Here is a 46,205-nt window from a genome sequence, read left to right on the forward strand (position 1 = left end):
AGGCTTTTTGATCCTTGGCGGCGTCTTTCTATGCGTCACGGGAGCCGAGGCCCTTTATGCCGATATGGGCCATTTCGGAAAACGACCGATCCGGCTCGCCTGGCTTGCCATCGTGTTTCCGTGCCTGATCCTGAATTACGCGGGACAAGCCGCCATCGTCCTCGACGGCGCGCCACCGGACGGCAACATCTTTTACAGCCTATGCCCTCAACCGCTGCTGATACCGCTGGTGGTTCTCGCCACAATGGCGACGATCATCGCCAGCCAGTCAATCATTACCGGGGCATTTTCCATGACCCGGCAGGCCATTCTGCTGGGCTGGCTTCCAAGGTTGCGGATTAAGCAAACCTCATCGGAGGGCTTCGGCCAGATCTATGTCGGCGTGGTCAATTACCTGCTGATGTTCGTGACGATCGGCCTCACGATCGGCTTTGCCAAATCCGACAATTTGGCGGCCGCCTACGGTATCGCCGTCTCTCTGACGATGCTGATCACGTCGGCCCTGCTTTTCATCGCCATGCGCGAGATCTGGGGCTGGCCTCCGATCGCGGCGGGAACCGTCGCGGCATTTTTCCTGATCATCGATGGCGCGTTCTTCCTCGCCAACCTTACCAAAGTGACGGAGGGAGGATATGTGCCGCTGCTTTTGGCGGTTGCCGTCTATGCCGTGATGTGGATCTGGCATCGCGGCGCCGTGGCCGTCACGGCCCAGGCACAAGAATCCTTGACCCCAATTCCCGTCTTCCTCGCAAAAATTCTCGCAGACGGCATTCCGCGAGTCCCCGGTACCGCCGTGTTCCTGACCCGGACGACGCAAGACACGCCCCCGTTGATGGCCTGGCACGTCAGGCATAACCGCGCCCTGCATGAGAAATTATTCGTATTGCGCGTCGAAAGCCTGCCGGTTCCCTGGGTTGCCGGCTCCGAGCGGATCGCCGTTCGGGAGATCGCGCCGAATTTCTGGCGGGCGGATGCCCGTTATGGATTCATGGAGAGACCCGATATTCCCAATCTTTTGCGCGCCAGCGCGTCCCGGGGCTACGCGGTCGATCTCGAAGACGTCACCTATTACGTCGGACATGAGACCCTGGTGGGCCGGAACGACGGCGGAGGGCTGCCGGGATGGCAAGTCGCCCTCTTCACCGTTCTGGAGCGCAACGCGGTTCATGTCAGCGACTTTCTCAGCCTGCCGAGCGATCAGGTCGTCGAAATCGGACGAAGAATTTCGATTTAGCGCGTTGCGTATAGATTGAATCGCGCTCGTTAGCCTGAGCGGGTAAGAGGGGCAAAACCCCGGGCACGCAGGTGCAGCAATTATCAGTTTCGTCATGGCCGGGCTTGTCCCACGGCTGTCCACGCCGGGGGATGGCACAGGCGCTTCCATTGAGGTCAGTCTATTGAAATAACATGATTTTTTTAAACCGTTCAAGCCTGAGAGGTTGCACGGCGTGGATACCCGGCTCAAGGCCACGGCTGTCCGGCACGGATTTTGCTCTCAACATATGGGAAAATTTATGCGCTTCTGCTCAGCTATAAGTCGTCATGCCCGGACCTGATCCGGGCATCCACGTGCCGCTTCCAATGACGTCGGTCGGTCCCCTGCAATCATGGATTGCCGGGTTAAGCCCGGCAATGACGGTTTTGGGTTGTGCTCACCACTCAAATAGAGGCGACGCACAAACTGTGCCGGACAGCCGTGGCTCAAGGCCGGGCATGACGATTTCGAGTTTTGCTGCACCTGCGTGCCCGCCCTTTTGCCCCTCTTACGTGAGCGGCGTTTGAGCAATCGAAACCCTTAAATTAAGGAGAAGCGGTGATCTGTTCAGATCACCGCTTCCTGCACCTCAATCTGGACGGCCTCTTACCGTTCAGTGCGCCGCCGACTTGCTCTTGGCGTGCGCGCCCGTGCCGCGCTCCTGCGCTTCCTTGGAAAGCTTTACCGCCTTTTCCGCGTGTTCAAGGCCGGCTTTGTGATCGCCCTTGGCGTGCTCATCGGCGGCGGACCGATGCATCTTGACCGCGGCCTCATGAGCGTCGGCGGCCTTCGTATGGCTGGTCTGTGGCATAACATGGCTCTTTCATTGTGAAGTTGGATTCTTCTTTCGAGTCCGCCCTGCGGGCATTGACGTCGCCTTTTGAGCGTGCGCGTGAGCATCACCCGTCTCGATCCGAGAACCGCACCCTAGGCTTCGGCGCATGAAGAAAAAAAGGCTCGGAATCTACGCGACCGATACGATGCGAAAGGCCTGAGTAGTTTCCGAGTCTGCCGCTGACGCGCGACCGACAGCACCCTCCATGGCGCGCTGAAAACTCGTGGAGATATCGTCATGACGTTCCTCCAGAACAAAACGTTCGACGAAATCAGACAAGGCGACAAGGCATCGGTCGAACGCGTCTTGCAGGCCCGAGACCCCGCCGCCATCCTGCCCGACCGCATGGAGTGACGCTCCGATGACCGACGCCATTATTGCGATCAATGCCGGATCCACCAGTTTGAAATTCGGCGCTTATGGAATGAGCGCGGCCGGTTCGCCCCCCCTGCTCTGCCGCGGTCAGATCGACAGCATGCAGGACGCTCCGCATTTCTCCGCCCGAAACCCCATCGGCAAGTCGTTGGATCAGCATGATTGGGGCACCGGTCATGCGATCGACCATAAGGAAGCGTTGCGCTTCGTCATCACCTGGCTGGAAAGCAATGTCTCCGCCATGAAGGTGGTTGCCGCCGGTCATCGCATCCTGCTCGGCGGCTCCCGCTTCGAGGTGCCGGCGCGGATCGACGCCGACATGCTGGATTACCTGGAATCGCTGGCCGAGGTGGAGCCGTCGCATCAAACCTTCAATGTGCTGGGTGCCCGGGCACTTGCCGAAACTTTCCCGGGCCTGCCGCAGATCGCCTGCTTCGACAGCTCGTTTCACAAGACGATGCCGGAGGTGGCGAAAACCTATGCGCTTCCGAAGGACGTGCGCGACGCCGGCGTCCGTCACTGGGGTTATCACGGTATCTCCTACGACTACATCGCTCGGCAATTGCCGCATATCGTTCCCCAGGCGCGGCGGGTGATCGTCGCGCATCTCGGCGGCGGTTCCAGCATGTGCGCCATGCTGGACGGACGGAGCGTCGAAACGACGATGGGCTTCGCCGCCCTGTCCGGCCTTCCGATGGCGACGCGCTCGGGCGATGTGCCGCCGGGCGCCCTGCTTTACCTGCTGCGCCGCAAACTGTTCGACGGCAAATCGCTCGAGGAAATGCTCTATCATCGCGCGGGCTTGCTCGGCCTGTCGGGTATCAGCGGTGACATGCGGGTCTTGCAGGAAAGCGCCGATTCACGGGCTGTCGCGGCGGTCGAACATTTCGTCCATGCGATGACGAAATATACCGGCGCCTACACGGCCGTGCTCGGCGGATTGGATGCCTTCGTCTTCACGGCCGGCATCGGCGAGCACTCCGCCCCGGTACGCGCGGCGCTCTGCGACAAATTGGCATGGCTCGGCGTCACGCTGGACGAGCAGGCGAACGCGGCCAACGGACCACGCATTTCCACCCCGGACAGCAGGGTATCGGTCTGGGTCGTTCCCACCGACGAAGAACTGATGATCGCACAACATACGCAGGCTCTTGTCATGCACGACGATAATGCCTCTAAGATAACAAGTCAGAGTAGTGGCGCGTTTCATCTTAAATGAAAGATGCCACTAAGCCAGAGAGGCTCTTTAGCTTGGCCGAAGCCGGAACCGAAGGCATCACAAACTACCTACTCGAACATGTCATTTTAAATGACATGTTCGAGTAGGTAGTTTCCGATCCTGCGCGGACAGTTCATCGTTCGATATTCTCTAGAAGCATTCCGAACGCAAGCCTGACCGATCCGCCCCGGCGGAGCGGCAGCGGCCGAAACGAACATCTGGAGCGCCGCCTCGATCGAGAGTCTGTTGCCTTCGTGCTGAAACGTGCAACGCCATGTTTTCCTCAACGCTCTACGCCATCCCGATTGGGATCCCAGAACCTTCCCGCCGAGGTCTGCCGCCGGATATCGAGGCAGACATAACCTGAATTAAGGAGCCTGCGATGTTAAGGAACACATCCGCGATCGATGGCTATGCCATTGAGGCCAGTGATGGCCGGATTGGAACCGTGAAGGACTTTCTCTTCGACGACATGAACTGGCTGGTTCGTTGGCTGGTCGTCGACACAGGCAATTGGCTCTCCGGTCGGACGGTCCTTTTGCCGGCCTCCGTCTTGGGCCACATCAATCAGAAAAAGCAGGAATTCTCCGTTCGACTGACCAGACAGCAAATCAAGGACAGTCCGGATATCGACACGGACAAACCGGTGTCACGGCAGGCTGAGATAAACATTTACGACTACTACGGATGGAGCCCCTACTGGGGAGCTGATTTTTACCTCGGCGGCTACGGTGATCTGGTGGGACCGCCCTTCCCGGGGCTGGATGGAAGCGACGACGATATCAGCGATGCGCAGCAAAGCCATAATGATCCGCATCTCCGCAGCATCGAAGCCGTCACCGGCAACCATATCCAGGCCGCGGACGGGGAAATCGGTCACGTCGAGGACTTCCTTGTGCAGGAGGACGATTGGAGCATCCATTATCTCGTCGTCGACACAAAGAACTGGTGGCCCGGAAAGAAGGTCCTGATCTCGCCAAGGTCGGTAAAAAACATCGACTGGACATCGAAACTGGTGACTCTCAACGTCGACCGTCAAAGGGTCAAAGATAGCCCGTCCTATGATTCATCGACAAATGTCAATCGAATCTACGAAAATAACTTTCATCATTACTACAATGCCAGTCAGCCATCCGATCAATCTAATACAAACCTGCGTTAAGATTGACACTGCGCAGGCTTGTATCCAGCACCGCTCGGATCACCAACCCATCCGAACGCAGGTCCCGTCCGCCACCCGCCGATGAGACGGCGCGACGGACTTGCGCTGGGTAGTTTCCGAGGCTACCGCCCATCCCGGACACCTCCTATCGTTCGAGATCAAGCACGCAGAACGAGGGCCTCCGGCTGCGATAAGGGCGCTCACGACATGCGGGAGAGCGCACCATGAGCATCGGCACAATCTTCGTGATCATCATCGTTCTTGCGCTGGTCGGCGCCCTGCCGACATGGCCGCACAGCGTGACCTGGGGTTATTACCCGAGCAGCGGACTGGGTGTCATTCTCGTCATCGTCGTCGTTTTGCTGGTCAGCGGACGGCTATAAGCATCGGGCAAGGCCTGGAGATGGCGTTCACCCCATTTGGAGACGAATCATGAGACGAATCACTTTGGCAGCCATCTTTTTAGCCTCGCTCTTGGCGCTCACCGCATGCGGTCACAGCACCGGCGACCGCGCCTTGAGCGGCGCCGGCATCGGCGCGGGCGTGGGCGCGGTGGGGGGGCTGATGTTCGGCGCGCCCCTCGAAGGCGCGTTGATCGGCGGAGCAGTCGGCGCCGGCACCGGGGCGATAACCAATTCACACCAAGTCAATCTCGGCCGGCCGGTTTGGCGGTAATCCGTTCACGCCCACGGCGAGAACGGCAAACACTGGAGATCATAATGTTTCAGTCCGCGAAGATCCTGAAAATACTAGGCACCACCCTTGCCCTTTCCGTGATTGCGGGATGCGTGGAACAAGCCTCTCCCCCGCCGCCGCAATATTCCGCGGAAAACGGCCCGGAACTGGCTGGCGCCTGGTATCAGATTTACTTCGACACCAATAAGATCGACATCAACAAGAGGGGACAGATGATCGTCACCAACGTCGCCACCGTCGTCCTCAACAATGACGCGACGCGCGTGACGGTGATCGGCAAGACGGATCGCGTCGGCTCTCCCACCGACAACATGGCTTTGTCGCAGAGACGCGCCGATCAAGTCCGCGACGCGCTCATCACCGCCGGAGTGCCTTCCACCCTGATCGACACGAGTTGGACCGGAGAGGCCAAGCAAGAGGTGGCAACGGCCAACGGCGAAGCCGACACTCGCAATCGGGTCGTCGACATCACGGTGATCAAGCTCGCTCATTAGGAGAAATACGCCTTCGGTGGCACCGGCGTCCCTGCTCATAAGCGCTAGGGTCAGAAAAATATCCCCTCGCCCGCTTTGCGGGAGAGGGGGCGAGCGAAGCGAGTGGGGTGAGGGGTCTTACGCGCGTCAAGCGCGGAAAATGTGCGCAGAAACAAATTTATGTCGCGCGGACGCTAAGTCCCCCTCACCCGGCCGCTAAAGCGGGCGAGGGTTTATCCTAGCGCCTATGGGCGGTAACGCCGGTGCCACTCGTTTTATCCAGGGCCGACCCACAATGATTAAAGCACTGATAAAACGACAAACTTCGAGAGATGAGAATCCGCCCCCCGCTCTCCAGGGCCGTGGCTGGGTCGCCGAAGTCGACGGCGACCACGCCACGATTACGCTCTCCGGCGATTGGATCGCCCGCATCAGTGGCCTGGAAGCCGACGCGGTCCCGCGGATTCTCTCAACCGGCGCGCATACCATCGCTTTCGAGGGCTCGGGCCTGGGGCAATGGGACAGCGCCCTGATCGCCTTTCTATCCTCGCTCCGCGATGCGGCGCGGACGGGTGGCATCGCTCTCGACGAGGAAGGCCTTCCCGCCTCGGCCCGGCGATTGCTCGCCCTGGCGTCGGGAACCATCCCGCCGGCGACGCGAGCGAAAGGAAAATCCCTCCTCGTCCGCACGGGACTCCGCGGACTGGGCTTTACGGCCGAGGCGGCCGAGGTGGCGGCGCTGGTCGGCGCGGCCTGCCTTCGAGGCGGAGCGGCGATAAGAGGCCGTTCCCTGATGCGCGGCACCGACCTTTTGAGTTGCATGCGCGACGCCGGGGCCGCCGCGCTGCCGATCGTCACGGTGGTCAATGTCCTGGTGGGCGGCATCCTGGCCTTCGTCGGCGCCGTCCAACTGCGCCGTTTCGGGGCGGATATCTATGTGGCGAGCCTGGTCGGTATCGCCGTGGTCCGCGAGATGGCCGCATTGATGACCGCCATCATCATGTCCGGCCGCAGCGGCGGCGCCTATGCCGCGACGATCGCGACGATGCAGGGCAGCGAGGAAATCGACGCGCTGCGCGCCGTCGGCATTCCCCTGTTCGACTACCTCGTCCTGCCGCGAATCCTGGCGCTCACCGGAATGATGCCGATCCTTTACCTCTACGGCTGCGCGGTGGGCATCTTCGGCGGGTTCGTGGTGGCCGTCGCCACGCTGAATCTTTCCCCGATGTCCTTCATCGAGGAAACACGCTCGGCGATCTCCGGCAGCCAGTTCGGCCTTGGCCTGGCGAAAAGCCTGACCTTTGGCGGGCTGATCGCCATTGCCGGATGCCGCGTCGGATTGCGGGCCGGACGCAGTGCCGCCGATGTCGGCCAGGCCGCAACGACGGCGGTGGTCGCCAGCATCGTCGGGGTCATCGTGCTGGATGCGATTTTCGCCATCTGCGCCAACGCCTTGGGGATTTGAACATGAACACTCCGTCCCTTGGATCGAAACTCGATGTGGAGGGCCTCTCCATCGGATTCGGCGAGGTGATCGTTCAGCACGATCTTTCGTTCAAGATCGAGACGGGCTCGATCTTCGCCATCATGGGCGGAAGTGGATGCGGCAAAAGCAGCCTGCTCAAGGCGATGATCGGCCTTCTCCGTCCAAGCGCCGGCGTGATCCACGTCGGCACCGAGGATTATTGGGCGGCGAGCGACGAGCGCCGCGCCGAGATCGGCCAAGGCTTCGGCGTCTTGTTTCAAAGCGGCGCGCTGTGGAGTTCGATGACGGTGGCCGAGAATGTCGCCTTGCCGATGAGGATGCTGACCACCCTGGACGACGCCTCGATCATCGCCCTTGTACGGATAAAGCTGTTTCTGGTCGGACTTGGCGCCGCCGGAAACGTCATGCCCGCCGATCTCAGCGGCGGCATGCGCAAGCGGGCGGGTCTGGCCCGGGCGCTGGCGCTTGATCCGAAAATCCTGTTCTTCGACGAACCCTCGGCGGGACTCGATCCCATCGCGGCCAAGCGTCTCGACGACCTGATCAGGGAATTACGCGACGGATTCGGCACCACCGTCGTCATGGTCAGCCACGAGTTACCCAGCCTTTTCGATATCTGCGACGACGGCATCTTCCTCGATGCCGCGACAAAAACGGCCATCGCCCATGGCGCGCCCCGTAAATTGCGCGACGAATGCGACAACCCGACCGTGCATGCCTTCATGAACCGCGAACGACCACCGGATGATCGGAACGGTGGGGGAGACGATCATGACATCCGCTAACCCCGCCGTCGTCGGAGGCTTCATCCTGAGCGGCCTGGCGCTCGGCGTCGCCGCCATTCTGCTCTTCGGCGGGATGCGCCTGTTCAGTCCGACCGTGCATGCCGTCGTCTATTTCCAGGGGTCGGTGGCGAACCTCGACGTCGGCGCGCCGGTAACCTTTCGAGGCGTTCGGGTGGGCATGGTCACGAAGATCGCGGTGACGCTCAACATGGCGGATCTGACGGCCCGCATTCCGGTTTACCTGGATCTGAATCCGGCGCAGATCTCCCTGAAGAACGCCATCGGCGAAGGAGCCGAGGCGGGCCTCGATCGTTTGCTGAAGGCTGGTCTGCGGGCGCAACTCGATATGCAAAGCCTGGTCACGGGGCAGCTTCGCGTCGACCTCGACCTCCAGCCGGGTATCGCCGCGACCACCCTCGGTGGTGACCAGAGCCGCCGAGAAATCCCTTCCATTCCATCGAGACTGCAGACCCTTGAAGGTGAATTCAGCGAGCTTCCGTTGAAGGAGATCGCCGAAAATGCGCGGAAGGCTCTGGCCTCCATCCAGCGGGTGGCCGACGAACTTCCCCGCCAGATCGGGCCGTTGACCGACAGCATCAGGCAAAGCTCGGATGCCGCCCGCGTCACCTTGGAAAACATCGACCAATTGGCGGTCGCGACAACTCGGCAAGTGACGGTCAACGGCGATCAACTGGCTCGCGTCCTGGCGTCATCCGATCGGACGGTGCGAAATACCGAGTCCTGGGTGACGTCCATGAAGGAAATGACGGCGCCGAACTCCCAGATCCAAAGCGATCTTCACGCGACCATCCGCGATCTGGCCGCAAGCGCCAGTTCCCTTCGCGGATTCACCCATGAAATCGAAAGGGACCCGAGCGCCCTTCTGAGCGGAAGGACCAGCCATTGACCCGTCGATATTGGCGCGGCCCGGCCGCGACGACGCTCGCGATATTGCTCACCTGCTGCGGCTCCGGTTCGTCCTTGCGAACCTATGTGCTTGGCGGCCCGGCCACCCCGACGATCGGCGTCACCTCGGAAAGCGGTCTTCCCGTTATCGCGCTGAAGACCGTCTCGGTTCCGGACTATCTCGATTCGACCGACATTCTAAGGCGCACGGGTGCGAACGAACTCACCCCAAGCCCGGAGGGACGCTGGGGAGAACGGCTTTCGCAGGGCCTTACCCACGCCCTGGCATCCTCCCTTTCCAGGCAACTGCCGAGAACGGTGATTTCGACCGCAGTCACCCCCGAACCGAAATACCGCATCTTCGTCGACATCGAAAACTTCGATATCGACGTCGACGGCCGTTGCCTGATCGCGGCGCGATGGCGGATCACGACAGGCGACGGGAAAGGCTGGTCGACAAGTGAACATGGCACATTCAGCCAGGCCGCCAAGTCGATCGACGACCCGGCGATCGCCGCGGCCATGTCTCTGGCCGTCGATCAACTCGCCACGGAAATCACCAGGTCGGCAAACCTTGAATAGCTGGATGATTCAACTTTTCGTCCGCCTGAGTATTTTCCGAACCTCTCCTGAACAGAATAACCTCTGATAGGGTTTCGGAAGCAATACTCCGCAATAAGCAAACGTTTCCAAAAAACCCCGCTCCTGCGGCACCGTCCCTCCCGCCGATCGGGTTGGGCGGTCTGGAGAGACACCCCCGAAGAGGGCCAAGCCAGTCGCACAAGGTAGGTTCGATGCCTCAACCGCAGAATCCCCCCACTTCCGCGCCGGCATATTCCCCTGGGGCACCAGGAAAACGCGCCCGCGATTTGTTGCGAAGATCCGAAAACCGCTACCGGCGGCTTTTTGAAACCGCCCGCGACGGGATTTTGCTTTTGAATGCCGACACGGCCCAGATCGAAGACGTCAACCCCTATCTGATCGAGATGCTGGGCTACTCGCATGGCGAGTTCCTGGGAAAAAAGCTTTGGGAAGTGGGATCGTTCGCCGACATCGCGGAAAGCAAGGAAATGTTCTCGGCAGTACAGACAATGGGATATGTCCGATACGAAGATCTTCCGCTCAAGAAAAAAAACGGCCAAAACGCTGATGTCGAGTTCATAAGCAATTCTTATGAATGCGATGGAAAAAAAGTAATTCAGTGCAATATACGCGATATTTCAGAGCGCAAATCGGCGGAAAAAAAGATCGAACTTCTCGCCTTCTTTGATTCGCTGACAGGCCTGCCCAACCGCAGCCTCCTCCTCGATCGATTGCGACAAGCCCTCGTTTCCTGCACCCGCACCGGGCGCAAGGGAGCGCTGCTGTTCATCGACCTGGATGATTTCAAGACGCTGAATGACACTCTCGGCCACCACATAGGCGACCTGCTGTTGCAAAAGGTGGCGCATCGTCTCACCACCCGCATGCGTGAAGGCGACACCGTGGCCCGTCTCGGCGGTGACGAGTTCGTGGTCGTGCTCAACGATCTGAGCGATCACCCCCAGGACGCCGCCACCCAGGTCAAAATGATTGGCAAAAAAATTCTCTCCACCCTGAACCGGCCTTACGTCCTCGCCTCGCTTGAACACAACAGAACGGCAAGCATTGGCGCAACCTTGTTCGGAGACAATAAAAACACCACTGACGAATTACTGAAACAGGCGGACATCGCCATGTATCAGGCCAAGGCGGACGGACGCGACACCTTATGCTTTTTCGACCCGAACGTGCAGACCGCCGTCAAGGCTCGTGCCGCTTTGGAAACAGAACTCCGCCAAGGAATCAAGAAAGATCAGTTTGTCCTTCATTTCCAGCCCCAGATGGACGACGGCCGCCTGGTCGGCGCCGAAGCTCTCATTCGTTGGCGGCACCCCAAGCGCGGCTTGGTCTCCCCTTCCGAATTCATTCCCCTGGCCGAAGAAATAGGCCAGATCCTGCCTCTGGGAAATTGGGTGCTGGAAACCGCCTGCATCCAAATGGCCGCCTGGGCGCGGCAACCGGAATTGGCCCATCTCACGCTGGCGGTCAATGTCAGCGCCCGTCAATTCCTCCAATCGGATTTCGTCGCGAATGTATTGGCCGTTCTGGAGCGCACGGGGGCCGATCCGAAGAAACTCAAGCTGGAGCTGACCGAAAGCATATTCGCGAACAATGTGCCGGCGATCATCGCCAAAATGAACGAATTGAAAGCGGCGGGCTTGCGTTTCTCCCTGGATGATTTCGGCATCGGCTATTCATCGCTCTCCTATTTGAAGCACCTCCCCCTCAGCCAGTTGAAAATCGACAAATCCTTTGTCCAGCACGTCCTCACCGATTCCAAGGACGCGACGATCGCCCGCGCCATCGTCGCGCTGGGCCAAGGCTTGGATCTGGCGGTCATCGCCGAAGGGATCGAAACGGAGGCGCAACGGCTTTTCTTCGCCGATCTGGGCTGCCGTTCTTATCAAGGATATCTATTCGGCCACGCGATTCCAGCAAATGAATTCGCGATCTCGGCCATCGGCCGCGAGAGGCTCTGAGTAGTTTCCGATACTGTCGATACGAAAAATTACCCGCTATTGTCTAATAACATTCAACCACTTAACAAAATATATCTCATTAATACGCTAATCAATTAAGTATAAAAACGTCCTCATCACAAACTTCCCAACGAAGGAAACTAAAATTATGCGTATTTTTGTGGGGATACTCTCTGCCGGCTTGATTGCCGGCATTGCCTCCGCGGCACAGGCCCAAACCGAAGGCCTGTATTTCGGCGCGGAGGCCGGGGCCGCCATCGCCCCGACGATCAAGTTCAGGGACGGCGCCAAGACCTGGAAGGAAAACCATGACCTCGGCTACGCCGTCCTCGGCCAGGTCGGTTATGGCTTCGGGCCGGTAAGGGTCGAAGCCGAACTCGGCTGGCGCGCCAACGGCGTCGACAAGGTCAAGCAACCCTTCAACAACGCCAATGGAAAGGGTTCCCTGGACGCCAGTTCCGCGATGGCCAACGTCTATTATGACATCGCCACGGAAACGCCCATCACGCCCTTCATCGGCGCCGGCGCCGGCGTCGTCGATGTGAGTGCCGACAGAATCCGGGTCAACAACACGACCTTCTCCGACGACGACCGCATCGTCTTCGGCTATCAGGGCATCGTCGGCGCGTCCTATCGCCTCGACGACCATTGGTCTCTGAAAACCGATTACCGCTACCTCCGCACCCTCAATGCCGGGCTGCATGAGGATCCGTCTTACGGCAACGGCCGATCGAAGGCAGAATATACCTCCCATGCCGTTCTGGTCGGCTTCACCTACAAACTTGGCGAGCCCCCGAAACCCGCCGCGGCATATACGCCAAGACCCGTAGCCGCGCAGACCCCGGCCCCGGCCCCGAAGACGGTTCAAGCGGCACCGATCACCAAAAACTATCTGGTGTTCTTTGATTTCGACAAATCCGATATCACGCCCGAGGCCGGCAGAACCATCGACCAGGCGGCGAATGCCGTGAAAGCGGGCGCCTCCACCAGCATCGAGCTGACCGGCTACACCGACTCCATGGGGTCGGAGAAATATAATCTGGCCCTGTCGCTGCGCCGCGCCAATTCCGTGAAGGCGGCTTTGGTCAGGCTTGGCATCCCCGACCGGGAAATCTCGGTAACGGGCAAGGGCAAGGGCGAGCAATTGGTCCCGACCGCCGACGGCGTCCGCGAGCCACAGAACCGCCGTGTCCGGATCGTTCTTCCATAAGCCACTAATACCAAGTCTCGATGAGGGCCCGCGCCATCGTTGGCGCGAAGCCTAGGGATACGGATGTATCCCGCCCGGCGATTGAGGGCTTGGTGATCGGAACCGATCACCAAGAGCTGGTTAAAGCCCATCGAGGCCTTTTCGGAAAAGAAGAAACCGCAAGCAGGACTTTCCCCCTGCCTGCGGTTTCTTCTCAATTCCCCCACCGCATCGATTTCGGGCGGCGTCCAGTCCCCCTTTCTTTCCCGACGCTGCGGAGGCCACGGAGCGATACGTAGATTCCGAGCCTCACGGGCGGTACCCGCCAGCGCCTATGGTGAAGCCCTACAGTCGCGGAGAGGAATGCCCCAAATGATCGCCCACGATGTGATGATTGATAAGGTCCTGTCGGTAACCCCCGACATGACGCTGCGCCAGATCGCCAAAATTCTGGTGGAGAACGGCATCAGTGGCGTTCCCGTCGTCGACGGCGAAAACCACCCCATCGGCATGGTCACCGAGAAAGACCTGATTGCGCCCACCGGCGACGGCGGTCAGAAGGCCGGACGTGAACGGTGGCTGACGCAACTTGCCGAGGGCGAGCCCTTAAGCCCGGAATTCCTCGCCAATCTCGAACATCCCGAACGCACCGCCCATGAGGTCATGTCCGCTCCGGTGATGACCATCCCGGAAACCGCCGATCTTTCCCATATCGCCCGGCTGCTCGTCGACTATCGGATCAAGCGGCTTCCCGTGGTCCGCGATGGCCTGATGGTGGGCATCGTCAGCCGGGCCGATCTGGTTCGCCAGATGGCGCAAGAGCATGCAAAACCGACCCCCACGCCACCTCACGAGGGGATTTTGGCGGAAGCGATCGTCACCCTGGAAGACCATTTCAGCCAGCCCCCGCCATCGCCCGCCGCCGTCGACACGGAAAAAAGCGACAAACCGACGGTGACGGCTGGCGCCTTCAGCGCCCTGGTCGAGGAGTTCGACCAGCAGAAGGCGACGCAGCATGCGACGGACAAGCAGGCGGGCGTCGAACAGCGCAAGGCGTTGATCCAGGATCTGACGGATCATCACATCGACGACGAAACCTGGCAGAGCATCCTGCGCAAAGCCCAGACGGCCGCCACGGCGGGACAAAAGGAACTCCTGCTGCTGCGCTTTCCTTGCGACCTGTGCAGCGACGGAGGCCGCGCCATCAATGCCCCGCTCCCCGACTGGCCGGAAACCCTGCGGGGCGAAGCGGCCGAACTTTATCATCTTTGGGAACGGGATCTGCAACCCACCGGCTTTCGCCTGAGCGCCCAGGTTCTTGACTTCCCCGGCGGAATTCCGGGGGACATCGGGCTAACCCTGGTGTGGGGCGGATAGGGTCATCCCGTCAAGCCGAGCCAGGTCCAATAGGTCAAAGCCACCACGCTCATGAACAGGGCGGCCAGGACGCTCATCACCCCGCCTGTCTTCATCATCTCGCGCGCGGTGACGTACCCGCTGCCCATGGCGACGGCATTGGGCATGTTGGTGACCGGCAGCAGATACTGGTGCTGCATATTCACCCCGAGGATGAGGGCGAACGCCATGGGATCGGCGCCGATGGCGACCGCATGGGCGATGACGATGGGTGTCAATGCCGTGGTTTTCGGACCGCCGCCGGTGAACAGCACCTGAAGCGCGGTGACCAGCCAGATCATGACGATGATCTGCGTCACCACGGAAAAATCGGTGATCGGTCCCAGCATGGTGTGGGCCATCCAGTTCGCCGCCCCCGAGGTGGCCAGGGCGGTGCCCATGGAAAGACCGGCGCCGTAGAGCACGAACACGTTCCACGGCACGCGGGTCTGAGCCTCCTTCCAGGTCATGATTCCCCGGACCGGCCACAGCAGCAGAATGATCGACGCCAGGCCGACGATGACGACGTTGATCTTATGAAAGGCATCCGTCGCCCACAGCGCCAGCGTCAGCAGGAAGACCACCAGGGTATAGGTCTCGCTGGCCGTAAATGGCCCCATGGCCTTCAGCTCGCTTTTGATGAAATCCTTCCCCTGCCCCAGGTTCTCCACTTCCGGCGGCCACATCCGTCCGATGAGGTAAACCGACAGGAAGGCCAGGACGAAGGCCGGCGGGCCGCCGACCCACAGCCAGTGGGACCAGGACACCGGCTTCTTCACCGCCGCCTCGATCAGCCCGGCGGTGATCGGGTTGCCGACATGGGCGGTCAGAACGCCGGCGCTCATCATCGTGCCGCTCATGGCGACGATGAACATCAGGGCCTTCATGATGTTGCTCTCGCCCGGCCTGGCCCGAAAGGCCTGGCCGATCCCCAGGATGATCGGCAGCATCAGAAGCGTCCGCGCGGTGATCGACGGCACCAGGAAGGTCATCACCGCCATCACCAGGGCCACCGCCCAATAGATGCGCCAGGCGCCGCCCCCAGCCAGATCCACCAGGGTCAGGGCGATGCGGCGCGACAGGCCGGATTTTTCCATGCAGCCGGCCATGATGAAACCGATGACGATCAGCCACAGGGCGGTGTTGGCATAACCCCCGAACGCTCCGTTGAGCGGCACCGCCCCCAGGGCCGCCAGCAGGAAAACGATCAGGATGCCGCTGAACGCGTCATCGAGCGCCTGGGTCACCCAGACGATGATGGCGAACACGGCGACACCCAGCGAGGCCTTGCCGGCGGCGCTCAACCCCGGCGTCGACGGCGTCAGCCACAAGATGGCGCCAAGCGCCGCGAAAGCGGCGATCAGCGCGAATAGTTTTCTTTTTTCCATTTCCCCGATCTTTCCTGTTCGAGCGCCCCGCCCTTTCAGGTGCGCACCGGAACAGGCATTCTCCGGTTCAACCGAGAGACGGGTAGCGCGACGATCCCCCCTTTGGTCGCGACGGCGCGGGCATGGACCGGCCATGCGACAGGATCGCGACCATTCTGCGCCGATGCCGGGATGCTTCAACCGTCACAAATAAAAAACTTATGGTTTTGTGCGTGCCAAATCGTCGGCCATGGCTGTCGGGTTGCGAAGCGGCCGCAAGTTGCTCTCGACGGGCCGCCCGCGTCAGCGTTGCCGTTATCCCGTCGAGCGCGGCGCCTGCCAGTCCTCGAGCAGCATCGCGAGAAGGCGGCCGGCGACGGGAGAAACAGGGGGATCGTGGCGTTGCACGATGCCGATGGTGCGTGACACCCGCGGCGCGACGATATCGACCGTGTGGATGATCGACTGGGCGGCGGGCGGTGCCGCAACCGAGGGGAGCACCGCGATCCCCAGCCCCGCCTCGACCAGTCCCAGCATGCCCGACAAATGCATGACCTCGTAGGTCCAGTCCAACCGCATGCCCCGCTGCCCCAAGGCGTTGTCGATTAACCTGCGATTGCTGCTTGTTTGTCCGATCACAATCAGACGCTCTCCGTCCAGTTCATCCCATCGGACCCGCTGGCGTGCCGCCAGCCTATGGTCGTGCCGGCAGGCAAGGACGAATGGATCCTCCAGCAGGGCGGTAAAGTCGAATGCGGCATCCGCAGCCCCAATGTAATTGATGCCGAAATCGGCCTCTCCGCGGGCGACCGCCTCCAATCCCTCGTTCGCACCTATATCGAGGATGCGGATACGGATGCGAGGATAGGCTTCGCTGAACCGCGCGACGGTCTTCGGGAGGAAGCGGAAGGCCACGCTGGGCACGGCGGCGACTGTGACCAATCCAGAGGTTCGCCTCCCCAGGTCGCGGATGGCCAGGACTGAGGATTCGAACTCCTCCACCAGTCTGCGTGCCTTCGGCAGAAAATCCCGCCCGACCGCGGTGAGGGCCACATGCCGCGTCGTGCGCTCAAACAGGCGGGCGCCGAGAGTCTCCTCCAGCCTCCGGATTCTGCGGCTCAACGCGGGCTGGGACAGGTTCAGCAATTCGGCCGCGCGGACAAAGCTGCCGAGGTCGGCCACCGTCACGAACGATTTGAGATCGAGCAGTTCCACGTTCATCGGCCCTGGACCATCATTATTTCATTACACGACATAATAGGCTCGATATTTGCATTTCACAAACAGTCGGCTCCTGGCCGACACTGTCCCTGGTAGCGCCACGCGAGGATCCGTGACGCGGAACAGGAGACGCAAGAAATGGGAACCTCGGCCAGGTGGGAGTTGCGCCGGCAAGCGGACGCGCAGACATGGGACGAACGAGAGCAGGCCGACCTGTTGATCTCATTCATCCAGATGCTCGCGGCTCGGGACGGCGGGATCATTGAAAATCTTCGAAATTTCCTCGCCGCGACCGCGGACGAGCAGAACCGGACGGGGCGGCAGAAGACTCGCCCGTGGGAATTCCGCCCCGATTAGAGACCGATGATGTCCTCGATCCCGGGAACCTCGTTTCCCTGGGCGCCGACCTCGCGGGTGTGGTGGACCAGATGGACGTGACCTCTCTTTTCGATGGCCCAGGCCACCAACTCGAAGACCTCCAGCACACAGGCCATCATGCTTTTGCCGACCAAGGGCGAAGGTCCAGCCCCCCCACGGGGGCTTGCTAGCGAACGCCAAGTGTTTGAAAGAGTGGCATGCCGAGCGTGATGAAGAAGCGCACTGGACGGCGTTGATTCCGTTGGATGGATGATGGCGTATCGATAGCAACGCATACTCACACGCGCCCGTCTCGACCGCCCTGGCTCGCATCGACATTGGTCGCAGCCGGAATGATCGCGGGCAGCATCCAAAATCTCCATATGGGTCACGGTTTCTCTGCCGTGACGGGTTGGCGGAAAACTCTCTCTCTCTCTCTCTCTCTCTCTCGCACCCGCCCCGTCACCCAAGCCCCGGCCGCCCGTTCCCTCTATTCTTCCGTCTGCAAGGCCGCCTCGTAGTCCTGGCCACCGTGAAAGACGCCAATGATCGATATCTTGTCGGCCATCACGCCATAGGCGATTGCCGGCGACGACGCTGCGATGGCGCGATAGAGCGCCACCAATTGTTCCTCGGCCTCGGGAGTAAAAACGACGGTGGCGGTCATGATCCTTTTCGTTGTTCCGCAGCCAGCCTCGCGCGCACCTGATCGATGGTCACCGCGCGGGAGGGATCGGCGAGCGCATCGTAAGCTGGCCCCACCTGATCTTTCAGCCAGCTCTCGACGGCGCGGTCGCGGGCCAGCAAGACACGCAATCCATCGCGGATCACTTCGCTTTCCGTGGCATATTCCCCCGCCGCGATCGACCAAAGCGGCGATGTCGCGCCCGCCATGCAGCACACGAACTATGACGAGTTCGGGTACTGGCGCCTCAGGTCTCGGCGTATAGTAGATCGCATAAGCGCCGTGGAACGTCACCCGTAGACCGGGCGCGAGTTGCTCCCGCGCCGTACCTGACTGCGGAAAGCGCAGCAAGGGTTCGAAGGCAGACTCGATCCCCTCGGTAAAACGCGTCGCAATCGGTTCGGAAGCTTCGAAGGCAATATAGGCCCAGAGTTCGGCAAGGTCGGCTTCCGCCGTCTCGGTTAAACGGAGGGCGAGCGGGACGCTAATAATTTTTTCCCCCGCTCAACGATGCGGTTCGCGTCGAAATCCTTCACTCGCCCATCGGCCAGGTCTGTCAAACCCTTATTGATGTCGGCCTGCAGAGAGGCCAATTCCTGCAGTTGCAGCGCCCGCTTCATCTTCCAATCCCGCAAGGCTTCGCGCACGACCTCGCTTGAGGAAGCATAATCGCCTCCCTCGACGGCACTCTTTACGATGGTCGCCATCTCGGACGGCAGGGTGATGGTCAGACGCTCGATTTCGGCCATGGCGGCCTCCGCAAAAAATTTATCTGCATACTTTATCATACTTATGGTGCGTTTCCACGAACGCAAGTTTCTACCAAATTCTGGAGGAATTTTCGGGGAGCAGGTCACGACGTCCCAGATCGCTAGCGGATGACCCAACCAATTGTCAATTCATGACCGGGCGAAGGGTCCTGCCCTTCTCCGTCTGCAAACAATTTAGACTGTCGCTATGGCCGAGAAGGCCCCCCGTCTGCCACCACTGATTCCGGGGGCTGGGCATGCTGCGCTCGTGAATGATGCCGGGGAGAAACTCAAAGCACCGGATCATGCCAATCCGGTACTATTCCGCCTGGGCCAGGCCAAATGTCTCAAAGCCGTAAAGGAACATCTTCAGCAAGTCAGCATCCGCGTCTTTCGTAAGTCGATACTCACCCATTCATCAGCCCACGCGCCTTGGCCATGTCTTGGGCCTGGGCGAATATCTCATCAACGGTCCGCGTACTTACGCCGCTGTCATGGGACGCGGCTAGTTTTTCGCGGAGTTGGCCCATTGTCAGTTCCTGTTCGCGGCGATCGCGGTCACGCCTCACGAGGTGGCGGACATAATCGCTGACGCTGACGTAGTCTCCTTGTTGAATTTGGGCCTCAATCCAGTCCTTCATCGGGTCTGGGTCATGGTTGGCATGGGCACCTCCTATCATCGCCAAGGCTACCCGAAATAAGCAAAAATCATAAAGTTTCTTATGAAGGTTTCAGCTTCGCCCCCTGTCCGCCCGACGATGCTACCCATGACACCTCTCCCTTGTCACTGGAACGGATTCGCATGTTGGAATCGAGGCGTCAACGGGGATTAATGCGGAGGCCGATTGTCCCGCATTCTGTCCCGCATTTTCGCTTGCGGGAGTAAATCACTCATAAGTGCTTGGAAAGTTTGGCGTCCCCAACGAGATTCGAACTCGTGTTACCGCCGTGAAAGGGCGATGTCCTAGGCCTCTAGACGATGGGGACGTACCGGAGGGACCGACTAGATAGCCTTGCTCGCGCTTAAAAGCAACGGCTTTTTGGCATGCAAATTCATAAATTTGCCGAAGGAGGAGTCGTCCGTTTTCGATGAAGCGCCGGAGTGCCGGCCGATCATCGGCGGAAGGGGCTTTTTGGGGCCTTCCTAGCCCATCAGCGGGGCGGCATCCTCGATGAAAAGCTGGACATTGGTGTTGCCCTGCCAATTGTCGATACGCAGGGTGCCGGCCAGATGAAGCGGTGTGCCGTCGTTGGCCAGCAGGGCATGGCCCAGGTCCGAATCGGCGGCGCGGAAGGCGATGGCCTTCAGGCGTCCGCCGCCGCGCCCCGTCACCTGGCAGGCAACATGCCCCATGCCGACGACGCGGGGCGCCACCACGCGGGCGCCGATGATGGCGAAACGGGGCTCGGCATTGCCGGACCCGAAGGGGCCCAGGCGCCGCAGGGTCTCGACCAGATCTAGCGTGGCGCCGCCGGCGTCCAGGGCACCGTCCAGCGGCAGCACAGGACGGATCGGCCCACTCATTTGCGCGGTCAGCCGCTCGGCCAGGAAGCGGCGCAAATCCTCAAGCCGGTCGCGGGCGACGGAAAAACCCGCCGCCATGGCATGCCCGCCCCCCTTCAGCAGAAGCCCGGCCTGGCGCGCCGCGATGATCGCCGAGCCGAGATCGAGCCCGGGCACCGAACGGCCCGACCCCTTGCCCTCCGCCCCATCCATGGCGATCACGCAGGCCGGCCGGTTATACCGTTCCTTCAGGCGACCGGCGATGATGCCGATCACCCCGGGATGCCACCCCTCGCCGTAAGCCACGACCAGCGGCCCCTCCGGCACCGAGCTTTCCACCTGCTCGATGGCGGCCAGCAGCACCTGGGCCTCGATCTCCTGGCGGTCCTTGTTATAGGAATCCAGGGATTGGGCCAGACGGGTGGCGTCGGCCGGATCGTCCGAGGTCAGCAGGCGCACGCCGAGGTCGGCCTGCCCCACCCGGCCGCCGGCATTGACCCGCGGCCCCAGGATATAGCCGACGTGATAGGCGTCGAGCCGCTCCCCCACCCCGGCGACGTCGGCCAGGGCGGCGATGCCGGGATTGGTTCGCCGGCTCATCACTTTCAGCCCCTGCGCGGCCAGGGCCCGGTTGACGCCGACCAGCGGCACCACATCGCAGATGGTGCCCAGGGCGACGATGTCCAGCCATTGCATGAGATCCGGCGGCCGGCGGCCGTTCTCGAACCAGCCAGTCTCACGCAACGTCTTGTGCACGGCGACGGCCAGCAGGAAGGCGACCCCAACGGCGGCCAGATGGCCGTGCGGACTGTCCTCGTCCAGGCGATTGGGATTGACCACGGCGAAGGCCCTGGGCATGGATGCCTCGGCCTCGTGATGATCGATGACGATGACGTCGAGGCCGGCCTCGCCCGCCTTGTCCAGGGCTTCAAAGGCGGTGATACCGCAATCGACGGTGGCCACCACCCGCACCCCCTCGGCCCGCATGGCCAAGAGGGCCGGGGCGTTGGGGCCATAGCCTTCGGTCATGCGATCGGGAATATGGACCCTGACCCCGGCTCCGACGGCGCTGAAAAACCGCGACAGCAGCGCCGACGAGGTCGCCCCGTCGACGTCGTAGTCACCGAAAATACCGATGGTCTCGCCGCCTCGCACCGCCTCGGCCAACCGGTCGGCGGCCTTGCGCATGTCGAGCAGATGAAAGGGATCGGGCAGCAGTTCGCGCAGCGTCGGATTGAGGAAGGAGGACGCCTGGTCCAGATCGATATGGCGGGCCGCCAGCACCCGCCCCACCACCTCGGGCAGATCGAGGCGCTGGCACATGGCCAGGGCCTGTCGCTCATCGACGGCCGAGACCTGCCAGCGCCGGCCGGTCAACGACCGTTCGACGCCGAGAAAAGCCTCACCGATCGTCACAACCTCGTCTTTTCCACCCGCCATGCTCCAAAAGGCTTCCTTCGCGTCCGCCAAAGCTCAAATGCCTATTCGCCAAAGACCTCGCCGAAATGGTCCAGTCGATGACGGGCCTCGATGCTGCGCAGGGTACCGGATTTGGCGCGGATGACGATGGAATGGGTGGTGGCGCCCCCCCGGAAACGATTGATGCCCCGCAACAAGGTGCCGTCGGTGATGCCCGTGGCGGCGAACATGATGTCGCCCTTCGCCATGTCCTCAAGCGCGTATTTTTTCGACGGATCGGTAATGCCGCGCCGACGGGCGCGGGCCCGCTCATCCTCGCTGCGCAACACCAGCCGCCCCTGCATCTGGCCGCCGACGCAGGCCAGCGCCGCGGCGGCCAACACCCCTTCGTGGGCCCCTCCGATACCCATATACATATCGACATTGCTGAGCGGTTGGGCGGTGGCGATGACGCCGGAGACGTCGCCGTCGGTGATCAGCATCACCCGGGCGCCGGCTTCCCTGATCTTGGCGATCAGGTCCTCGTGACGTGGCCGGTCGAGGATACAGATCAGGAGATCGGAAACGTCGAGCCCCCTGGCCTTGGCCAGGTTCCTCAGATTGACGACGGGGCTTTCATCCAGATCCACCACGCCCGGCGGCAGGTTCGGTCCGACGGCGATCTTTTCCATATAGACCGCCGGAGGACTGAGGAAGCTGCCCTTGGCGGCCAGCGCCACCACAGCCAGGGCGTTCTGGCCGCCCTTGGCGCAGATGGTCGCCCCTTCCAGGGGATCGAGCGCGATGTCGATGGGCGGACCGCTACGGTCGGACCCCACCTTCTCGCCGATATAGAGCATGTCGGTCTCGTCGGCCTCGCCCTCGCCGATGACGATGGTGCCATCGATCTGCAAAACGTTGAGCGCCGCCCGCATGGCCTTCATCGCCGCCTCGTCGGCCGAGCGCTCGTCGCCGCGCCCCACCTCCCGCGACGCGGCCAGAGCCGCGGCCTCGGTTACGCGCACCGCCTCAAGGGCAAGATTGCGATCGATGACGGCGACGCTCGATGCATCCGACATGAAGACGTCCCCCTACCCTGTCAAAAAGCCTCGATACGGATCAGATGAGGCGGCTCGACCACCGCCTCGATCGCCGCGATACGCTCGATGGCCCGCATCATGGCGCGCTCCAGCGTATCATGGACGGTCAGCACCACGGGCACCGTTTCGCCCGGAGCGCGGCCCCGCTGGATGATCGCCTCCATCGAAACCTCCTCGTCCCGGAGCGCGGCCGCGATATCGGCGAACACGCCCGGCCGGTCGAGAACGGTGAGACGAATATAGAAGGCGCCACGATGGTCCTCTATCGCCGCCGCCTTGAGAGGGGCCAGCAACTTGGCCGGCAGTCCGAAGGTCGGCGTGCGGCGCCCGGCGGCGATATCGAGGATATCGGAGACCACGGCGGAAGCCGTCGGAGTGGCCCCGGCCCCGCGTCCTTCGAACAGGGTGCGTCCGACGAAATCGCCCTCGGCCACCACGGCGTTGAACACCCCTTCGACACAGCCGATGGAAGACCGGATCGGCACCATGCAGGGATGAACCCGCTGCTCGATACCGCCGTCCGTCCGCCGGGCGATGCCCAGAAGCTTGATGCGATAGCCCAGTTCCTCGGCGGCACGGATATCGAAGGCCGAGACGTGACGAATGCCCTCGACATGCACCTTGGAGAAATCCACCACGGTGCCAAAGGCCAGGCTGGTCAGGATGGCCAGCTTGTGCGCCGTATCGATGCCATCGATGTCGAAGCTGGGATCGGCCTCCGCATAGCCCAGGGACTGGGCCTCGGCCAAAACGTCGCCGAACTCGCGGCCGGTCTCGCGCATGGTGGTGAGGATGTAATTGCAGGTCCCGTTCAGGATGCCGTAGACCTGCGACAGACGGTTGGCCGCCAGCCCCTCGCGCAGGGCCTTGATCACCGGTATGCCGCCGGCCACCGCCGCCTCGAAGCCGAAAGTGGCGTCCGACTGCTCGGCCAGTTCGGCCAAGGCGCGGCCATGGTGGGCGACCATCGCCTTGTTGGCGGTCACCACATTCTTCCCGCGCTGCAACGCGGCGGTCACCACGTCGAGGGCGATGCCGTTGGCGCCGCCGATCAGTTCCACCAGGACGTCGTAATCGGCGTCCCGGGCCATGACCCGCGCGTCACTGAAGAAGGGCACGCCATCGAGAGGCAGATTGGCGGGCTTGGCCAAGGCGGCACAGGCGACCAGGCGCAACCGGCGGCCCGTGCGGGCGGCCAGAAGATCGGCATGCTGACGCAACAGCGTCACCGTTCCACCGCCGACCGTGCCAAGGCCGGCGATCGCTATTTTCAAATCGTCCATCACGCACCGACCGCCTTCCGTTTTTCCGCATCCGCCAGGATCTTGTCCTGGGAACCGAGGAATTGCTTGATATTACGAACCGCCTGCCGGGTCCGGTGACGGTTCTCCACCAGGGCGATACGCACATGGCCATCGCCGTGCTCGCCGAAACCGATGCCGGGGGCCACCGCGACCTTGGCCTCGTGCAGCAGAAGCTTCGAGAATTCCAGCGACCCCAGATGGGCGAAGGCCGGCGGAATGGGAGCCCAGGCGAACATGGTGGCCGGCGGGCTGGGAACGGCCCAGCCGGCCGCATCCAACCCTTCGATCAGCACATCGCGCCGATCCTTGTAGAGCTTGCGGATCTCCTCGACACAGTCCTGCGGCCCGTTCAGCGCCGCGCTCGCTGCCACCTGGATCGGCGTGAAGGCACCGTAATCGAGATAGGATTTGATCCGCGACAAGGCATGGATCAGCGTCTTGTTGCCGGCGGCGAAACCGATACGCCAGCCGGGCATGTTGTAGGTCTTGGACATCGAGGTGAACTCGATGGCGACATCCTTGGCGCCCGGGATCTCCAGAATCGAGGGCGGCGGGGCGATGTCGAAATAGATCTCGGCATAGGCCAGGTCCGACAGGATATAGATGCCGTGGAAGCGGCAGAAGTCGACCACCTGGCCGTAGAAATCCAGATCGGCGATCAAGGCCGTCGGATTGGACGGATAATTGAGCACCAGGGCGACCGGCTTCGGCACCGAATGCTTGACCGCCCTTTTCAAGGCCGTCAGAAAATCGGCGTCGGGCTGCACCGGCACATGGCGGACGGAACCGCCGGCGATGATGAAGCCGTAAGGGTGGATCGGATAGCTGGGATTGGGCACCAGCAGAATGTCGCCGGGGCTGGTGATGGCGGAGGCCAGATTGGCCAACCCCTCCTTCGAGCCCAGGGTGACGATGCATTCGCTCTCCGGATCGAGATCGACGTTGAAGCGCCGCTCGTAATAACCGGCCAGGGCCTTGCGCAGGCCCGGAATGCCGCGCGACATCGAATAGCGGTGCGCCCGGGGATTGCGGGCGGCTTCCACCAGCTTGTCGACGATGTGCTGGGGCGTCGGCTGATCGGGATTACCCATGCCGAGATCGATGATGTCCTCGGCGGCGGCGCGGGCGCGCGCCTTCATCGCGTTCACTTCGGCGAAGACGTAGGGGGGAAGCCGCTTCAGTCGGTAAAATTCGCTTTCCATGGTCGCACACACCTATGGCAACGGGTGGGTGGGAAGAGACATTACGCTCCGTCGACGATCGTCAACCCGCCACGCGTTCCAGCTTTAAGGGGACGGAACATCACGACCGCTCGACGACGGGTGGAGCGGTGTCATGTGGTGATCTTTAGCCCGACGAGACTCAATAGTCGATATAGATCTCGGTCGATTCGCCATTCGAAGCCGACGCGGCTCCGGTGGACGGGACAGCCCCCGCATAGATCTTGCGGGCGGGAATGCCCAGCTTGATCAACTCGCGGGCGATGGCGGCGGCCCGGCCGCCGGCCAGTTGCCGGTTGGCGAGAAGGTTCGCCTTGGCGTCGATGTCCAGCCGGGGGCTGGCCGAACGCCCGAGAACGCGAATGGAACCGCCCTTTTCCCGATAGAGCGCCACCACGTCCCGAAGATGCGCGATCTCGGCCGCCGACAATTCCGCCGTGCCTTCGCCGAACCGCACGGCCGCCACCTGGAAGGATGCGGCGCTGCGCGTCCCGTCGAAGGCGTCGAGCGGACGTGCCCCGCCATTGTCGTGGGACAGGGTGCGGCGGTATTCGGCCGGCGATAACAGCACGGTGGCCGGAGCGGCCTCGGCGGCGGGCGCCAGCGGCTTGGCGGCGGGCGCGGTCAAGGCCGAGGGAGAGGAAGTGGTTCCCGAGGAAAACTCGGCGAGACGACGGCGATAGACCTCGTCCACCGAGGCGGGAGCCGGTTCCGCCACCGGCGACGGCGCCGTTACGGCGGCGGGAGCCGCGACCTTGGCCTCGGATACCGGAGCCGTCGAAGCGGGAGCCGGCGCGACAACGGCCGTGGCCGTGGCCGAAGAGGCCTGCTCGACCGCCGCCGGGGCGGGAGCGGGAGCCGCAGATGCGGTCTGTGCCGGAGCCGAAGCGGCAACGGTGGAGGGGGGAAGCTTGGGCGGCGGCGGAGGCGGCGTATCGTCGACGACGACGTCCGGCTTGGCCGGCACCACCGCGGCGGCGGACGCCGCCTCCGGCTGTGCCACGGCGCTCTGCTCCCGCATCGAAGCGACGGTGGGAGCCGGGGCCGTGGCGGAGGTGGCCGGTGCCGTGACGGCTGGCGCGGCGGAGACTGGCGCAGTCTCCGCCGCCGGAGCCTGGGTCACCGACGGCTTGACGAACACCGGAGAGGTCACCGGTGAAACGGCGGGTGTCTGCGCGGAGACGTCGTCCTTCGGAGCGACGGCCGACTCGATCCCCAGGGGCCGGGTCGGGTTCCCCTCGCGGCGCAGGACGTCCTGGGTGTATTTGGCGTTCGAATGGTCCGCGGCCAATCCCTTGGTGAGGTCGGAGCGTTCCTTGGTCGTCGCGACGTCCGGACGCTTGTCGTTCCGAATCTTCGGGAAACCGCTGTCGTCCGGGGGATTTTCCTTGGCGGAGGTTGATTGGTCGGAGCTTCCGAACCAGTCGAGAGGGTTGAGAGCGCTGCCCACCGATGAACAGCCGGCCAGGAGGATCGTCGAGAGCAAAACGCTGCTAGCGGCCAGATTGGGCCCCCGGAAAACCTGGCGTCGTTCCTTTTTGACCTCACACATAGTCTAACGGATGCTCCCAGCGTTTCAAAATTGTTCTAATGGCGACTTTCTTCAGCAAACGGACATTTAACAATTCCTGGATTGAAAGTATATAGTAGTAACGAGGAAATGTGCCGAAACGCGGCTGTCCGCCTCGTGCCAAGATCTGCCATCTCGCTACCGAACCGAAGATTCAAACCCGAGCCGGCAAGAGGCTCTCACGGTGAATAAGGTAACGGCGACATGAACGAACAAAACAAGATCGAAAACAATCCCATCGATACCGCCGAACTGTCGAAGGCCATGACCAACATCGCCGAACGAAGCCAGCGCATCGTCAGCGATTTCCTGGCCCGCCAGGCCGGAGGTGGAGCATTCGCCGGATTTGGCGACCCCCTGCACATCGGCGACGCCTTCCTGGAAATGACGGGTAAGCTGATGGCCGACCCGGCCAAGCTGGTCGAAGCGCAGATCGGCCTTTGGCAGGACTATCTGCATCTTTGGCAGGTGACGACGCGGCGCATGCTGGGCGAAAGCGCCGAGCCGGTGGCCGAGCCGGACAAGGGCGACCGCCGCTTCAAGGACGATATGTGGCAGGATAACGAAGTCTTCGACTTCATCAAGCAATCCTACCTTCTGACGGCACGCTGGGTGCAGGGCGTGGTCCACAATGTCGAGGGACTGGACGACCATACCGCGAAGAAGGTGGACTTCTACACGCGCCAGTTCGTCGACGCCCTGGCGCCGTCGAATTTCGTGGCGACCAATCCCGAGGTGTTGCGCAGCACCATCGAAAGCGGTGGCGAAAACCTGCTGAAGGGATTGAACCATCTTCTGGAGGATCTGGAGCGCGGAAAGGGCAAGCTGTCCATCCGCATGACCGATCTCGATGCCTTCAAGATCGGCGAAAACATCGCCACTACGCCGGGCAAGGTGGTTTATCAGAATGACCTGATCCAGCTCGTGCAATACAACCCGACGACCGAGACGGTGGCCAAGGCGCCATTGATGATCATTCCGCCGTGGATCAATAAATATTACATCCTCGACTTGCGGCCGAAGAACTCGTTCATCCGCTTCGCCGTCGAGCAGGGGCACACGGTCTTCGTTCTTTCCTGGGTCAACCCCGGTCCCGAACTGGCCGCGAAATCCTTCGAGGATTACATGGTCGAAGGCCCCCTGGCGGCGCTTGAGCAGATCGAAAAGGCCACCGGGGAACGCCGCGTCAACGTCATCGGCTATTGCCTGGGCGGCACCCTCCTCGCCTCGACCCTGGCCTATATGACGGCCCACGGCGACGACCGGGTGATATCGGCCACCTATTTCACCACCATGACCGACTTCGCCGAGGCCGGCGAGCTTTCGGTCTTTATCGACGAGGCGCAACTCCAGTTCCTCGAAGAAAAGATGCGGGAGAAAGGCTATCTCGACGGCGCCGAGATGGCGAACACCTTCAACATGCTGCGCGCCAACGATCTGATCTGGTCGTTCGTGGTGAACAACTATCTGCTGGGCAAGGAGCCCTTCCCCTTCGATCTGCTTTACTGGAATTCCGATTCGACGCGCATGCCGGCCACCATGCACAGCTTCTATCTCAGGAAGATGTACCAGGAAAATCTTCTCGTCGTGCCGGGCGGCATCACCTTGAAGGGCACGCCGATCGACCTTCGGACCATCAAGGTGCCGAGCTATCTGATTTCGACCCGCGAAGACCATATCGCGCCGTGGAAGAGCACCTATGCCGCCACGCAGCTCTATTCCGGACCGATCCGGTTCGTCCTTTCGGCCTCGGGCCACATCGCCGGCATCGTCAATCCGCCGGAGGCGCACAAATACTGCTACTGGACCAACAGCCGCAAACCGAAGGACCCCGAGGCCTGGCTGGGCAAAGCCGAACAGTTCGACGGCTCCTGGTGGCCTGATTGGCAAAAATGGATCTCGAAATTCGCCGGCGGCGAGGTTCCGGCGCGCACGCCGGGCGATGGCGGATTGAAAGCCATCGAGGACGCTCCGGGATCCTACGTCAAGGCCAAGCTCTCTTAAATTGCGGCACACCGGCACGGAAGGCCGGCGCCACGGAAAACGTCAAAACTTCAGTGGCACCGGCCTCCGTGCCGGTGTCGTCGTCTTTCCGCCGCCCCTTCCGTCCCTACACCCGTTGCGATTCGACGATGTAGTTCCAGGCCAGTTCGGCGTAATGGGTGGCCGAGGCCGCGAAATTGGCCACTTCCGCCTCCGTCAGGGGGCGCAGGAGCCTGGCCGGGCTGCCGGCCCACAACTCGCCTTTCCTCACGATCTTTCCGGGCGTGACGAGCGCGCCGGCGGCAACCATGGCGCCGCTTTCGACGACGGCGCCATCCATGACGGTCGCCCCCATGCCGACGAAGCTGTCATCCTCCAGCGTGCAGCCATGCAGGATGGCGGCATGTCCGACGGTCACGTTCGAACCGATGGTGCAGGCGAACCGCTCCCGCGTCACATGGACGATCGTGCCGTCCTGAATGTTGGTGCGCTCCCCCACGCGGATGTGATGCACGTCCCCCCGCAACACGCAGCCATACCAGATGCTGCTTTGGGCACTGACGACCACGTCACCGGTGATCACCGCGTTCTGCGCGATGAAGGCGTCGGGAGCGATGGAGGGGCGGACGCCCTTGTAGGGAAGAATCAAGGCCGGCAAGGGTTTCTCCGTCTTTAAAGGTTTGCGGCCCCGGCCTCAGCCGAGGGCGTTGTGGATGAGATAATGGGCGATGTCGAGCGGTTTGATCTTGATCGCCTTCGGATCGAAGCCGTCGAGCGCCTTCTTCACCAGAATATGGTTCTCGACATGTTCGAGCTTCACCTTGAAAACGCCGGTCTGGCCTTTCAGCTTGGGATAAAGCGCGGGATCGACCATCTTTTCCTTGCGCGCCACCCGCTCGATCAGCATCTCCTCCGAGGCCTCGGCGGCCTCGTCCTTGGCGACCAGGCTCCAGTCGGCGAGGCCGCAGAACCCCGCCTTGATCAACTGCTGGGCCTCCTCCGCGGTGGCGGCAAGACCCAGCTTGAAAAGATTTTTCCCCAACCCGACGTCAGCCCCCCACTTTCCGAGAGTGACGCTGCGTGCGACATAGACGATGCTCAAAACTGCCTCCGGTGCGTAACGCTCCGATCCCCCGGATGGCATAGCATAGGCGACCCCCAACGGTCCATGTCGGGCGGTGCCGCCAAATTAAATTGCATTCTAATGCGTTTTCCCTATCGCCATATTCGATAAAACCGATTAGGGTTTTCGACATGCGGATATTGACACCCCATCTGCGGCACACTTTTTCAGCCGCTCTGGTCGCTGCCAGCGTCCTCCTCGCTGCCGGGACTGCCCACGCCGAAAGCCTCAACTGCGTTCAGTTCGTGCAACAGAATACGTCTCTCGGCCTGCACGGCGACGCCTATCGTTGGTGGGATGCCGCCAATGGCCAGTATGGCCGCGGCAACCAGCCGAAAAGCGGCGCCGTCATCGTCTTTTCGAAAACCGGTATCCTTCCTCATGGTCACGTCGCCGTGGTTCGCCATCAGGCCGATAAACGGACCATCATCGTCGACCATGCCAACTGGTCGCCGATCAATGGGCGTCGGGGACAGGTCGAAAAGGCCGTGAAGATCATCGACGTGTCGAAGCACAATGACTGGAGCCGCGTCCGCGTGTGGTACGAACCGACCGCAGAGATCGGCCAGACGGTCTATCCGGTAAAGGGCTTCGTCTATCCCGCGCGCGCCCATCCACACGGACGCTGAGGCCGTGGCCAAGCACGGCGGATGCGTGTGCTAAGGCCAGTGCCTGAAAAGCAAGCCGGAGCGTGATGCCGACTTAAGGCATCACGATCTTGTTCGCTGAGGATTCCGGCGGCATTTTTCCATGCCCTCCTCCCGGAAACAGCGACGTTCAGTCGCAAGCCCCTGCTCATGGGAAACAAACGGCTTCGTCGGGGTCGTCATGTTCGGGATCACCCAAGCCGATATTGCCCGATCAAATATAACATAAATTTTACGTTTAAATAAAAAATTTGACCGCCATTCGTGTGGATATTATATTTTTTATATAGAATTAATGTTATTTCATAATTTTAACTTTAGAAATAAGTAGTTAGTGGCCCATCCCTCGTACGCTGAGGCCTGCTTCAGCATCCGACCACAAGCGTCAAGACTCGCCGATCGCCTCGTCTCCGCATGGAAAGGTAGCGAGATGGTACCGTCAACCACGCCCCCGGCCACTTTTTTGCATTCCTCTTTCCGGGAAACAGGGGCGAGTCATGTCGGATTTCCAGGATTTCCTCGCTAATCTGTATGCACGACACAGTCACGCCTTTCGCCGTTTGGTATCAAGCCGGCTTTTAGTGGAGGCCGACGCTGAAGACGTCGTGCAAGACGCCTTTGTTCGGATCCTGGCAATGGACTGCAACATCCCCATCGCCTCCCCTGTGGGATTGTTGGCGCGCATTGTGTCCAATATAGTAACCGACCGCTATCGTGCGGATAAGGTACGCGGTCGCCACGTAGAATACGACTGCGAATGGGAAACGGTGGCGACGAAAGACGCCAATCCTGAAGAAAACACCGAGGCATATCAACTTTGCCGTCTGCTGCAACAGACAATCGAGAATCTTCCCCATCGCTGCCGCGAGGTCTTTGTTCTGCATCGATTTGACGGCCTCAGCCACGAAGAGATTGCGAAGCGGCTGGGCGTGTCCAGAAATATGGTGGAGAAGCATATCATCAGGGCGCTCGTGGATTTGCGCAAATGCTACGATGCCTTTGACCAAGTCGTTGACAAATGAAGCTTCTCTCGCGCTTGATCGAACGCCTGAACATCGTGGTCCAAGCCGGACGCTCAGAAACCAAACACCCGGTATGGACCGCCGATTAATTGAATTAGTGCATGAGAATTCGTCGGATGCTCATGCACCAGAAGCGAGGCCGCAATGACGGAGAGCGCGAAAAAAGACAACGACCCGCGTTCGCCTGAAGAGCAGGCGGTTGATTGGCATGTTCGGTTGCGCTCCGGAAATACCAAGGAGTTCAATCAAAACGCTTTCGAAGAATGGTGTCGACAAGATCCGGAAAATCGTCGGGAATTCGAGAAAACCGAGGCGGTTTGGCATGCGGTGGAGCGCTTGCGACCGATCTATGGACAAAGACAGCGGCGCAGTTGGGCACGGACTCACTGGATCGGCTTAACCGCCGCCGCCCTGGCCGCCGCCTTCACCGCATGGATTCTTGTTTCGGACGATCCTTGGCCGACACTTACACCGACATCGTTCGCGACGGACAAGGCTGACCACCGAGATGTCACCCTCAGGGACGGCACGATCATCCATTTGAATGCCGACACGCTCGTCGTGACCGAGACAAGCCTATGGAAGCGCCGCTATCGTCTCGAACGGGGCGAAGCGATATTCGAGGTTGCGCACAACAGCTTGCGTCCATTTGAGGTTACAGTGGACAAAGCGATCATCCGCGACCTTGGCACACGCTTCGATATCCGACGAGAGAACCAAGGCGCCCGTCTTTCCGTGTTCGAAGGTTCAGTTGAACTGAACATTTCCGACGGCCAGCAAAACCGTGAAATTCATGAGGGTCAGGCCGTCCATTTTGGTCCCGGCACTATTTCGCAAACCACTCCCATGGCAGAACAAGCATTGACAGCTTGGCGAAACGGTCGGTTTACCTTTGCCGACTCTCCGCTTGAAGATGCCGTCGTCCAGCTAAATCGCTATCGACAAAATCGCATCGTCATCCGCGATGCCGCCATTGCCAAGTTACGCATCAGCGGAGTTTTCGACACCAACAACACTGACGGGATCCTGCAGGCGCTGGAACTGGCTCTTCCCGTTGTCGTTCAACACGACCCAACCAATGGACAAGTCCTCCTTTTGGCAAAGTCCACCACCGTCCAACCGAAGCCTTAGCATTGCCCGCAGCCTTGCGGCATCGACGCAGTATCCGTTGGGGACCGTTACCTCCTCCTGCCCAAAAATTGAAAAATGTCCATCCCGACGTCAGGGAGGGAATGAACTCGCTCGTCTATGGTTCAGGTGGCGCCTTCCTGCCGCCGGTTTGCAACACCATAGGGGGATTACCGGATGTCGGTGGATGTTAAAACAGCAGGCAGAATCAAACGGCGCAAAATATTTATATTCTACGTCCTGCTGGCAAGTCTGGCCACGGGATCAAGGCCGAGTCAGGGGTGGGCGGAAGACGTGAGCACCGACACGCCCCCCCCAGACGCGGCATCAGCCTCCAATATCGAAGACGTCGTGGTGACTGCTCGGCGACGCGAGGAAAAAGCGCAGGATGTGCCGATTCCCATGACCGTGCTGGGTGGCGACGCATTGACGGCGACCGGCACGTTCCGGATCGAGGATATAGCTCGACAGCTTCCTAGCACCAATGTGACGGTGAACAACCCCCGGCAGAGCAGCATAGCCATCCGCGGCATCGGCAATAATCCGGCCAGCGACGGGCTTCAAACCGCCGTCGGTGTTTTCCTGGACGGCGTCTATCTGGGGCGGCCGGGCATGGCGGTATTCGACCTGACCGATCTTGATCAGCTGGAAGTGCTGCGCGGTCCGCAAGGAACGCTGTTCGGCAAGAACACCACTGCCGGCGCACTGAACATCACCACCAAAAAACCCAGTTTCACCGCCGGGGGATCGGTCGAAACGACGTTTGGCAATATCGGCGATCGTGAAGTCAAGGCCAGCATCACCGGACCGCTGGACGACAACCAGGCCGTCCGCCTCAGCGTCTATGACACTTCCCGCGACGGACTGCTGCATAGTGTCGCCACGGGCAAGGACTATGATGATCGCACCCGTTATGGCGCACGAGGACAGTGGTTGGCCAATATCGGGGATAATCTGACGCTGCGATTTATCGCTGAATACAACAATGAGGGCGATCGACAAGGCCCCACTGCCCCCTATAAGGAAATCAATGGGGCCGCCATATGGGCACAATACGCCAGATACAAAATAGATGCTGCCGCCCTAGGCCTAAATATCAGCACACCATCTCAAGGACATAACATTTATGGCACAGATATCTATATCAACGACCAACAGTATATGAAGGTGGTGCAGGGGGGCACCACCTTGCTGACCGACTATGATCTCGGCAACGGCTTCTCGCTGGCCTCGGTCACCGGCTTTCGCAGCTGGGATTTCTATCCGATGAACGACAGCGACCAAACCAGCATGTCAATCGTACCGTCTGGCGGCGTCAACAATCGTGACAAGCAGTTCAGCCAGGAACTGCGGATATCGTCACCCACCGGTGGTCCGGTCGACTATACCACGGGCCTTTACTATTTCCTCCAGCGGCAACGGACACACGGATTTTCATATTACGGCAGCAACGCCACCCTCATTGCGGATTATCTGGGCAGCTACAACTACGCGACGGGCGTTTTTACTCCAGCCACGGCCAAAGCCGCCAGCTATGTCAACAAAGATATCACCACGGATTCGCGCCTGGGCACCAGCAGCGCGGCGGCTTTCGGCCAGGCCAATTGGCATCTTACCGACCAACTGACGCTGACCGGCGGGCTCAGAAACACTTACGAGAACAACAACATCTCCCTCTGGCGCAATCTGGACAATACCGCCGCCGCGACTGCGGGCAATCCGAACTATCAGTCGGTCAACTATTCCAAGGTCGACAACAATTTGAGTGGCACCTTCGCACTCACCTACAAGCTGAACGACAATATCAGCCCTTACATGTCCTTCAGCCATGGCGCCAAGGCCGGTGCAATGAACAATTCACCACCAACCGGCAGCCTCATCACCCCGAACGTTGTCATCGTGCGGCCCGAGAAGATCAATGATGGAGAGTTCGGCTTCAAAAGTCAGGCGTTGGGTCACAGGCTGACCTTCGATGCTGATGCCTTTTACTCCTTGGTACAGGATTATCAGGCCAACAGCACAACGGTTGATCCGGCGACCGGATTAAACACAACCACCTTGCGGAATACGGGCTGGGTACAGAGCAAGGGCGTTGAGATCGATAGTGCCTACGCACTCGGCAAGGGACTAACAGTAAGATTCAACAGTTCTTACAACCAGGTGACCTATCGCTCCTTCCGCAACGGCTCTTGCGCCGCCGAATATAAGACATCCGCCGCCTATTGCGACCTGACCGGCCGCCCGGTGGCCGGCGCGCCCAAGTGGATCAGCGCCCTGGACACCCGTTACGAGAGATCTGTCGCCGACGGATGGATCGGCTACATCGAAGCCCAATACAATTATAAATCGTCATTCTTCGGCCCTTGGGTCCAGGACGATTCGGCCTTCAGCAAGGTCAAGGGGGTCGGCCTGACCAACCTGTGGATCGGCTCCAAGCTGCTTAATAACCAACTCGACGTTGCCCTCTGGGTCCGCAACATCTTCGACAAGCGCTATGTACTCTACACCAACGGCGGCACCAGTGGCGCTTACACCGCCTATCCCGGAGATCCCATTGCCTTTGGCGCAACCGCCCGAGTGACGTTTTAGTTCATAGCTGGCGATGGAAGTACTGGAAGCGACACCATCCATCGCCAGCAAGAGCGCCCCGAAAAAGAACATCCTATGGAAGGACCGAATGTCGGAGGAGGATGAACCTTTTGGTAGAGCGAAATGGCGGCAGATGGCGTCACTCTGCGCCCTGGCATTCTTCTTGGCTGCCGAGTTGGAGCCGCGCCAGGGATGGGCGGAAGCCACCGCTGTCAAACTCGATATCGCCGCCCAAGATCTCGGCTCGGCTATGGAGGCCTTTGCCAAACAGACCAAAGCTCAGATTCTGTTTCCTTCCCAGATCGTCAATGGCCTGAGAACAAATGGAATATCGGGAATTTACACACCAGCCGCGGCTTTGCGCCAATTGCTGAATGGAACCGGCCTGACGATCATCCCCAACGGAGAAAACAACTTCATCCTGACAGCCGAGACATCGGGGAAGCAATCCCTCCCGGCATCCTCATCGACATCCAACATTGAGCAGGCCGAGGACGTCGTGGTGACCGCTCGGCGGCGCGAGGAAAAAGCGCAGGATGTGCCGATTCCCATGACCGTGCTGGGTGGCGACGCATTGACGGCGACCGACACGGTCCGAATCGAAGATATCGCCCAGCGGCTTCCCAGCACCAATGTGACGGTAAGCAATCCCCGGCAAAGCAGCATAGCCATCCGCGGCATCGGCAATAATCCGGCCAATGACGGCTTACAGCCCAGCGTCGGCGTTTTCCTGGACGGAGTCTATCTGGGGCGGCCGGGCATGGCGGTATTCGACCTGACCGATCTTGATCAGCTGGAAGTGCTGCGCGGTCCGCAAGGAACGCTGTTCGGCAAGAACACCACTGCCGGCGCACTGAACATCACCACCAAAAAACCCAGTTTCACCGCCGGGGGATCGGTCGAAACGACGTTTGGCAATATCGGCGATCGTGAAGTCAAGGCCAGCATCACCGGGCCGCTGGACGACAACCAGGCCGTCCGCCTCAGCGTCTATGACACCTCCCGCGACGGACTGCTGCATAGTGTCGCCACGGGCAAGGACTATGATGATCGCGCCCGTTATGGCGCACGAGGACAATGGCTGGCCAATATCAGGGACAATCTGACGCTGCGATTTATCGCTGAATACAACAATGAGGGCGATCGACAAGGTGTCTCGGCGCCTTATAAGGAAATAAATGGCGCCGGCGTCTGGGCTCAGAATGCCAGATACCAGGCGGATGCTGCCGCCCTGGGCCTCAACAGCCGAACCTTGTATCAAGGGCATAGCATCTACGGCACCGATGTCTATATCAACGACCAGCAATATATGAAGGTGGTCCAAAGCGGCATCTCGTTGCTGACCGACTATGATCTCGGCAACGGCTTCTCGCTGGCCTCGATCACCGGTTTTCGCAACTGGAATTTCTATCCGCTGAACGACAGCGACGGCTCAACCCTGTCGCTCCAACCGGAAGCTGGCGGGATTAACCACGACAAGCAATTCAGCCAGGAATTACGAGTATCGACCCCCACCGGCGGCCCTATCGATTACACGGCTGGACTTTATTATTTTCGACAGCAGGAACGCGTCCATATTTTTAATGTTTACGGCAGTTACCTCACCCTGCTGGAGGACTTTCTGGGCAGCTACAACTACGCGACGGGAATATTCACCCCCGCCACACCGGCAACGGCCAGCAGCTATCTGAACAAAACCGTAACGACGGACTCACGCCTGGGCACCAACAGCGCGGCGGCTTTCGGCCAGGCCAATTGGCACCTTACCGACCAACTGACACTGACCGGCGGGCTCAGGAATACTTATGAGAACAACAACATCTCCCTCTGGAGGAATCTGGGAAATACCGCCGCCGCCACCGCGGGCAATCCGAACTATCAGTCGGTGAACTATTCCAAGGTCGACAACAATTTGAGCGGTACCCTCGCACTCACCTACAAGCTGAACGACAATATCAGCCCCTACATGTCCTTCAGCCATGGCGCCAAGGCCGGTGCGATGAACAGCCAGCCGGCGACCGGCAACCCCCTCACGCCGACGTCTATCATCGTCAGACCGGAAAAAATCAACGACGCGGAATTGGGTTTCAAAAGCCGATTACTCAACCGTCGACTGACTTTCAACACCAATGCCTTCTACAACCTGGTTCAGGATTATCAGGCCAGCGGCACGGTGATTGATCCGGCGACCGGACGCAACACCCAGACACTGCTCAACACCGGCTGGGTACAGAGCAAGGGCGTTGAGATCGATAGTGCCTACGCACTCGGCAAGGGACTAACAGTAAGATTCAACAGTTCTTACAACCAGGTGACCTATCGCTCCTTCCGCAACGGCTCTTGCGCCGCCGAATATAAGACATCCGCCGCCTATTGCGACCTGACCGGCCGCCCGGTGGCCGGCGCGCCCAAGTGGATCAGCGCCCTGGACACCCGTTACGAGAGATCTGTCGCCGACGGATGGATCGGCTACATCGAAGCCCAATACAATTATAAATCGTCATTCTTCGGCCCTTGGGTCCAGGACGATTCGGCCTTCAGCAAGGTCAAGGGGGTCGGCCTGACCAACCTGTGGATCGGCACCAAGCTGCTTAATGATCAACTCGATATTGCCCTCTGGGTCCGCAACATCTTCGACAAGCGCTATGTGCTTTTCACCAACGGCGGCACCAATGGCGCTTATACCGCCTATCCCGGAGATCCCATTGCCGTTGGGATGACGACACGGGTGACATTCTAGATTGGCCGTCCGGTCCTTGCGTAAGGCGTCACCACGAATGAACCATGCCATAGGAATTCCGCATATGGCGCAGGAGGTCTAAAGATGTCGGCTACGGATATGTTGCGCAGAACATTTCTCCTCAGCACGCTTGCCCTCAGCTCGAGTGTCGCGCTGGGCTCCCCCAGGCCAAGTGCGCGCCGTCCAAACATTATTTTCATCCTCGCCGATGATATGGGTTACGGCGATGCGAGCGCTTACGGACAGCTCAAGATCCATACGCCCAACATCGACCGTTTGGCCAAAGAGGGAGTGCGCTTCACGCAAGGATATGCAGGTGCGCCCGTCTGTGCGCCATCGCGATGCGCCTTGATGACGGGGATGCACACGGGGCACTGCCGAGTGCGGGACAATTTCGCCTTGTCGGCGGGGCATGTCGGACACAAGAACACAGAGGAAATCCGACGGGCCAGCCTGACGTCCGAAGATCACACCGTCGCGGAATATCTCAGGACCGCCGGGTACCATACCGGCCTGATGGGTAAATGGCATCTCGATGGCTACGACCCGGATGCGATTCCCAATAAACTCGGCTTCGACGAGTTCAGAGGCTGGCTTACTCAGATTGGCTCGACGCAAGGCTACTGGCCCGAGAAGCGCGCCGACAACGATCGCCTCATCGACATTCCCGAGAATGCCAACGGTCGGCATGGCCGCTACGACACCACAATGATCACGGAAGATGCCATCGACTTCATCACCCGCAACAAAGCGCAGCAGTTCTTCCTCTATGTGGCCTATGACAGCCCGCACAGCCCTTATACCGCTCCGGATTTTGGCCCCTACGCCAATCATCCGACCTGGGCCGACGACGAGAAAACCTATGCGTCGATGATCTATTACATGGACCGCGGCATCGGTCAGATCCTAGACACCATCAAGCAATCCAATCTCGACGGTGAAACGGTCATCTTTTTTGCTTCGGATAACGGCCCCCGCTCCGAACCGACGGCCCAACAAACCCGCGTGGTCGACTTCTTCGATTCCAATGGCGGCCTGACCGGCTATAAGCGGGACATGTACGAAGGAGGCATCCGCGACCCCTGGGTCGCCCGCTGGCCCGGACATATACCGGCTGGTACGGTCAGCGAGGTCCCCGTCTACTTCCCCGACTTTTTACCGACCGCGCTCGATCTGGCTGGCGCCCCGACACCGCAGTCGGACGGCGTCAGCTTGCTGCCATTTCTTCTTTCCCCCCAACGAAGAGCCAATGGTCGCGTGCTATATTGGGAGTTTTACGAACCGGAATTCCGCCAGGCGGTACGCTGGGGAAAATGGAAGGCCGTGCGCCTGACGCGGGGCGGCCCGTTGGAACTTTATGATGTTTCGGTCGACCCATGGGAAAGCAAAGATATCGCCACCAGACATCCCGACATCGTCGCGGAAATCGAACAAGCGATGGCTCGGGAACATGTCGCGTCGCCTGAATATCCTGACCCCTTGTGAGTTTCCGGAAAAACGAAATGACCGCCGAACGCCCGCACAAATCCTGGGGCCGCAGTACCCAAGCATTTCATGTCATGGCGAAACCGAGCGGCCCCGAGTGCAATCTGGGCTGCCAATACTGCTTCTATCTGGAAAAAGAAGCTTTGTTCCCGGTAGGGGAGTCCCGCCGGATGTCTCCCGATACACTGGAGGCTTACATCCGCAATTATATCGATTCACATCCTACGGGACAGCCCGTGACCTTTGCCTGGCAAGGTGGAGAACCCACCCTTCTGGGCTTGGACTTCTACAAACGCGCTGTCGCACTGCAACAGCATTACGCCCATGGCGGACTCATCCAAAACGCCTTCCAGACCAACGGAACGCTGCTCAATGACGACTGGTGCGATTTCTTCGCCGAGAACGGTTTCCTTATCGGACTCAGCCTCGACGGCCCCGCTCATATTCATGACCGCTATCGCGTCAACCGATCCGGCGCACCGACCCACTCAAAAGTCATGCGCGCCTTGCGCACCCTGCAACGCCACGATGTCGATTTCAACATACTGGCCTGCGTCAACAATCTGTCATCCCGTTCGCCTCTGGAAATTTATCGGTTTTTCCGGGATGAGGGAACCAAGGTCATCCAATTCATTCCGATCATCGAGCGGACGTCGGCAGGCGATTATCGACGACAAGGCTTCACCTTGGAAGGTCCCATGAACAATAAGGGGATCTCCGACACCCAGCCGACAGTTACCGACTGGAGTGTCGAACCGGCTCGCTGGGGCAGTTTTCTCACTACAATTTTCGACGAATGGATCGCCACGGACGTCGGAGACATGTTCATCATGAATTTCGAATGGTCTCTGGCGGCTTTCATGAACCGCCGCGGAGTTATTTGCGTTCATCAAGAAAATTGCGGGCGTGCCGTGGTCGCCGAGCACAATGGCGACGTCTATTCCTGCGATCACTTCACCTATCCTGACTATCGCCTCGGCAACCTCATGGAGGCCAGTTTTACGGAAATACTCGATTCTGATAAGCAGAAAATTTTTGGATCAAATAAATCAAGAGCGCTTCCGAACAAATGTCATCAGTGCCAATATCGACGCGGATGCTGGGGGGGCTGCCCAAAACATCGTTTCATAAAAACAGAAGATGGAGAATATGGCCTAAATTATTTATGCTCTGGATATTTTAACTACTTTCAACATATCACACCTTATCTAAGCACTTTAAGAGAGCTGATCACGGCCCATCGGCCCGCTCGCGACATCATGGATATGACGCTCCCCATCGATGGCGGGTCGCAGCGGTAATGACCAACGCGCCGAAAGCAAAAACGGTGGGCTTGCGGATCACCGCAGCCCACCGTTTCTTTTTCCGAAATGAGACCATCCGGCCTTGCGCTAATACCAAGTCTCGATGAGGATGACTCTTCGAGACTTGGTATAACGTCTTTTCCCGTGGGACTAGACCGCACTCGAGAAAGCGGCCTCCACAGTTTTGCGGGACGGCCCCCGCATCAGCAGTTCCTTCCACTTCCGCAAGGAGGCGCCCAGAATGACGACGCCCAGGATCAGCATGACGATCGAGATACCGGCGTTGAACAGGTTGTAGCCCTTCGCCGCCTTGTTGAGATAGACGTTGGCGATCATCCAGTATCCCGCGTAATTCACCGTCACATACAGATAGGCGAGCGGGATCAGGCAGGTCAGCATGTAGCGGCGCTTGGTCGACAGCCGCAGGATCATGGTCGCCCCGATGGCCAGGCCGATGGCCGCCATCAACTGGTTGGAAACGCCGAACAGCGCCCATACCGAATTGATGTCGCCCGAATTCAGCAGATATCCCCAAGCCAGGCAGGCCAGGACGCTGGCGCCGATCGACCCCGGCATCCAATCCAGGCGCTTCAGCGGCGCATAGAGGTCTCCGCCCAGATCCTGGATCAGATAACGGGCGACGCGGGTGCCCGAATCGATGGCGGTCAGGATGAACACGGCCTCGAACATCACCACGAACTGGAAGAAATAGGACGACAGGTGGGCGAACCACGGGATCTTGGTGAAAATGTAGGACATGCCGACGGCCAGGGTGACGGCGCCGCCGGTCCGGCCATAGAGATCGATGCCGATCTGCTCGGCCAGCATGGGCAGGTCGACCACCTGAAGGCCCAGGGCCTTGAAGGTGGCTGGGGCGGAATTGATGGCGAAATAATCGGCCGGATGCAGGGCCGTGGCGGCGATCAGGGCCATCACGCCGACGACGCATTCGGCCAGCATGGCGCCGAAGGCCACCGTCTGGATGTCGCTCCACTTGTCGACCAGCTTGGGCGTCGTGCCCGAGCCGATGAAGGCATGGAAGCCCGAGATGGCGCCGCAGGCGATGGTGATCGAGATGAAGGGCCAGACCGGGCCGTTCAACACCGGCCCGCCGCCGTTGATGAACTGGGTGAAGGCGGGGAACTGGATCTGCGGGTTGATGAACAGAACGCCGACCACCAGGGCGCCGAACACGCCGATCTTCATGAAGCTCGACAGATAGCCGCGCGGGGTCAGCAGCAGCCAGACCGGCAGCGCGGTGGCGAAGAAGGCGTAGACCGGCAGAGCCAAGCCGACCGTCTGCTCATGAAGATTGAGCCACTCGCCGATGACCGAACCCTGGATATAGGGACCGGCGAAGACCGAGGCCAGGATGGCGAAGATGCCGACATAGGTCGCGCCCTTCGAGCTGCCGGTGATCCGTTCGTAAAGCCCCAGCGCGATGGCGATCGGGATGGTCATGAAGACCGCGAAGGTCCCCCAGGAATTGCGTTCCAGCGCATGGACCACGACCATCGACAGGCCCGCCATGGTGATGGTGATGATGAACAGCATGGCAAGCCCGGTGCTCCAGCCGGCCACCGGCCCCAGCTCGGCCTTGGCGACTTCGGAGAGCGACTTGCCCTGATATTTCATCGACGCGAACAGCACCACCGTGTCATGGACGGCGCCGCCGACGACACAGCCGATCAGCAGCCACAGGAAACCCGGCAGATAACCGAACTGGGCGGCCAGCACCGGCCCGACCAACGGGCCGGCGGCGGCGATGGCGGCGAAATGCTGCCCGGCGTTCACCCATTTCTTGGTCGGCACGTAGTTTCGGCCATCGGCCAGGGCGTGCGACGGCGTGACGTCGGAATCATCGGCGCGCAAAACCTTGCGAACGAAGAAGACCCCATAAAATCGATAGCATATGGCTAGGATGCATAAAGCCGCGATGACGAATGAGACCGCATGGTCCATGGCTATTCTCCCCAAACAAACTGGGGAGAAGGCTAGCCAAGATTTATGGGTATTGGGCGCCGGAGCGGCTGAGAGGTCGCCGGCTGGGCGTCAGTCGTCGACAGGAAAGGCCGAGAGGTGGAAGACACCGGCACGGAGGCCGGTGCCACTAACCATTTTTTAGTGGCACCGGCCTCCGTGCCGGTGGTCCTTCACTCCCCGACAGCCCACACCCATGGATAACCAGCCATGTTCGGCCAGCGCTTGGCAGGGTTGTTCAGGATATAGGTTCTTTTTTCCGCATATTCGGCCTCGTCCCGAATGACCCGATCGAACGATTCATCTTGCCAGACGCTTCCCAAACGTCCGTACCGCCGCTGGAGCGTGTATGCCGAAAATGATTTCCAAGAGTGCAGAATCTGGTGCAGCCGCCAAGGTTCCACGGCTTCGACCATCACATGCACATGGTCGTTCATGACCACATAACCATGCAGCCGGTAACGATGACCTTCGAAACGGCGTAAGATCGCGACCACGCCGTCACGTTCCGTTTCGGATAACTCTTTCTGCGTCGGATGAAGGCGCCAGGTAATGAAATAGGAGGCTCCATCCAATCGAAAATGGGGAAGGTTGCGGCGGGAGAAGTGGAGAGGACCTGGCATTGGGAAAACCGCTCATGTTTCCTTTATGGAAACATAATGACATAGGGCGCCCGCCTCTTACAACACCGGCACGGAGGCCGGCGATCACTCGATGCCCAGGCGGCTCATCAGGGGGCCCAGATAGTGACGGCTGACCGGAACCGTCTGATCGGCCAGGGTGCGGATCTCGGCCAGGCCGTTCTCGACGAAACGGATTTCCTTGATACGCTCGGTGTTCACCAGATGCTGACGATGGCAGCGGAACAGCGAGGTCTTGTCCTCGAGCGTGCGCAGGGTGAGTTCGGTGAAACGTTCCTGCCCGTCGGCGCCGATGATGAAGATGCCGCCCAGACGCGAAGCGACGAATTCGATCTCGTCCAACCTCATCAGAAAGATGCTGTTCAGCCCGGAACAGGGAATCTGGCGGAGTTGGCCGTTGCCGGCGAGAGCCGTGACATCCTGCGGCGCCTGGTCGCGGCGCAGGCGTTCCAGGGTTTTTTCCAAACGCGCCGGATCGGTCGGCTTCAAAAGGTAGTCGAAGGCGTGCTCCTCGAAAGCCTGAACCGCGTATTCGTCGTAAGCGGTCAGAAAGACGATGCGCGGCATGCGGGCCGGATCGAGCATGGCCAGCATCTCGAGACCACTGATCAATGGCATCTGGATGTCGAGAAACACCACGTCGGGCGGCGCCCGGTTGATCGCCCCGATGGCTTCGACGGCATTGGCGCATTCGCCCTGGATTTCGATGTCCGGGGCGTCCCGCAGCAGGCAGGCCAGTTCCGCCCGGGCCCGAGGCTCGTCATCGACGATCAGCACCTTGATCATGCCACTCCCCCCTCCAGGGGCACACGCAGGGTGACGCGGGTAAACAACTGGGGCTCGCAAGAGATATCAAGACCGAATTGTTCTCCGTAGCGATTCTTGATCCGCCGGTCGACCAGGCTCATTCCCAGACCGTCGCCGCCGGGACGCTTCTCGTAAAGACCGGCGTTGTCCTCGACGCTGAGCAGCAGGTCGCTTCCGTCCCGCCGGGTCCGGATGCGCACCCGGCCGTCGCCGATCAGCCGCGACGTGCCGTGCTTGATGGCATTTTCGACGATGGGCTGGAGGGAAAAGGTGGGAAGCCGCGCCGACCCCAGATCCCCCGGCACATCGATTTCGACGGACAATCGTCCGGTGAAGCGCGCCAATTCGATCTGCAGATAGGCGTTCACATGTTCGATCTCGTCGGACAGGCAGGCCTCGTCGCTCGGCCGCTTAAGGTTCTTGCGGAAGAAAGTCGAAAGATTGAGCACCAGTTGGCGAGCCAATTCCGGCTCGGTGCGGATCACCGAGGACAGGGTATTCAAGGCGTTGAACAGGAAATGCGGATTGATCTGCGCCTGCAACAGCTTGATTTCCGACTGCGCCAGCAATTGCTTCTGTTGCTCGTAGTGATGCTTCTGCTGTTCGTAGCGTCCGGCCAAAATCTGGGTCGACAGCAGCCGGGCAATGCCTTCGCCCAGCGTGCGATTGATGGTCGAGAACAATTTGGTGCGCGGCTCGTAAAGCTTGACCGTGCCGATCACATGCTCGCCCTCGCCCCGCAAGGGAATCACCAGCGAGGCGCCCAACCGGCACTGCGGACTGATGGAACAGTGATAAGCCACCTCGTTGCCGTCGGCATACATCACCTGGTTGTCGGTGATCGCCTGCATGGTCTGCGGCGAGGTGATCGGCCGGCCGCGCAGGTGATGGTCGTCGCCGATGCCGATGAAGGCCAGCAGCTTCTCGCGGTCGGTAATGGCCACCGCGCCGACGCCGGTCTCCTCATAGATGATGCGCGCCACCTTCATGCTGTTTTCTTCGTTGAAACCGCTCCTGAGCACGCCTTCCGCCCGCGCGGCGATCTTCAGCGCCTTGGCCGAGAAGACGCTGGACTGCTTCTCCACCATCACCCGGCGGTCCAACAGGATGCGCATGAACATCCCCGCCCCCAGCGTATTGGCGATCCACATGGGCAGGGCGACGCTTGCCACCACATGCCAGGCGACGTCGAAGGGCCTGGTGACCAGCAGGATGATGGCCATCTGCGCCACTTCGGCGACGAAGGTGACCAGAGAGACGCGCAAGGGCTCGAACAGACTGTCGATCTTGCCCCGCTTGATCAGATGACGATGCACGATGCCGCCGATCAAGCCTTCGGTGATGGTCGAAATGGCGCAAGCCAGCGCCGTGCTGCCTCCTAACGAATAACGGTGCAGGCCGCCGGTCAGCCCCACCGCGAACCCCACCGAAGGTCCGCCCAGCAAACCGCCGAGAACGGCGCCGATGGCCCGGGTGTTGGCGATCGAATCGTCGAGCTTGAGGCCGAAATAGGTCCCCATCACGCAGAAGATGGAAAAGATCAGATAGCAGGCCACCTTGTGCGGCAGGCGGATGGTGACGTGCATCAAGGGGATGAACAGCCGCGTCCGGCTCAAAAGGTGGGCGATCACCAGATAGACGCAGGTCTGTTCGAGCAGCGAAATGGTGAGGTGCAAGGACCCGACGATCATGCGGGGAAAACCGGCGCGATAAAAACAAGGGGGAGATGATCGCGCGATCCGTCTTCCTTGAGGATGGCGAGTTGTCCCAGTGGTCGCATGATCCGCGCCACCGGTCGCCGGAGGCCGGCCAGTGGCGGAGTACGGGGCCCAACACCGGCCTTATATGAGGGGCGGCGTGTCAACGGGAAAGTTTTTTCTGGAAGAGCTTTCTGGTTCAGGCAAGCATGGGGGTTTGGCCGACCATCGGGTCGGCCATGATGGG

41 protein-coding genes, 1 tRNA gene and 1 pseudogene (1 of these 43 only partly in view) are annotated in these 46,205 nt (G+C 60.5%); 22 read left to right on the forward strand and 21 right to left on the reverse strand.

Going from position 1 to position 46,205, the window contains the following annotated elements:
* Window positions 1-1,234, forward strand: the 3' portion of a protein-coding gene (locus tag CWS72_RS18575) for a potassium transporter Kup (RefSeq protein WP_101252130.1). 650 nt of this gene lie to the left of the window's left edge; only the last 1,234 of its 1,884 coding nucleotides appear in the window; its start codon lies off the left edge, out of view; its stop codon occupies window positions 1,232-1,234.
* 634 nt (window positions 1,235-1,868) lie between these two features.
* Here the strand turns inward: CWS72_RS18575 and CWS72_RS18580 are convergent.
* Entirely contained in the window at window positions 1,869-2,066 is a 198-nt protein-coding gene (locus CWS72_RS18580; protein WP_101252131.1) for a hypothetical protein, read from the reverse strand.
* Window positions 2,067-2,451: 385 nt separating this feature from the next.
* Between CWS72_RS18580 and CWS72_RS18585 the strand changes: the two genes are divergently transcribed.
* The 12 genes from CWS72_RS18585 to CWS72_RS18640 all read left to right on the forward strand — a co-directional run bounded on the left by CWS72_RS18585 (window position 2,452) and on the right by CWS72_RS18640 (window position 14,319).
* Complete coding sequence (locus CWS72_RS18585) at window positions 2,452-3,684, forward strand: acetate/propionate family kinase (RefSeq protein ID WP_101252132.1); 1,233 nt, start codon at window positions 2,452-2,454, stop codon at window positions 3,682-3,684.
* A 382-nt stretch (window positions 3,685-4,066) separates the two neighbouring features.
* The gene (locus CWS72_RS18590; RefSeq protein WP_199175784.1) at window positions 4,067-4,846 is read left to right on the forward strand and encodes a PRC-barrel domain-containing protein; all 780 of its coding nucleotides are present in this window, start codon (window positions 4,067-4,069) and stop codon (window positions 4,844-4,846) included.
* A 224-nt stretch (window positions 4,847-5,070) separates the two neighbouring features.
* Complete coding sequence (locus CWS72_RS18595) at window positions 5,071-5,229, forward strand: DUF3309 family protein (protein WP_101252133.1); 159 nt, start codon at window positions 5,071-5,073, stop codon at window positions 5,227-5,229.
* Between the two features lie 49 nt (window positions 5,230-5,278).
* Window positions 5,279-5,521, forward strand: a complete 243-nt coding sequence (locus CWS72_RS18600) for a YMGG-like glycine zipper-containing protein (RefSeq protein ID WP_101252134.1) — start codon at window positions 5,279-5,281, stop codon at window positions 5,519-5,521.
* Between the two features lie 44 nt (window positions 5,522-5,565).
* Complete coding sequence (locus CWS72_RS18605) at window positions 5,566-6,036, forward strand: OmpA family protein (protein ID WP_101252135.1); 471 nt, start codon at window positions 5,566-5,568, stop codon at window positions 6,034-6,036.
* Window positions 6,037-6,310: 274 nt separating this feature from the next.
* A complete protein-coding gene (locus CWS72_RS18610) occupies window positions 6,311-7,480 on the forward strand; it encodes an ABC transporter permease (RefSeq protein ID WP_101252136.1) in 1,170 nt (389 codons plus the stop codon).
* A 2-nt stretch (window positions 7,481-7,482) separates the two neighbouring features.
* Window positions 7,483-8,286 (forward strand): ABC transporter ATP-binding protein, encoded by an 804-nt coding sequence (locus CWS72_RS18615; protein ID WP_101252137.1) that lies wholly within the window; start codon window positions 7,483-7,485, stop codon window positions 8,284-8,286.
* Window positions 8,273-9,193, forward strand: a complete 921-nt coding sequence (locus CWS72_RS18620; protein WP_158240720.1) for an MlaD family protein — start codon at window positions 8,273-8,275, stop codon at window positions 9,191-9,193. The genes CWS72_RS18615 and CWS72_RS18620 overlap by 14 nt, the downstream gene beginning before the upstream one ends.
* Window positions 9,190-9,774 carry a PqiC family protein gene (locus CWS72_RS18625; RefSeq protein WP_101252139.1) on the forward strand — a complete coding sequence of 195 codons (585 nt, stop codon included), beginning with the start codon at window positions 9,190-9,192 and terminating at the stop codon, window positions 9,772-9,774. Before CWS72_RS18620 ends, CWS72_RS18625 begins: the two co-directional genes overlap by 4 nt.
* Before the next feature lie 212 nt (window positions 9,775-9,986).
* The gene (locus CWS72_RS18630; protein WP_101252140.1) at window positions 9,987-11,753 is read left to right on the forward strand and encodes a sensor domain-containing protein; all 1,767 of its coding nucleotides are present in this window, start codon (window positions 9,987-9,989) and stop codon (window positions 11,751-11,753) included.
* A gap of 148 nt (window positions 11,754-11,901) precedes the next feature.
* Complete coding sequence (locus CWS72_RS18635; RefSeq protein ID WP_101252141.1) at window positions 11,902-12,963, forward strand: OmpA family protein; 1,062 nt, start codon at window positions 11,902-11,904, stop codon at window positions 12,961-12,963.
* Window positions 12,964-13,314: 351 nt separating this feature from the next.
* Entirely contained in the window at window positions 13,315-14,319 is a 1,005-nt protein-coding gene (locus CWS72_RS18640; protein ID WP_158240721.1) for a CBS domain-containing protein, read from the forward strand.
* A 2-nt stretch (window positions 14,320-14,321) separates the two neighbouring features.
* Here CWS72_RS18640 and CWS72_RS18645 read toward each other — a convergent pair whose 3' ends face one another.
* Window positions 14,322-15,725 (reverse strand): SLC13 family permease, encoded by a 1,404-nt coding sequence (locus CWS72_RS18645; RefSeq protein ID WP_101252143.1) that lies wholly within the window; start codon window positions 15,723-15,725, stop codon window positions 14,322-14,324.
* Between the two features lie 294 nt (window positions 15,726-16,019).
* Window positions 16,020-16,925, reverse strand: coding sequence for a LysR family transcriptional regulator (locus tag CWS72_RS18650; RefSeq protein ID WP_101252144.1), 906 nt, complete (start codon window positions 16,923-16,925; stop codon window positions 16,020-16,022).
* A 138-nt stretch (window positions 16,926-17,063) separates the two neighbouring features.
* Here CWS72_RS18650 and CWS72_RS18655 point away from each other — a divergent pair, with 138 nt between their 5' ends.
* Window positions 17,064-17,282 (forward strand): hypothetical protein, encoded by a 219-nt coding sequence (locus CWS72_RS18655; protein WP_101252145.1) that lies wholly within the window; start codon window positions 17,064-17,066, stop codon window positions 17,280-17,282.
* On the opposite strand, the gene CWS72_RS27900 is transcribed toward CWS72_RS18655, so the two are convergent.
* The 12 genes and pseudogenes from CWS72_RS27900 to CWS72_RS18705 all read right to left on the reverse strand — a co-directional run bounded on the left by CWS72_RS27900 (window position 17,279) and on the right by CWS72_RS18705 (window position 26,794).
* Complete coding sequence (locus CWS72_RS27900; protein ID WP_158240722.1) at window positions 17,279-17,437, reverse strand: hypothetical protein; 159 nt, start codon at window positions 17,435-17,437, stop codon at window positions 17,279-17,281. The genes CWS72_RS18655 and CWS72_RS27900 overlap by 4 nt on opposite strands.
* 335 nt (window positions 17,438-17,772) lie before the next feature.
* The gene (locus tag CWS72_RS28125) at window positions 17,773-17,949 is read right to left on the reverse strand and encodes a hypothetical protein (protein ID WP_199175786.1); all 177 of its coding nucleotides are present in this window, start codon (window positions 17,947-17,949) and stop codon (window positions 17,773-17,775) included.
* Window positions 17,946-18,176: a ribbon-helix-helix domain-containing protein gene (locus tag CWS72_RS18660; RefSeq protein WP_199175788.1), complete on the reverse strand. Its 231-nt coding sequence runs from the start codon at window positions 18,174-18,176 to the stop codon at window positions 17,946-17,948. The genes CWS72_RS28125 and CWS72_RS18660 overlap by 4 nt, the downstream gene beginning before the upstream one ends.
* A 46-nt stretch (window positions 18,177-18,222) precedes the next feature.
* Window positions 18,223-18,459: pseudogene (locus CWS72_RS28830) on the reverse strand (type II toxin-antitoxin system RelE/ParE family toxin); the annotation flags it as partial.
* Complete coding sequence (locus CWS72_RS18670; RefSeq protein ID WP_101252146.1) at window positions 18,429-18,716, reverse strand: ribbon-helix-helix domain-containing protein; 288 nt, start codon at window positions 18,714-18,716, stop codon at window positions 18,429-18,431. The pseudogene CWS72_RS28830 and the gene CWS72_RS18670, both read right to left, overlap by 31 nt.
* 407 nt (window positions 18,717-19,123) lie before the next feature.
* Window positions 19,124-19,357, reverse strand: a complete 234-nt coding sequence (locus tag CWS72_RS18675; protein WP_241911804.1) for a type II toxin-antitoxin system ParD family antitoxin — start codon at window positions 19,355-19,357, stop codon at window positions 19,124-19,126.
* A 270-nt stretch (window positions 19,358-19,627) separates the two neighbouring features.
* Window positions 19,628-19,703, reverse strand: a tRNA-Glu gene (locus CWS72_RS18680).
* A gap of 157 nt (window positions 19,704-19,860) precedes the next feature.
* A complete protein-coding gene (recJ, locus tag CWS72_RS18685) occupies window positions 19,861-21,660 on the reverse strand; it encodes a single-stranded-DNA-specific exonuclease RecJ (RefSeq protein ID WP_101252174.1) in 1,800 nt (599 codons plus the stop codon).
* 41 nt (window positions 21,661-21,701) lie between these two features.
* Window positions 21,702-22,697, reverse strand: coding sequence for a class II fructose-bisphosphatase (gene glpX / locus CWS72_RS18690; RefSeq protein WP_199175790.1), 996 nt, complete (start codon window positions 22,695-22,697; stop codon window positions 21,702-21,704).
* Between the two features lie 20 nt (window positions 22,698-22,717).
* Window positions 22,718-24,001 (reverse strand): homoserine dehydrogenase, encoded by a 1,284-nt coding sequence (locus CWS72_RS18695; protein ID WP_101252176.1) that lies wholly within the window; start codon window positions 23,999-24,001, stop codon window positions 22,718-22,720.
* Entirely contained in the window at window positions 24,001-25,224 is a 1,224-nt protein-coding gene (locus CWS72_RS18700) for an LL-diaminopimelate aminotransferase (protein WP_101252148.1), read from the reverse strand. The genes CWS72_RS18695 and CWS72_RS18700 overlap by 1 nt, the downstream gene beginning before the upstream one ends.
* A gap of 160 nt (window positions 25,225-25,384) precedes the next feature.
* Window positions 25,385-26,794: an OmpA family protein gene (locus tag CWS72_RS18705; protein ID WP_101252149.1), complete on the reverse strand. Its 1,410-nt coding sequence runs from the start codon at window positions 26,792-26,794 to the stop codon at window positions 25,385-25,387.
* Between the two features lie 222 nt (window positions 26,795-27,016).
* On the opposite strand from CWS72_RS18705, the gene CWS72_RS18710 reads away from it, so the two are divergent.
* Window positions 27,017-28,816: a PHA/PHB synthase family protein gene (locus tag CWS72_RS18710; protein ID WP_101252150.1), complete on the forward strand. Its 1,800-nt coding sequence runs from the start codon at window positions 27,017-27,019 to the stop codon at window positions 28,814-28,816.
* 106 nt (window positions 28,817-28,922) lie between these two features.
* On the opposite strand, the gene CWS72_RS18715 is transcribed toward CWS72_RS18710, so the two are convergent.
* A complete protein-coding gene (locus CWS72_RS18715; protein WP_101252151.1) occupies window positions 28,923-29,453 on the reverse strand; it encodes a gamma carbonic anhydrase family protein in 531 nt (176 codons plus the stop codon).
* A gap of 36 nt (window positions 29,454-29,489) precedes the next feature.
* Window positions 29,490-29,897, reverse strand: a complete 408-nt coding sequence (locus CWS72_RS18720; RefSeq protein ID WP_101252152.1) for a hypothetical protein — start codon at window positions 29,895-29,897, stop codon at window positions 29,490-29,492.
* A gap of 152 nt (window positions 29,898-30,049) precedes the next feature.
* Here CWS72_RS18720 and CWS72_RS18725 point away from each other — a divergent pair, with 152 nt between their 5' ends.
* The 7 genes from CWS72_RS18725 (at window position 30,050) to CWS72_RS18755 (ending at window position 40,830) form a co-directional block, all read left to right on the forward strand.
* A complete protein-coding gene (locus CWS72_RS18725) occupies window positions 30,050-30,547 on the forward strand; it encodes a CHAP domain-containing protein (RefSeq protein ID WP_101252153.1) in 498 nt (165 codons plus the stop codon).
* Window positions 30,548-31,062: 515 nt separating this feature from the next.
* A complete protein-coding gene (locus tag CWS72_RS18730; protein WP_101252154.1) occupies window positions 31,063-31,587 on the forward strand; it encodes an RNA polymerase sigma factor in 525 nt (174 codons plus the stop codon).
* Between the two features lie 144 nt (window positions 31,588-31,731).
* Window positions 31,732-32,718 carry a FecR family protein gene (locus tag CWS72_RS18735; protein WP_101252155.1) on the forward strand — a complete coding sequence of 329 codons (987 nt, stop codon included), beginning with the start codon at window positions 31,732-31,734 and terminating at the stop codon, window positions 32,716-32,718.
* Window positions 32,719-32,892: 174 nt separating this feature from the next.
* Entirely contained in the window at window positions 32,893-35,304 is a 2,412-nt protein-coding gene (locus CWS72_RS18740; RefSeq protein ID WP_101252156.1) for a TonB-dependent receptor, read from the forward strand.
* 88 nt (window positions 35,305-35,392) lie between these two features.
* Window positions 35,393-38,044, forward strand: coding sequence for a TonB-dependent receptor (locus CWS72_RS18745; protein ID WP_158240723.1), 2,652 nt, complete (start codon window positions 35,393-35,395; stop codon window positions 38,042-38,044).
* Window positions 38,045-38,128: 84 nt separating this feature from the next.
* Window positions 38,129-39,529: an arylsulfatase gene (locus CWS72_RS18750; RefSeq protein WP_101252158.1), complete on the forward strand. Its 1,401-nt coding sequence runs from the start codon at window positions 38,129-38,131 to the stop codon at window positions 39,527-39,529.
* A 17-nt stretch (window positions 39,530-39,546) separates the two neighbouring features.
* Complete coding sequence (locus CWS72_RS18755) at window positions 39,547-40,830, forward strand: anaerobic sulfatase maturase (RefSeq protein WP_199175792.1); 1,284 nt, start codon at window positions 39,547-39,549, stop codon at window positions 40,828-40,830.
* 153 nt (window positions 40,831-40,983) lie between these two features.
* Here the strand turns inward: CWS72_RS18755 and CWS72_RS18760 are convergent, their stop codons facing one another.
* The 4 genes from CWS72_RS18760 to CWS72_RS18775 form a co-directional block, all read right to left on the reverse strand.
* A complete protein-coding gene (locus tag CWS72_RS18760) occupies window positions 40,984-42,795 on the reverse strand; it encodes a carbon starvation CstA family protein (RefSeq protein ID WP_101252159.1) in 1,812 nt (603 codons plus the stop codon).
* Between the two features lie 191 nt (window positions 42,796-42,986).
* On the reverse strand, window positions 42,987-43,436 hold the full coding sequence (locus tag CWS72_RS18765; RefSeq protein ID WP_101252160.1) for a transposase: 450 nt from the start codon (window positions 43,434-43,436) through the stop codon (window positions 42,987-42,989).
* Between the two features lie 84 nt (window positions 43,437-43,520).
* A complete protein-coding gene (gene btsR, locus CWS72_RS18770; protein ID WP_101252161.1) occupies window positions 43,521-44,240 on the reverse strand; it encodes a two-component system response regulator BtsR in 720 nt (239 codons plus the stop codon).
* The gene (locus CWS72_RS18775; protein ID WP_101252162.1) at window positions 44,237-45,952 is read right to left on the reverse strand and encodes a sensor histidine kinase; all 1,716 of its coding nucleotides are present in this window, start codon (window positions 45,950-45,952) and stop codon (window positions 44,237-44,239) included. Before CWS72_RS18775 ends, btsR begins: the two co-directional genes overlap by 4 nt.
* Window positions 45,953-46,205: the final 253 nt, after the last annotated feature.

The sequence above is a fragment of the Telmatospirillum siberiense genome (genome assembly GCF_002845745.1).
Taxonomy (GTDB): Bacteria; Pseudomonadota; Alphaproteobacteria; order Rhodospirillales; family Magnetospirillaceae; genus Telmatospirillum; species Telmatospirillum siberiense.

Excerpts from the sequence above, each read along its gene's own strand:
- CWS72_RS18580 (WP_101252131.1), bottom strand. The coding sequence starts at position 2,066 with ATGCCACAGACCAGCCATACGAAGGCCGCCGACGCTCATGAGGCCGCG.
- CWS72_RS18585 (WP_101252132.1), top strand. The coding sequence starts at position 2,452 with ATGACCGACGCCATTATTGCGATCAATGCCGGATCCACCAGTTTGAAA.
- CWS72_RS18590 (WP_199175784.1), top strand. The coding sequence starts at position 4,067 with ATGTTAAGGAACACATCCGCGATCGATGGCTATGCCATTGAGGCCAGT.
- CWS72_RS18595 (WP_101252133.1), top strand. The coding sequence starts at position 5,071 with ATGAGCATCGGCACAATCTTCGTGATCATCATCGTTCTTGCGCTGGTC.
- CWS72_RS18600 (WP_101252134.1), top strand. The coding sequence starts at position 5,279 with ATGAGACGAATCACTTTGGCAGCCATCTTTTTAGCCTCGCTCTTGGCG.
- CWS72_RS18605 (WP_101252135.1), top strand. The coding sequence starts at position 5,566 with ATGTTTCAGTCCGCGAAGATCCTGAAAATACTAGGCACCACCCTTGCC.
- CWS72_RS18610 (WP_101252136.1), top strand. The coding sequence starts at position 6,311 with ATGATTAAAGCACTGATAAAACGACAAACTTCGAGAGATGAGAATCCG.
- CWS72_RS18615 (WP_101252137.1), top strand. The coding sequence starts at position 7,483 with ATGAACACTCCGTCCCTTGGATCGAAACTCGATGTGGAGGGCCTCTCC.
- CWS72_RS18620 (WP_158240720.1), top strand. The coding sequence starts at position 8,273 with ATGACATCCGCTAACCCCGCCGTCGTCGGAGGCTTCATCCTGAGCGGC.
- CWS72_RS18630 (WP_101252140.1), top strand. The coding sequence starts at position 9,987 with ATGCCTCAACCGCAGAATCCCCCCACTTCCGCGCCGGCATATTCCCCT.
- CWS72_RS18635 (WP_101252141.1), top strand. The coding sequence starts at position 11,902 with ATGCGTATTTTTGTGGGGATACTCTCTGCCGGCTTGATTGCCGGCATT.
- CWS72_RS18640 (WP_158240721.1), top strand. The coding sequence starts at position 13,315 with ATGATCGCCCACGATGTGATGATTGATAAGGTCCTGTCGGTAACCCCC.
- CWS72_RS18645 (WP_101252143.1), bottom strand. The coding sequence starts at position 15,725 with ATGGAAAAAAGAAAACTATTCGCGCTGATCGCCGCTTTCGCGGCGCTT.
- CWS72_RS18650 (WP_101252144.1), bottom strand. The coding sequence starts at position 16,925 with ATGAACGTGGAACTGCTCGATCTCAAATCGTTCGTGACGGTGGCCGAC.
- CWS72_RS18655 (WP_101252145.1), top strand. The coding sequence starts at position 17,064 with ATGGGAACCTCGGCCAGGTGGGAGTTGCGCCGGCAAGCGGACGCGCAG.
- CWS72_RS28125 (WP_199175786.1), bottom strand. The coding sequence starts at position 17,949 with ATGACCGCCACCGTCGTTTTTACTCCCGAGGCCGAGGAACAATTGGTG.
- CWS72_RS18660 (WP_199175788.1), bottom strand. The coding sequence starts at position 18,176 with ATGGCGGGCGCGACATCGCCGCTTTGGTCGATCGCGGCGGGGGAATAT.
- CWS72_RS18670 (WP_101252146.1), bottom strand. The coding sequence starts at position 18,716 with ATGGCCGAAATCGAGCGTCTGACCATCACCCTGCCGTCCGAGATGGCG.
- CWS72_RS18675 (WP_241911804.1), bottom strand. The coding sequence starts at position 19,357 with ATGAAGGACTGGATTGAGGCCCAAATTCAACAAGGAGACTACGTCAGC.
- recJ (WP_101252174.1), bottom strand. The coding sequence starts at position 21,660 with ATGGCGGGTGGAAAAGACGAGGTTGTGACGATCGGTGAGGCTTTTCTC.
- glpX (WP_199175790.1), bottom strand. The coding sequence starts at position 22,697 with ATGTCGGATGCATCGAGCGTCGCCGTCATCGATCGCAATCTTGCCCTT.
- CWS72_RS18695 (WP_101252176.1), bottom strand. The coding sequence starts at position 24,001 with ATGGACGATTTGAAAATAGCGATCGCCGGCCTTGGCACGGTCGGCGGT.
- CWS72_RS18700 (WP_101252148.1), bottom strand. The coding sequence starts at position 25,224 with ATGGAAAGCGAATTTTACCGACTGAAGCGGCTTCCCCCCTACGTCTTC.
- CWS72_RS18705 (WP_101252149.1), bottom strand. The coding sequence starts at position 26,794 with ATGTGTGAGGTCAAAAAGGAACGACGCCAGGTTTTCCGGGGGCCCAAT.
- CWS72_RS18710 (WP_101252150.1), top strand. The coding sequence starts at position 27,017 with ATGAACGAACAAAACAAGATCGAAAACAATCCCATCGATACCGCCGAA.
- CWS72_RS18725 (WP_101252153.1), top strand. The coding sequence starts at position 30,050 with ATGCGGATATTGACACCCCATCTGCGGCACACTTTTTCAGCCGCTCTG.
- CWS72_RS18730 (WP_101252154.1), top strand. The coding sequence starts at position 31,063 with ATGTCGGATTTCCAGGATTTCCTCGCTAATCTGTATGCACGACACAGT.
- CWS72_RS18735 (WP_101252155.1), top strand. The coding sequence starts at position 31,732 with ATGACGGAGAGCGCGAAAAAAGACAACGACCCGCGTTCGCCTGAAGAG.
- CWS72_RS18740 (WP_101252156.1), top strand. The coding sequence starts at position 32,893 with ATGTCGGTGGATGTTAAAACAGCAGGCAGAATCAAACGGCGCAAAATA.
- CWS72_RS18745 (WP_158240723.1), top strand. The coding sequence starts at position 35,393 with ATGTCGGAGGAGGATGAACCTTTTGGTAGAGCGAAATGGCGGCAGATG.
- CWS72_RS18750 (WP_101252158.1), top strand. The coding sequence starts at position 38,129 with ATGTCGGCTACGGATATGTTGCGCAGAACATTTCTCCTCAGCACGCTT.
- CWS72_RS18755 (WP_199175792.1), top strand. The coding sequence starts at position 39,547 with ATGACCGCCGAACGCCCGCACAAATCCTGGGGCCGCAGTACCCAAGCA.
- CWS72_RS18760 (WP_101252159.1), bottom strand. The coding sequence starts at position 42,795 with ATGGACCATGCGGTCTCATTCGTCATCGCGGCTTTATGCATCCTAGCC.
- CWS72_RS18765 (WP_101252160.1), bottom strand. The coding sequence starts at position 43,436 with ATGCCAGGTCCTCTCCACTTCTCCCGCCGCAACCTTCCCCATTTTCGA.
- btsR (WP_101252161.1), bottom strand. The coding sequence starts at position 44,240 with ATGATCAAGGTGCTGATCGTCGATGACGAGCCTCGGGCCCGGGCGGAA.
- CWS72_RS18775 (WP_101252162.1), bottom strand. The coding sequence starts at position 45,952 with ATGATCGTCGGGTCCTTGCACCTCACCATTTCGCTGCTCGAACAGACC.